The 57,671-nt window shown below is 71.7% G+C and carries 47 protein-coding genes and 1 pseudogene (2 of these 48 running past the window's edge); 22 read left to right on the forward strand and 26 right to left on the reverse strand.

The window, feature by feature from the left end:
* The 8 genes from ACBJ59_RS25320 to ACBJ59_RS25355 form a co-directional block, all read right to left on the reverse strand.
* Nucleotides 1-1,411: the 5' portion of a SagB family peptide dehydrogenase gene (locus tag ACBJ59_RS25320; protein ID WP_375112727.1), read on the reverse strand. 224 nt of this gene lie to the left of the window's left edge; only the first 1,411 of its 1,635 coding nucleotides appear in the window; the start codon lies at nucleotides 1,409-1,411; its stop codon lies beyond the left edge, outside the window.
* Nucleotides 1,412-1,419: 8 nt separating this feature from the next.
* On the reverse strand, nucleotides 1,420-3,309 hold the full coding sequence (locus tag ACBJ59_RS25325) for a TOMM precursor leader peptide-binding protein (protein ID WP_375112728.1): 1,890 nt from the start codon (nucleotides 3,307-3,309) through the stop codon (nucleotides 1,420-1,422).
* A gap of 206 nt (nucleotides 3,310-3,515) precedes the next feature.
* Complete coding sequence (locus tag ACBJ59_RS25330) at nucleotides 3,516-3,719, reverse strand: hypothetical protein (RefSeq protein ID WP_375112729.1); 204 nt, start codon at nucleotides 3,717-3,719, stop codon at nucleotides 3,516-3,518.
* A gap of 85 nt (nucleotides 3,720-3,804) precedes the next feature.
* Nucleotides 3,805-6,189, reverse strand: coding sequence for a hypothetical protein (locus ACBJ59_RS25335; protein ID WP_375112730.1), 2,385 nt, complete (start codon nucleotides 6,187-6,189; stop codon nucleotides 3,805-3,807).
* Nucleotides 6,190-6,219: 30 nt separating this feature from the next.
* Entirely contained in the window at nucleotides 6,220-7,125 is a 906-nt protein-coding gene (locus ACBJ59_RS25340) for an ABC transporter permease subunit (RefSeq protein WP_375112731.1), read from the reverse strand.
* Nucleotides 7,122-8,132, reverse strand: a complete 1,011-nt coding sequence (locus ACBJ59_RS25345) for an ABC transporter ATP-binding protein (protein WP_375112732.1) — start codon at nucleotides 8,130-8,132, stop codon at nucleotides 7,122-7,124. The genes ACBJ59_RS25340 and ACBJ59_RS25345 overlap by 4 nt, the downstream gene beginning before the upstream one ends.
* A gap of 874 nt (nucleotides 8,133-9,006) precedes the next feature.
* A complete protein-coding gene (locus ACBJ59_RS25350; protein ID WP_375112733.1) occupies nucleotides 9,007-10,260 on the reverse strand; it encodes a hypothetical protein in 1,254 nt (417 codons plus the stop codon).
* Between the two features lie 392 nt (nucleotides 10,261-10,652).
* On the reverse strand, nucleotides 10,653-12,113 hold the full coding sequence (locus tag ACBJ59_RS25355) for an RICIN domain-containing protein (protein WP_375112734.1): 1,461 nt from the start codon (nucleotides 12,111-12,113) through the stop codon (nucleotides 10,653-10,655).
* A 641-nt stretch (nucleotides 12,114-12,754) separates the two neighbouring features.
* Between ACBJ59_RS25355 and ACBJ59_RS25360 the strand changes: the two genes are divergently transcribed.
* Nucleotides 12,755-15,007 carry an NB-ARC domain-containing protein gene (locus ACBJ59_RS25360; RefSeq protein WP_375112735.1) on the forward strand — a complete coding sequence of 751 codons (2,253 nt, stop codon included), beginning with the start codon at nucleotides 12,755-12,757 and terminating at the stop codon, nucleotides 15,005-15,007.
* A gap of 612 nt (nucleotides 15,008-15,619) precedes the next feature.
* Nucleotides 15,620-16,024 (forward strand): hypothetical protein, encoded by a 405-nt coding sequence (locus ACBJ59_RS25365; RefSeq protein ID WP_375112736.1) that lies wholly within the window; start codon nucleotides 15,620-15,622, stop codon nucleotides 16,022-16,024.
* A 28-nt stretch (nucleotides 16,025-16,052) separates the two neighbouring features.
* Here ACBJ59_RS25365 and ACBJ59_RS25370 read toward each other — a convergent pair whose 3' ends face one another.
* Nucleotides 16,053-16,634 (reverse strand): TetR/AcrR family transcriptional regulator, encoded by a 582-nt coding sequence (locus ACBJ59_RS25370; RefSeq protein WP_375112737.1) that lies wholly within the window; start codon nucleotides 16,632-16,634, stop codon nucleotides 16,053-16,055.
* Between the two features lie 64 nt (nucleotides 16,635-16,698).
* Here ACBJ59_RS25370 and ACBJ59_RS25375 point away from each other — a divergent pair, with 64 nt between their 5' ends.
* Nucleotides 16,699-17,742 (forward strand): FAD-dependent monooxygenase, encoded by a 1,044-nt coding sequence (locus ACBJ59_RS25375; protein ID WP_375112738.1) that lies wholly within the window; start codon nucleotides 16,699-16,701, stop codon nucleotides 17,740-17,742.
* 128 nt (nucleotides 17,743-17,870) lie between these two features.
* Here the strand turns inward: ACBJ59_RS25375 and ACBJ59_RS25380 are convergent, their stop codons facing one another.
* Nucleotides 17,871-18,641 (reverse strand): 2-oxo acid dehydrogenase subunit E2, encoded by a 771-nt coding sequence (locus ACBJ59_RS25380; protein WP_375112739.1) that lies wholly within the window; start codon nucleotides 18,639-18,641, stop codon nucleotides 17,871-17,873.
* Here ACBJ59_RS25380 and ACBJ59_RS25385 point away from each other — a divergent pair.
* From ACBJ59_RS25385 to ACBJ59_RS25395, 3 genes and pseudogenes are all read left to right on the forward strand, one after another.
* Nucleotides 18,630-19,085 (forward strand): SDR family oxidoreductase, encoded by a 456-nt coding sequence (locus tag ACBJ59_RS25385; protein WP_375112740.1) that lies wholly within the window; start codon nucleotides 18,630-18,632, stop codon nucleotides 19,083-19,085. The genes ACBJ59_RS25380 and ACBJ59_RS25385 overlap by 12 nt on opposite strands.
* A 155-nt stretch (nucleotides 19,086-19,240) precedes the next feature.
* A pseudogene (locus ACBJ59_RS25390) lies at nucleotides 19,241-19,315 on the forward strand (helix-turn-helix domain-containing protein); the annotation flags it as partial.
* A 220-nt stretch (nucleotides 19,316-19,535) separates the two neighbouring features.
* Nucleotides 19,536-19,835, forward strand: coding sequence for a cupin domain-containing protein (locus ACBJ59_RS25395; RefSeq protein ID WP_375112741.1), 300 nt, complete (start codon nucleotides 19,536-19,538; stop codon nucleotides 19,833-19,835).
* 29 nt (nucleotides 19,836-19,864) lie between these two features.
* On the opposite strand, the gene ACBJ59_RS25400 is transcribed toward ACBJ59_RS25395, so the two are convergent.
* Together ACBJ59_RS25400 and ACBJ59_RS25405 are read right to left on the reverse strand one after the other, a co-directional pair.
* A complete protein-coding gene (locus tag ACBJ59_RS25400) occupies nucleotides 19,865-21,682 on the reverse strand; it encodes an ABC transporter ATP-binding protein (RefSeq protein WP_375112742.1) in 1,818 nt (605 codons plus the stop codon).
* Complete coding sequence (locus ACBJ59_RS25405; RefSeq protein WP_375112743.1) at nucleotides 21,679-23,529, reverse strand: ABC transporter ATP-binding protein; 1,851 nt, start codon at nucleotides 23,527-23,529, stop codon at nucleotides 21,679-21,681. Before ACBJ59_RS25405 ends, ACBJ59_RS25400 begins: the two co-directional genes overlap by 4 nt.
* 279 nt (nucleotides 23,530-23,808) lie before the next feature.
* Between ACBJ59_RS25405 and ACBJ59_RS25410 the strand changes: the two genes are divergently transcribed.
* Nucleotides 23,809-24,186 (forward strand): MerR family transcriptional regulator, encoded by a 378-nt coding sequence (locus ACBJ59_RS25410; RefSeq protein WP_375112744.1) that lies wholly within the window; start codon nucleotides 23,809-23,811, stop codon nucleotides 24,184-24,186.
* Nucleotides 24,187-24,245: 59 nt separating this feature from the next.
* Here ACBJ59_RS25410 and ACBJ59_RS25415 read toward each other — a convergent pair whose 3' ends face one another.
* The 3 genes from ACBJ59_RS25415 to ACBJ59_RS25425 all read right to left on the reverse strand — a co-directional run bounded on the left by ACBJ59_RS25415 (nucleotide 24,246) and on the right by ACBJ59_RS25425 (nucleotide 27,617).
* On the reverse strand, nucleotides 24,246-25,097 hold the full coding sequence (locus ACBJ59_RS25415) for a phosphotransferase (protein ID WP_375112745.1): 852 nt from the start codon (nucleotides 25,095-25,097) through the stop codon (nucleotides 24,246-24,248).
* Nucleotides 25,098-25,745: 648 nt separating this feature from the next.
* On the reverse strand, nucleotides 25,746-26,732 hold the full coding sequence (locus ACBJ59_RS25420; protein WP_375112746.1) for an LLM class flavin-dependent oxidoreductase: 987 nt from the start codon (nucleotides 26,730-26,732) through the stop codon (nucleotides 25,746-25,748).
* Between the two features lie 192 nt (nucleotides 26,733-26,924).
* Nucleotides 26,925-27,617, reverse strand: a complete 693-nt coding sequence (locus ACBJ59_RS25425) for a DUF899 domain-containing protein (protein WP_375112747.1) — start codon at nucleotides 27,615-27,617, stop codon at nucleotides 26,925-26,927.
* Nucleotides 27,618-27,772: 155 nt separating this feature from the next.
* Between ACBJ59_RS25425 and ACBJ59_RS25430 the strand changes: the two genes are divergently transcribed.
* Nucleotides 27,773-28,348: a hypothetical protein gene (locus ACBJ59_RS25430; protein WP_375112748.1), complete on the forward strand. Its 576-nt coding sequence runs from the start codon at nucleotides 27,773-27,775 to the stop codon at nucleotides 28,346-28,348.
* A 6-nt stretch (nucleotides 28,349-28,354) separates the two neighbouring features.
* Here ACBJ59_RS25430 and ACBJ59_RS25435 read toward each other — a convergent pair whose 3' ends face one another.
* The 3 genes from ACBJ59_RS25435 to ACBJ59_RS25445 form a co-directional block, all read right to left on the reverse strand.
* Nucleotides 28,355-30,109, reverse strand: coding sequence for a glycoside hydrolase family 15 protein (locus ACBJ59_RS25435; RefSeq protein ID WP_375112749.1), 1,755 nt, complete (start codon nucleotides 30,107-30,109; stop codon nucleotides 28,355-28,357).
* 79 nt (nucleotides 30,110-30,188) lie between these two features.
* Nucleotides 30,189-31,595 carry a sensor histidine kinase gene (locus tag ACBJ59_RS25440; RefSeq protein WP_375112750.1) on the reverse strand — a complete coding sequence of 469 codons (1,407 nt, stop codon included), beginning with the start codon at nucleotides 31,593-31,595 and terminating at the stop codon, nucleotides 30,189-30,191.
* Complete coding sequence (locus tag ACBJ59_RS25445; RefSeq protein ID WP_375112751.1) at nucleotides 31,592-32,752, reverse strand: sensor histidine kinase; 1,161 nt, start codon at nucleotides 32,750-32,752, stop codon at nucleotides 31,592-31,594. Before ACBJ59_RS25445 ends, ACBJ59_RS25440 begins: the two co-directional genes overlap by 4 nt.
* A gap of 171 nt (nucleotides 32,753-32,923) precedes the next feature.
* Here ACBJ59_RS25445 and ACBJ59_RS25450 point away from each other — a divergent pair, with 171 nt between their 5' ends.
* Complete coding sequence (locus ACBJ59_RS25450) at nucleotides 32,924-35,785, forward strand: AAA family ATPase (RefSeq protein WP_375112752.1); 2,862 nt, start codon at nucleotides 32,924-32,926, stop codon at nucleotides 35,783-35,785.
* Between the two features lie 162 nt (nucleotides 35,786-35,947).
* Nucleotides 35,948-36,778: an alpha/beta fold hydrolase gene (locus tag ACBJ59_RS25455; RefSeq protein ID WP_375112753.1), complete on the forward strand. Its 831-nt coding sequence runs from the start codon at nucleotides 35,948-35,950 to the stop codon at nucleotides 36,776-36,778.
* A gap of 33 nt (nucleotides 36,779-36,811) precedes the next feature.
* Here ACBJ59_RS25455 and ACBJ59_RS25460 read toward each other — a convergent pair whose 3' ends face one another.
* The 5 genes from ACBJ59_RS25460 to ACBJ59_RS25480 are packed head-to-tail and all read right to left on the reverse strand — an operon-like array spanning nucleotide 36,812 to nucleotide 42,085.
* Nucleotides 36,812-38,383, reverse strand: coding sequence for an ABC transporter permease (locus ACBJ59_RS25460; RefSeq protein WP_375112754.1), 1,572 nt, complete (start codon nucleotides 38,381-38,383; stop codon nucleotides 36,812-36,814).
* Nucleotides 38,380-39,318 carry an ATP-binding cassette domain-containing protein gene (locus ACBJ59_RS25465; protein ID WP_375112755.1) on the reverse strand — a complete coding sequence of 313 codons (939 nt, stop codon included), beginning with the start codon at nucleotides 39,316-39,318 and terminating at the stop codon, nucleotides 38,380-38,382. Before ACBJ59_RS25465 ends, ACBJ59_RS25460 begins: the two co-directional genes overlap by 4 nt.
* A complete protein-coding gene (locus ACBJ59_RS25470) occupies nucleotides 39,315-39,941 on the reverse strand; it encodes a TetR/AcrR family transcriptional regulator (protein ID WP_375112756.1) in 627 nt (208 codons plus the stop codon). Before ACBJ59_RS25470 ends, ACBJ59_RS25465 begins: the two co-directional genes overlap by 4 nt.
* A gap of 54 nt (nucleotides 39,942-39,995) precedes the next feature.
* Nucleotides 39,996-41,201, reverse strand: a complete 1,206-nt coding sequence (kynU, locus tag ACBJ59_RS25475) for a kynureninase (RefSeq protein WP_375112757.1) — start codon at nucleotides 41,199-41,201, stop codon at nucleotides 39,996-39,998.
* 11 nt (nucleotides 41,202-41,212) lie between these two features.
* Entirely contained in the window at nucleotides 41,213-42,085 is an 873-nt protein-coding gene (locus ACBJ59_RS25480; RefSeq protein ID WP_375112758.1) for a tryptophan 2,3-dioxygenase, read from the reverse strand.
* A gap of 157 nt (nucleotides 42,086-42,242) precedes the next feature.
* Between ACBJ59_RS25480 and ACBJ59_RS25485 the strand changes: the two genes are divergently transcribed.
* Nucleotides 42,243-42,677, forward strand: a complete 435-nt coding sequence (locus tag ACBJ59_RS25485; protein WP_375112834.1) for an Lrp/AsnC family transcriptional regulator — start codon at nucleotides 42,243-42,245, stop codon at nucleotides 42,675-42,677.
* Nucleotides 42,678-42,684: 7 nt separating this feature from the next.
* Here ACBJ59_RS25485 and ACBJ59_RS25490 read toward each other — a convergent pair whose 3' ends face one another.
* On the reverse strand, nucleotides 42,685-43,665 hold the full coding sequence (locus tag ACBJ59_RS25490) for an ornithine cyclodeaminase family protein (RefSeq protein ID WP_375112759.1): 981 nt from the start codon (nucleotides 43,663-43,665) through the stop codon (nucleotides 42,685-42,687).
* Nucleotides 43,658-44,425, reverse strand: a complete 768-nt coding sequence (locus ACBJ59_RS25495) for an IclR family transcriptional regulator (protein ID WP_364118221.1) — start codon at nucleotides 44,423-44,425, stop codon at nucleotides 43,658-43,660. Before ACBJ59_RS25495 ends, ACBJ59_RS25490 begins: the two co-directional genes overlap by 8 nt.
* A gap of 153 nt (nucleotides 44,426-44,578) precedes the next feature.
* On the opposite strand from ACBJ59_RS25495, the gene ACBJ59_RS25500 reads away from it, so the two are divergent.
* From ACBJ59_RS25500 to ACBJ59_RS25540, 9 genes are all read left to right on the forward strand, one after another.
* Nucleotides 44,579-45,994 (forward strand): amidohydrolase family protein, encoded by a 1,416-nt coding sequence (locus ACBJ59_RS25500; RefSeq protein ID WP_375112760.1) that lies wholly within the window; start codon nucleotides 44,579-44,581, stop codon nucleotides 45,992-45,994.
* Complete coding sequence (locus ACBJ59_RS25505; protein ID WP_375112761.1) at nucleotides 45,991-47,055, forward strand: dipeptidase; 1,065 nt, start codon at nucleotides 45,991-45,993, stop codon at nucleotides 47,053-47,055. Before ACBJ59_RS25500 ends, ACBJ59_RS25505 begins: the two co-directional genes overlap by 4 nt.
* A 100-nt stretch (nucleotides 47,056-47,155) precedes the next feature.
* Nucleotides 47,156-49,054 carry an ABC transporter substrate-binding protein gene (locus ACBJ59_RS25510; RefSeq protein ID WP_375112762.1) on the forward strand — a complete coding sequence of 633 codons (1,899 nt, stop codon included), beginning with the start codon at nucleotides 47,156-47,158 and terminating at the stop codon, nucleotides 49,052-49,054.
* A 30-nt stretch (nucleotides 49,055-49,084) separates the two neighbouring features.
* Nucleotides 49,085-50,032 (forward strand): ABC transporter permease, encoded by a 948-nt coding sequence (locus ACBJ59_RS25515; protein WP_375112763.1) that lies wholly within the window; start codon nucleotides 49,085-49,087, stop codon nucleotides 50,030-50,032.
* Entirely contained in the window at nucleotides 50,029-50,925 is an 897-nt protein-coding gene (locus ACBJ59_RS25520; RefSeq protein WP_375112764.1) for an ABC transporter permease, read from the forward strand. Before ACBJ59_RS25515 ends, ACBJ59_RS25520 begins: the two co-directional genes overlap by 4 nt.
* Before the next feature lie 28 nt (nucleotides 50,926-50,953).
* The gene (locus ACBJ59_RS25525; RefSeq protein ID WP_375112765.1) at nucleotides 50,954-52,990 is read left to right on the forward strand and encodes a dipeptide ABC transporter ATP-binding protein; all 2,037 of its coding nucleotides are present in this window, start codon (nucleotides 50,954-50,956) and stop codon (nucleotides 52,988-52,990) included.
* A gap of 62 nt (nucleotides 52,991-53,052) precedes the next feature.
* Nucleotides 53,053-53,667 carry a TetR family transcriptional regulator gene (locus ACBJ59_RS25530; RefSeq protein ID WP_375112766.1) on the forward strand — a complete coding sequence of 205 codons (615 nt, stop codon included), beginning with the start codon at nucleotides 53,053-53,055 and terminating at the stop codon, nucleotides 53,665-53,667.
* Between the two features lie 107 nt (nucleotides 53,668-53,774).
* Nucleotides 53,775-55,355: an MDR family MFS transporter gene (locus tag ACBJ59_RS25535; protein ID WP_375112767.1), complete on the forward strand. Its 1,581-nt coding sequence runs from the start codon at nucleotides 53,775-53,777 to the stop codon at nucleotides 55,353-55,355.
* 182 nt (nucleotides 55,356-55,537) lie between these two features.
* A complete protein-coding gene (locus ACBJ59_RS25540) occupies nucleotides 55,538-56,527 on the forward strand; it encodes a hypothetical protein (protein WP_375112768.1) in 990 nt (329 codons plus the stop codon).
* Nucleotides 56,528-56,595: 68 nt separating this feature from the next.
* Here the strand turns inward: ACBJ59_RS25540 and ACBJ59_RS25545 are convergent, their stop codons facing one another.
* A complete protein-coding gene (locus ACBJ59_RS25545) occupies nucleotides 56,596-57,009 on the reverse strand; it encodes a nuclear transport factor 2 family protein (protein ID WP_375112769.1) in 414 nt (137 codons plus the stop codon).
* 89 nt (nucleotides 57,010-57,098) lie between these two features.
* Between ACBJ59_RS25545 and ACBJ59_RS25550 the strand changes: the two genes are divergently transcribed.
* Complete coding sequence (locus ACBJ59_RS25550; protein ID WP_375112770.1) at nucleotides 57,099-57,539, forward strand: MarR family winged helix-turn-helix transcriptional regulator; 441 nt, start codon at nucleotides 57,099-57,101, stop codon at nucleotides 57,537-57,539.
* A 64-nt stretch (nucleotides 57,540-57,603) separates the two neighbouring features.
* On the forward strand, nucleotides 57,604-57,671 hold the start of the coding sequence (locus ACBJ59_RS25555; protein ID WP_375112771.1) for a MarR family winged helix-turn-helix transcriptional regulator. Its footprint extends 418 nt past the window's final position; 68 of the gene's 486 nt are visible here — the first part of the coding sequence; it begins with the start codon at nucleotides 57,604-57,606; the stop codon falls past the right edge of the window.

Consider the following 57,671-nt stretch of genomic DNA (forward strand, 5'->3'; position numbering starts at 1 on the left):
GGCCGGCCTCGATGTTGAGCATCCGGTAGCCGCGGGCCCCGTACGCCGCCACGAGGTCGTCCAGCCTGCCGGTGACCACGAGGATCGCGCCCACCTCCGGGATGCTGTAGTTCGCCAGCGCGTACAGGCGTTGCAGCCGGGTGACGTCCACCGGGCCGCCGGGGACGAGGCCGCCCCGGGCGGCGTCGTAGGCGTAGGCCCGCCGTTCCAGCCCCTCGACGCCGATGGAGATGACGTGCAGGCCGGTCCACGGATGCTCGCGGGGGGCGGGGGCGACGTCCGTGCCGGCCAGGCCGGCGCCCGCGACCGCCGAGAGCACCCAGGCCAGGTCCCCGGCGGCGAGCGGCCGCGCGCCGCTGAACAGGCCGAAGCTCGTCCGCCGCCGGCGCAGGCTCTCTCCCAGGTCGAGATCGCCGTCCGCGGGGACGGGCCGCGGCAGGGGTACCAAGGGACCGCCTCCCTGCGGGCGGGCCGCGCCGGAGCGCGCCGCCTGCGGTGCCGGGCGCGGCCGGTCGCCCACCAGAGCGGCCGCGTGCACGCGGCTGACCAGCTCGAACGTTCGCACCCTGCGCGAGGCCTCCCAGACCGGACGCGGCCGGCCCGCGTCGATTCGCGCCGGCGGAGCCTCGTACGCGGCGGCTCGGCCGAGGGGCAGCACGACGAACGGCGCCTCATCGTGCCCGTCCACGCCGAGGACCTCGCTGACAGGCTGCTCGTCGAACCACAGGACCGGCTCGACCGGCGCTCCCCGGGCGGCCAGGACCAGCCGCCAGGACGCCAGCAGCGCGCCCACGTCCTGGGTGACCACGTGGTAGCTGAAGGTGTTGTACTTGAAGGCGTTCTTCCAGAAGCGCACGGTGGCGATCACGTACAGCTCCGCGCGCGTGCCGGTGGCCGCGGCGATCGCGTGGCGGCGGTCGCCGTCCGACAGCAGGTCCAGGCTGTGGTGCGCGGTGTCGTAGTGGTAGACGCCGGGCGGGAGCGGCCCCGAGCGGCCGGTGACCAGATAGCTCTCGGCGGGGTACATGCCGCCGCCCGACGCCGTCGGCCGCGCCCAGGCCGCCCGGTCGGAGCGGAGCTTGGTGTCGCTGTCGTCGTTCCAGTTCGGCTCCGTGCGGCGGTCCGCCAGCCCGTTGCACCCGAGCAGGGAGGCCAGCGCCCCGAGCGGCGGCGCCGTCGCCGCGGCGGGCCCGCACGCGGCCCGCACGACCGCGTCGGTCGCGGCGTGCGGGGGCGCGAACGACGGCTCCGGCAGCGGCACCTTGACCACGTCGGTGTACAGCTTGTGCCTGGACGGCTGGTCGGCCCAGTCGACCTGGAACCCCAGCGGAGGCAGCGGGACGCGCTGCCGGTCGAACACGCGGCGCGCGTAGTCCAGCGCGGTCGCCGCGTCGCTCGGCGTACTGACCACGGTCTCTCCTACGGGAAGGGATGCGGGACGAGGTGGAGTTGCTCGGGCCGCAGGGGGTGCGGCGTGCGGCCCGCCCGGTAGGGTGCCCAGCGGGTCCGCGGCATGGACAGCACCCGCTGCCTGCGCCAGCCGAAGTCGATCGGCACCAGCCCGGGCGCGAGCGTGGCCACGGTGTGCAGGCCCATGGCCCGCTGCTCGGGCGTGGTCTGGTCGACCACCACGGTGTCCAGCCCCGCTCCGGCGAGCAGGCCCACCAGGTCCCGAACGGCCTGGGCCAGGTCGGTGACGGGCGCCCGCGCGGCCTCCCAGTCGGCGAACGCCTCGCGGAGCGGGACGCGGCGGGACTGGCGGAGCCAGTGGTCGGCGTGCGGCGCCATCTCCGGCAGGCCGAACAGCAGCGCGTGGTGCGCCAACTCGGCGACGTGGTCGTAGTCGGCGGCCATGTGCTCGACGTGCTCCAGCGACGCGGTGACCCGGTCGTCGAAGCCGGTGACGTAGGTGGCGGCCTCGCACACGGCCGCCCGTACGGCGTCGGCGGGGTCGAGCGACGCGCCTCCGGCGAAGCACAACCGCCCGTACCCGCCGTCGCGCCGCACGGCGACCGCGCCCACGGCGGGGACGGGCAGGTCCACTCGGATGTCGAAGCACCGCAGGTCGTAGCCCATCAGGTCCACGTGTGCGCGCATCTGCCGCACGAGGGGATGCGCCACCGTGTCGAGGTCGATCTCGGGCGGTGTGAGCCCGGCGTACCAACTGATCAGGAACGCGTCGCGCTCGATGAGCTCCAGCAGGCCGTGCAGGACCGCCTCGGTGACCGAGCTGCCGGACGCGCAGCCGCTGGAGCACTCCTGGATCGTGTTGCGGTGGTCCGAGCGGTGGTCCAGGTAGTAGACGAGCTGCTCGGGCACCAGGACGGCGCGGTCGTCGCGCAGCGACCAGCCCCATACCCAGGGGACTTCCGGGTTCTCGTGCCAGGGGACGTACTTGTCGGCGTGCGCTCGGTAGAAGCCCGGGTCGTAGAGCCCGCACTGCTCCATGTCGACGTGCGGGGAGTCGAGCTCGCCCGGCCGCGCGCGGCGCGCCACCGCCACGCGGCGGGGACGCTGGCCCGCGTCGCGTTCCAGCCCTTCCAGCACGGCCAACAGCTCGCTCCTGGCGTAGCTCTCGGCGTGCCCGCTCCAGTACAACTCGTGGAAGGCGTACTTGCTGCGCACGAGGAACCGGCCCGTGGCGGGGGCGGTGGCGGTGGCCTGGTACATGCGCAGCGGCGGCCGGCCCAGCATGCCGCAGACCGGGTTGGCCAGCGCGTCCATCGGCAGGCGCAGCTCCTCCGGCGCCAGGCCGCGCGTCGCCCCCGGGCTCGCCACCGGCGCGGGGGCCAGCGGGACGCGGGCGCCGTCCGCGCTGTCCGGCGACGGCGCCGCGCAGCGTTCGCACGCCGAGTCCTTGATCAGCCGGTAGCGGGAGATGCGAGCATTGCGCGTGCTGACCTCCCAGACCGGCTGGATGGCAGCACCGGGCACGGTCTGCTCCGTGGCCGCCTCGACGAGCGCGGCGACGATCGCGACCACGTGCGGGGCCGGCGCGGCCGGCGCCGAGGTGACGACCCCGCGCGCCTCCTCCAGGATCTGCTGCTCCAGCATCGACCGGCAGCCGGTCCAGCGGCGGTCCAGGCACCTGGGGCACGGGCCGCCGCCGCCCGGGGTGGCCGCCACGATGATCGTCTCAGCGTCGAGGCGGACGCTGACCGTGGCCGCGGGATCCGCGGGGAGCGCCCTGGGCAGGCCCAGGCCGGCGACGTCAACGACGGGCTCGTGCTCGCCGAGCGCCGCCAGGAGCCACTCCCCCGCGGTGGCCGCGGGGGACGGTCCGAGGGGGGTCTCATGTGTCGAAATCATCGAGGAACGCGGACCTTCCGTACGGGTACGGGCGGGCAGGGGGCATGGGCGGGCATGGGCGGGCATGGGCGGGCATGGCCGGGCATGGGGTGCCCGTGGCGGGGTGAGGCGGATCGTGGCGGACCGGTTCGTGAGGGGTCGCGCGACCGGAAGGTGCTGCGGGCCAGGGACCTTTGCCAACAGCCTTGGCCCGCAGCCTTGGGCCGTCAGGCGCAGCTTGAGGTGCTGCTGCTGGTGGAGCAGCAGCTTGAGGTGCTGCACGAGCAGCAGCTTGAGCAACTGCACGACGAGCTGCACGCACCGGCCACCGCGTCCGGAGCCACCATCATGTCCATCGACGGGTCGAGGCTGTCGACCACCTCGAACGTGGCCGCCTCGAGCTCGAGCAGCTCCAGGTTGAGAGATTTCATGGTCTACCTTTCTCGTACAGAACGATCACTTGCTTGCTTGCACGGAACGGGCGTGACGCTGTCGGCCGGCGTGGGCGCCGGCCGTTCACCTCCTCTCGTCGCGGAACAGCAGGACCCGGACGACGTTCGTGACCTCCGCCAGGTCCGGAGGGGTCAGCACGACCGCCCCGGCCCGCAGGCCGGCCCGGCGCAGGCGGGCGATCAGCAGGTCGTCGTCGATGGTCCCGGCCGGATCGGGCTCCTCGTCCGGCGACAGCGGGGACGACAGCGGGAACCCGGTGAGCGCTGGAGCCGCGGGCGCGCACGTCGCCGTCCAGCCCGTCGGGGACGAGGCGAGCCGGCGCGTCCCCACGATGGCGAGCAGCGCGGACTCGGCCGCCTCCAGCCACGTCCGTCCCGGCCGTGCGACGAGATCGTCGCCGGCGGCGCCGGTGATGCGCACGATCGCGACGGGGACGACGCCGCGCGCCCGGTAGAACGTGATCCGGTAGCCGTCCGCGCGGGTCTCGCGCACGAGCATGGCCACGCGATCCAGGCGCCGCGGGTCATCGTCACCGTCGCCGTTGCCGTCGCCCACCCTGGCACCGGCACCGGCACCGGCACCGGCGTCCTCGCCCGTGGCTGCGAAGTCCGCCATGGGGGTGACGGGGACCTCGCCCCGCGCGATGGCGGCGACCGTGTACGCGCCCGCCGCGCCGAGCAGCGCCCTGGAAACCGCTGCCCGCAGGGTCGGGCCCGCCGCGACGCCGAGCAGGTCCGGCTCGAACCGTGCGGCCCGGCGATCCCAGGGCCCGGCCAGGACGGCGCTGCGGGGAAGGCCGAGCGTGACGGTCCGCGCGGGTGTGCCGGTGCCGTCGAGGGAGGCGAGCACGTTCGTCGCGCTCAGGTCGAGGGAGGCGAGCACGTTCGTCCCGCTCAGGTCGAGGCCCGCCACCAGAGGGTCCCCCGCCAGAGGCGCACCGCCGAGCCAGCCCCGCACGCGCTCCGCCGCGACGGCTTCGGCCTCCTCCGGTGCCGGGGACAGCAGGCCGTGGCATCGGCGGTGAAGGTTGACGGCGTGGCGCAGGGACGCCTCCTCGAGCGCGCCCAGTCTGGCCTCGATCAGGGTGCCGGTGCCGAAGGCCACGATCGGAGCGGGGTCGGCGGACGGCGCGATCAGCGCGCTGATCTTCACCGGGATCTGCGGGACGTCGTCGTCGTCGAACCTGCGCATGATGCCGACGTGGTCGGCGACCACGTGCTTGAAGCGCTGATAGGCCTCCTCCTGCGACGGCCGCACCCCGGCACCGACTGGCCCCTCGACCGCGAGGCCGGTATCCGCGAGGCCGGTATCCGCGAGGCCGGTATCCGCGAGGCCGGTATCCGCGAGGCCGGTATCCGCGTGGCCGGCGTCCGGGAGGCCCGCCAGTGGCTCGCGGGTGGTGGCCGGGTGCGGCACGACGTGCTCGATGTGGATGTTCAGCCGGTCCGGATCGACGATCACGACGGAGTCCTCGATGTCGCTCGGGATACGGCCGGTGAGCAGCTTGAAGACCTCGAACGCGGCGACGCTGACGGCGATGGTCGCCGCTGCCGCGGGCAGCACCTCAGGCGCGGCGGTCGCCGCGGAGCCGCCCCCGGCCGCCAGCCACACGTCCCCGCTCCCCGGTACGGCGTTGTCGCTCATGCGGAGCATCGCGGAGCGGACGGTCTCGACCGTGCTCCCGCCAGGCTGCCAGGGGCCGAGGACCAGCCGGTCCCCCACCCGGACCAGCGACACGAAGCCGGCCCCGGCCGCTCGGGCGCGCTCGGCCAGTCCGAAGAGGTCGGGCGACGGCCGGTCCGCGGCGACCAGACAGATCACGTCCACGCCCTCGACGGCCAGAGCGGCGGAAGCCCCGTGCACCGCCACGGACGCGGAACCCCTCACCACGGCGGCGGAATCACCGTTCACCGTCATCGGCGCGGAACCCGTCACCATGGTGGCAGCGGAGCGTGCGTCGGCGGTACGGACCCAACCTCCCCGCGCGCTGCCGATCCCGTTGGCGGCCAGCGCCCCGGCCAGCGCACTCGCCTGGCCCGGTTCGTCGCAGACCACCAGCACCCGCGCCGCCGCGGCCCGGAGGAAACCGGTCCCGTCATCGCCGTGATGCTCCAGGAAGGCGATCTGCCCCGAGAACCGGTCACGGAGATCGGACTCCAGCGCGACGCCGCTCTCCGGCGCGTCCGTCACGACGCCGCGCGAGGCCAGGGTCGTGATCAGGGACCTGACGCTGGCGGCCTGCGCCTCGGGCACGTCCGCCAGCAGGTCGCTCAGCCGCGTGGTGCCGTCGAGGTGGGGCAGCAGCGCCGACAGGTAGCGATAGGCTCCCGCGCCCCTGATGAGGAATCCGTCGCCGCGCCCGCGGACGTACATGCCGTCCGGGGTCTCGAGGAAGGCCATGTCGGTACGCATCCGGGGGCGGACGACGTCACGAGGCTGGGTTGTCACAACGATCTCCCCTTGTCGAGGTTCTGAACGTCAGGCAAGGTCACGGCGGCTGATCAAGGTGAGCGCGATCGCGATCCCGGCGGCGACGTACGCGAGCAGCACAGCGCAGGCGACCGGCCCGCTCACGTACGCGGCCACTCCCACGCCTCCTCCCCCCGGCGACGGGGTTCCCAGGGCGGCCACGAGCGAGCCGCCGGCGGGCCCCAGCAGGATCGCGCGCACGGGTCGCAGGGCCGGGACGATCCCGGCGAGCCCGGCCAAGGCGTTCTCCAGCCCCAGCGTCCACATCAGCCCCACGCCGAGCGCCGCGCCGACGCCCCGGAAGATCACGCCGAGCGCCAGCCCGGCGCTCATCCAGGCGATGGACAGGAACGCCGTGGCGCCGAGGGCAGCGGCCACCTCCGAGAGCGGCGGCCAGATCGCCGCTCGCCCGGTGACCGCCGCGATGACCATCGAGGTGACCAGGGCCGCCGCCTGCGCCGCGGCCACGAAGACGGTCACGGCTGCCGCACCCGCCACGGCCTTGGCAATGATCACCTGCGCCCGTCCTGGGCCCTGCGTCAGCCGGGCCTGCCAGGTCCGCCAGCGGTACTCCGAGCCGGTGACGAGCACTCCGAAGATCAGCATCGTGGCCCCGCCGAACAGGGGGTAGCTGCCCGCCGCCGTCGTGTGGGCGGCCGAGGGCAGCAGCATCTCCAGGAGCGCGGCACGCTCGGCCGCTTCCCCGGCGGGATCGAGCGTCGAGTAGACGATGTACGGCACCCCGAACCCGAACGCCACCACCATGAGCACCCACCCCGTCCCGATCAGCGGGAGAGCGGGCCGCCTCCACAGCAGCAGAGCCTCGGCCGCCAGCGCGTCGGACCACGATCGCCACCAGGGCGTTGCCCTGCCCCCGGCCACCGGGTTCACCTGTCCTGACATGGCCGCGGTCACGAAGCGTCCCCCGTGGAATGCCCCGCGGAGTGCCCCGGGGAGTGTCCCGGGGAATGATCGTGGGCGGTCAGGGCGAAGAAGACCTCTTCCAGCGACGGCCGCTCACGCCGGGCCTCGTGCACCTCGACACCGGCCTCCACCAGAGCTCTCACCAGGCCGGGGACGCCGTCCGGCGGAAGGTCGAGCCGCCAGTGCGGATCGTCGGCGCCGCCGGCCCGGACGGCGCCCGCCCAGGCGGGGTTCGCCCGCAGCACCCGCTCCGCGGCGTCCACCGGCCGCAGCCACAGGGCGACCGCGCCGGACGGCGTGCGCGACAGCAGTGCCGCCACCGTGTCCTCCGCCGCGATCTCGCCCCGGTCCAGCACCATGACCCGGTCGCACACCTGCTGGACCTCGCTGAGGAGGTGGGAGGAGAGCAGGACGGTGGCGTGCTCGCGCAGCTCCCTGATCAGCGAGCGCATCGACGCGGTGCCCTCGGGGTCCAGCCCGTTGGTCGGCTCGTCCAGGATGACCAGCGCCGGGTCACCGAGCAGCGCGGCGGCGACCCCCAGCCGCTGCCGCATGCCCAGCGAGTAGCCGGAGACCCGCCGGTCGGCGGCGCGCTCCATGTCCACGACCCGCAGCACCCGCCCGACCTCCGCCTCGGACAGGCCCCGCGCCCGGGCGAGCACCCGCAGGTTGGCGCGCCCGGACAGGTGCGGCACGAACGCCGGCGACTCGATCAGCGCGCCGATCCGCCGCAGCGCCCGGCTGTCGCCGGGTGTCCTGCCGAGGACCTTGACGGTGCCCGTATGGCTGCGGATCAGGCCGAGCAGGATGCGCATCAGCGTCGTCTTTCCCGCGCCGTTGGGCCCGAGCACTCCGTAGACTTGGCCGGGGTCGATCCGCAGGGTCACGCCGTTCAGCGCGCGCACGGCGCCGAACGTCTTCGTCACGCCCTCGAGCTCGACGACGGCGGCGCCCGCCACCGCGGAGAGCCGAGGAGCGATCTCCTGCCGCAGCGTCATGTCCGCCGCTCCGCATGGTGCAAGGTCATGTCTCATTCCCGTTCCGAGAGCTTCGGGCCGGTGCCCGCCGGCTGAGGAAATGATGCGACGAGCCGCTCCCCGCCGGCTCCCTTCCCGCTCCTCGCCCGGGAACGAGCCAAGACGTTCACACCGATCCGGCGCCCGTCTCAGGACTGGAGTTGCCCCAAGGCCAGGTAGTCAAGGTTTTGGGCTGCCGGCAAAAGCGCGTCGGGTCAGCTCGATCGTCTGGGGCGCCACCGGCCGGGTGACGTGCGGGCGCGCGCAGGCGGAGTCCTCGCCCGAGACCACGCGGACCGCGCGGTCCTGCTGTCCATCCGCGCGACCACCGGACGGCCGTCAGCGCCGACCACGACAGACAGCGTCTGCGACTCGGAACGTCATCCTCCCGAGAGAACCCGCGCCACCTCCCGGGTCACCGGGCGCGAACCGTCATCGCCCACATCAGAGCCGTTCCCTCCGCCCTCGCTTGCACCACCCCAGCCAGAAGGACCGTCACAGGACTGATCAACGAGTACCACAGGGCAGCCTGATCACCCGGCGAACGCCCAGCTCAGCAGCAGTGTCCGCGTTCTGGCACCGCGCACGGCATGATGCCGTGCGATCACCGGCGGAGTGGATCAGTTGAGAGGTGGCGGCCGGCCGTGGGCCGTCGGCGGTTGAGATCCGGTTCGTCGGGTGTGGCCAGGTCCTGGGGCGGTATCGCCGAGCCGGGCCAGTGCTGGCAGCAGCACCCAGCCGTACGCCTGCGCCGACGGCAGCTCCGGCGGCGCCGTCCCCGCCACGCTGCCCGGACCGATCGCCTGCCCCGCGACGCGTCCGGCTCCAGACAGCCGGACGCGAAGCTGAGGAGACGTCAGGACATGGTGAGCGTGCCGTCCGCGTTACGGGCGCACGAGACGACCGCGCGGGGCGCCGCGGCGAAGGCGCCGGCCAGGCACTGGCCGAGGACCGTGTGGCCCGCGGCGTTGGGGTGCCACGACTCCTGGCAGGTCTGGAAGTAGGTGACGCAGGTGTTCGCCGCCCGCTGGATGTCGATCTTGTCCCAGCCGGACAGGCTTGTGATGAACGTGCCGGACGGCCCGTCCTGTACCCGGACCGGCGTCGCGAGCGCGCCCGCCGGGCTGCCGGGGTTCTCGCAGAGCCTGGCCCCGTCGAAGGCCCTCTGGACGTCCAGTACGCGCAGGTCGGCCGCCGGACGTTCGGCTGCCAGCGTGGCATGCGCGTTCTTGACCAGGGAGCCGAGGTTCTGGGAGAACACGTGCCCAGGGGCGAGGCTCGCACGGTGGATCGGGCATCCGGCGGCGTAGCGCTCGGCGCCGAGGGCGCGGAACTTGTCGCGGGTGTCGGTGCGGCCGTCCTCGTCGTGGTACTGCGCGGCGATGTCGGGCGGCAGCGGGTTGGTGTAGGTCTGCAGGATCACCTGGTGGGTGCCGTCGGCGTCGATCTGGGCGAGGGTGTCGAGGATCTGGCGCAGGGCCGCGGTGGTCTCGGTGGTGGCGGCGGCGACCTCGGCGTCGGTGGCCAGGTCCGAGGCGGTGCAGGGCTTCTGCGGCACTTCGCCCTTCAGGTAGGCCCAGAACTCCCACCAGCCTGTCCAGGCGTCGGCGATGAAGCGGTTGGCGCATAACGTGGCCACGTCGCCGAAGGTGAACTGGGTGTTGTTGGAGCCGAGGCCGACGAGGACGACGTCGATGTCGTGCGTCTGGGCGAGGGCGCGCAGCTGATCGAGTTGCGAGGCGACGGCGCGGCCCTCGGCCCGGGCGCTTGCGGGGGCGGCGATGTCGGAGGGCTGGGCACCGGAGCACGCGAGGTTGAAACGTTGCTGGATGCCCGGGAGCGACGCCGTGAACACCGAGGCGTTCGCCGACCGGTGGCAGAAGTAGGCATTGCTGTTGGCCGCCGACCAGCCGGGGAAGGCCTGTGCCGTACCGGAGGCGTCGACGACGGGCTGGTAGTCCCCCGCACCCTCCCCGCTGACGAAGCTGTCGCCAAGCGCGACGGCGGCGGTGGGCAGAGCCGCCTGCGCCGGTCCACCCTGTACGGCCTGGATGCCCGCCGCGCTCACCAGGAACATGACAACCGCGGCGGCACGCTGGAGGAACCTCATGACCACCTCATTTCCTACTAAATGATCACGAAATACGCATGTGTGGATCACAACATGCCGCACAAACCGCGTCAACATGCCCGCCTCCGGCAGGAGCATCCTCACCGCCGGTCCGGGCATGCTCTACGGCCAGCACGTCATGCCCTGGCCGGTGACCGGGCCGCGGTAATGGTCCGCGGGATCGGGCTGCCGTTGAGCGGGCAAACCAGTTCGACCTGGGTGGCCGCCTTCTCCCCGGCGGGACGGTCGCGCGGCCGGCGACTGGCCGCCGGGCAGGAAGAACTGGACCACGGGCTGGACGACGCCCCGGGGTGCCGTCCAGGATCACGTGGACTGCTCGCCCTCCGGCGGCCCGATGCCTTCGTGTTCACGTGCTTCTGTCCGGTGTGGCCTCAAGCGTCCCAGCGCTGGTTGGCGCCGCCCCAGCAGGTGTACTGCTGGAGACGGGCGCTGTCCGCCGTCGACTGGCCGGACACGTCGAGGCACTTGCCCGAGTGCCGGGCGACGATCTCGACGTAGCTCGTACCGGACACGGCGCGGAGTTGCCACTGCTGGTTGGTGCCGCTGCCGCACGTGTACTGGATGACGGCCGCGTTGTTCGCGGTGGAGGCGTTGTTCACGTCGAGGCACTTGCCGGAGTGCTGCGCCACGATGTTGTGGTAGCCGTTGCCCAGATCGCGCAGTTGCCACTGCTGGTTGGCGGCCCCGCTGCAGGTGTACTGGATGATCTCGGCGGCGTCCCCGGTCGAGCCCTGCAGGACGTCGACGCACTTGCCGGAGTTCTGGTTGACGATCTGGGTCGTCGTTGCGCCACCGCCGCCGTCGACGGCGTCACCCCAACCGTAGCGCAGGCGGTTCGCGCCGGACTGGTTGCGGATCGCGAGGTTGAGGCCGGTGCCGCTGCCGCTCTTGGCGTACATCGAGTACCAGTCGTAGCCGATGTCGCCGGGCTTGCCGCCGATGGCCGGCCAGTAGGTGCCACCCATGGCGTTGTCCCGCATCACCTGGGTGACGGCGCGGATGTGGCGGACGAAGTTGTCCGTGCTGTTCGCGTCGGCGTAATTCAGGCCGTTGTTCATCGGAGCCCCGAACTCGGTGACGACCGCCCGCGAAGCGCAGTTGCCGAGGCGGGTCTGGACGTGGGACCGCCAGCCGTCGTACGTGTTCGCCGAGTAGAAGAACGCGTAGTGGTGGAACGAGAACAGCGTGCCGGCGAAACGCGAGTCGTTGCACAGGTCACGGAGGTCCTGGCTGTAGCCGGTACCGCCGACGAGCACCCGGTTCGGCGGGGCCGAGTAGTGGTGGTCCAGCCAGTCGGCGGCGATGGTGCGCCACTCGGCCGAACTGTAGCCGTGCGGCTCGTTCATCGGCTCGAAGTACACGAGGCTGTTCGATCCGTACTGGGAGGTCACGGTCGACCACATCGAGTTCCACGCCGACAGGTTGGTGATGCGGCCCCCGGAGGCCGCGCCGTCCTCCCAGTACGCGAGGATGACCTTCCACCCGCGCGCCGTGGCGGCGTCGACGGCGCCGCGGTAGGCGTTCCACCAGGTGGTGCCGACGGTGTGGGTGTTGATCGGCAGCCGAACCGTGTTCACACCGAGTGTCGACTGCATGTCGTCGTACAGCGCGTTGGCCTTGGCCTGGACGGTGGCGTAGCTGTCGGAGCCGCTCAGCCCGTCGACGACGAGCGGGCCGGTGCTGAAGTTGTCGCCCAGCACCGCCCAGTTCATGCCGCGGAACTGACTGGTCGCAGCCGCTGCGGGCGTCGTCCATAAGCCCACTGCGATGATCGGCAGGAGCACCAGGGCCGCCAGCCCGGCGAGCAGCCGCCTGACTCGGAATGTGTCCATGAGGGAACCCTTCTCGTGCGTCGTCGCGGTGGTCTGCTCACGGGCCGGAAGGTCGCGTCGGCCGATCCGGCCGAGATGGTCCTGGTACCTGGCGTGGTCGCGCACTGTCGAGCGGGCACGACGAGACGTGGGGCTTGTCATAGTTCTCTCCTTGAGGGCATGCACCATGGACCGGCGGCACTGCCGGCCAGCACACGCTCACCGCGTGATTGTTAACGCCCGCCCGGAGAGAAATCCGTCTACCAAACCCAAGTTAGCGCTAACACATCGCCGAGAAAAGATCGTGTGAGAACCGGCCTGGCAGGAGAAGCCCTGGCCGGGGGAAGGCATGGGGCACTGCGCCTGCCGATAATTACACCCGTCCAGGTCATGACCATGTGAGGGCTTCGCTTGGCAGCGCGAGCTCCGGCCCCCCAGAAGACGGAACGCGTACGGCAGGATGATCCGCCGTGCTCCTTCGCCTGGTACGCCGACGAGACCGGCTGGGCGGCGTCCTTCACGAGTACTCACATGCCCGCTTGACCTGCATGGATGAACCTTCGGCAGGCACAGTCTCCACCGCCAAGCCAACGAACTCGACATGCCGTGCCTCGTACGGCTCCCGCGAGGGGATACTTCTCCCGACGGGATGAGGAGTCGCCGTGGCCGGACGCAGCAGCAGATGGAGCCTCGCGCTGATCGTCCTCATAGCCGCGTTCTTCGCCACCTGGGGCCTGTGTACGCTGATCAGTCCTGATGAGGTCGCGTTGTCCCTGGCCGGGCTGTCCACAGCGGTGCTCTCCCTGCCCCTCGGCGTATGGGCGAGCAGGCAACCCACCGGCACCAGCGCGCTTCCTCCCGACGAGCCCCGCCACGCCATCGTCCCACGGCAGCTTCCCGCGATCCCGCCGGGGTTCGTCGGGCGCACCGCCGAGCTGGCGAGGCTGACGGCCCTGCTCGACAGCGCCCTTCCCGACGGTGAGGGCCTCATCGTGATCTCGGCGATCGACGGCATGGCCGGCATCGGGAAGACCGCGCTCGCCATCCGCTGGGCGCACCTGGTGGCCGGCCGATTCCCGGACGGCCACCTGTACGTGAACCTGCGCGGCTTCGACCCCGCCGGCGATCCCGTGTCCTGGAGGGACGCACTGCGGGGATTCCTGGACGCGCTCGAAGTGCCTCCCGAGCGCATCCCGGCCGATGCCGAGGCCCAGGCCGCGCTCTACCGCAGTGTCATGAGCGAGCGGCGCATGCTGATCGTCCTGGACAACGCCAGAGACGCGGAGCAGGTACGCCCGCTGGTGCCCGGCTCCCGGGGCAGCGCAGTCGTGGTGACCAGCCGCCACCGGCTGACAAGCCTGATGGTCCTGCAAGGCTCGTACCCGCTGACCCTCGACGTGCTCTCCGACGACGAGGCCCGCCACCTCCTGGCCCACCGGCTCGGCCGGGAACGGATCGACGCCGAGCCGGCGGCCGTGGACACGCTTGTCGCCCTGTGCGCCGGCCTGCCCCTGGCACTGGCCATCGTCGCCGCCCGCGGCGCGGTGCACCCGCAGTTCTCCCTGGCCGCGCTGGTCGCCCAGCTCCGCGACAGCGAGCAGAGCCTCGACGCCTTCCCCTGCGAGGACGCGCCGGCGGATGTCCGTGCCGTCTTCTCATGGTCGTACCGGCACCTTGCGGAGCCCGCGGCGAAGGTGTTCCGCCTGCTGGGCCTGCATCCCGGGCACGAGATCACCGTGCTCGCCGTGGCGAGCTTCGTCGGCATCGGGCGGCGAGCCGCGCGCGAGGCGCTCTCCGACCTGTCGGCGGCGCATCTGGTCGCCGAGCTGACGGCCGGCCGCTACAGCCAGCACGACCTGCTGCGGGCCTACGCCGGCGAGCTGGCCGACGTACAGGAGCAGGGCAACGATCGTGCGGAGGCGATCGACCGGCTGCTCGCGCACTACCTGCACAGCGCCTTCGGAGCCGCGGTGCTCCTCCACCCACGCGCCGGCCCGCTCATCGACATCCCCGGCCACCCGCGTCCCAAGGTCGTGCTCGCGGAGATCCTGAACTACGCCGACGCCATCTCGTGGTTCGAGACCGAACACGCGACCCTCATGGCAACCGTCCGCCTGGCGGCCGAAACGGGACGTTACACGTACGCATGGCAGCTGCCCTGGACCATGGAGGAGTACCTGGACCGGCGCGGCCACCGCAACGACAGCCTGCTCATGCAGAAGACCGCCGCATGGGCGGCGGAGCGCGAAGGCAGCACCATCGGGCAAGCCCACGCGCACTCAGCGCTGGGCAGGGCGTATCACTGGCCGCGCATGGACCAGGAGTCGCGCCATCACTACGCGCAGGCCGCGCGGCTCTTCGAGACCCTGGGCAATCCGGTGGGCCACGCGCACGCGCTCATCGACATCAGCCACATCTGTGAGCACCAAGGCAACGTGTCCGAGGCGCTGATCCACGGCGACAGGGCGCTCGAACTGGCACAGGGTACAGGTGACGAGCGCGCGCTCGCCCGAGCCCTTTACTTCAGTGGCTGGTACCTGGCCATCCTCGGCCAGGCCGCGCCCGCCATCGCGCGCTGCAGGGAGGCGCTGCTGCTGGAGCGTGACATCGGCGACGTCCGCGGCGAGGCGTTCGCCCTGGACGCCCTCGGCTCCGCCCACCATCGCTCCGGTCTCCACACCGAGGCCGTGGCCTTTCACCGGGACGCCTTCATCTTGTTCGAAGGCTTCGGGGACCGGTACGGGCAGATCAAGTCCCTCCGTAACCGCGGCGACGCCTTGCTCGCGGCAGGGCGGGCCGGCGAGGCGCGGGCGGTGTGGCAGCAGGCGCTGGACATCGCGATCGAGATCGGCGACGCCGACCCAGGTCACGTCTTCCCCGACCTCATCCGCGACCGGCTCACCGCCCTCGGCTGAGCCTTGACCCGGCGGCGGGAAACGCGACCACGGCGTTCCTGTACGGCTCGCATCGTGACAAGGCTGCTTCGCGGACTGCCGACATCGACTGCAGGTCAGCCTGGCCGGCGGGCTCAAGATGCCGGTCGGATGCCGATCAAGCCGGCCAGGAGGCGCAAGGGCTGGAGGAATACGCCCGGGATGCCGCCTGCCCGGAGCGGCCCAAGTGCCGGACATAATCCGGGAAGATCTCGCCGAAATCGTCCGCAGCCATCGCCCTGTCGGGCTGTGGTCGTTCCGGGCGACATCGCGACCGTTCCCCGCCGATCTCCACAGGCTCGCCCCACCGAAGGGAGACATCATGCACCGTCATGACGGTAGTTGGTGGCACAACTTCTGGGCCCACGGAATTGAGGTTCTCACCTCCGGCGGGCTTTCCCACTCGACGGGCACCAGCGGCCAGCACGAGCACCGCTGAGCACCCGGGCCGCGGCACTGCGAGCGGACCATGCCGTCCCGTTGTGGGCGGTGCGGGCGAACGTCCCGTGTGACGCAGCGGCTTCCAAGCCGATCACAAGCGCGGCGCCCTATTCCTGGGAGGGTTCGTTCGTCACCGCGCCGTGGAGCTCTCTCATGCGTTCGCTCGCCGTCCTGACCGCCGCCGCCGCTGTCTCGCTGATGCTCACCGCCCCGGCCGCCGCCACCCCGGCGATATGGAAGTGGCGTGCCGTGCACTCCGCCGACGGCATGGCCTCCGCCTGGGGCGAGGTCGCGATCCACCAGTTCGGCCACGTCGTGGACGGCAAGCTGGAGGACACGCGCGGCAAGGGCTGCGCGTGGGCGGTGCTGCGCTCGCAGGACTCGCGCAACGGGCGCTGGCGCGAGCACGGCTTCTTCAACTGCGTGCCGGGCGTGGGCACGTTCAGCAAGGACTACCGCAACACGCGGCAGGTCAGGGTTCAGGTCTGCCGTGGCACGGCCAAGCGGCCCACGGGCGAGTGCTCGGCGTGGAAGACCATCCTGCGCCCGGGACAGTAGCGGAGGGCTGCGGGTGGGGGCCGCCAGGTCAGCTCGGCCGGGGTGGGCAGGCCGAGGCGATGAGGCGGTCCAGGAAGGCGTCGAGGTCGTCGAGCCCGTAGGCGGCCAGCACGTCGGGCGGCTGGGTGAGCAGGTAGGTCAGCGCGCTGTTGACGGCCAGGGTGACCATGGCGGCGCTCTGGCGGGTGGCCGGCAGGCCGGCGGACTGCTGGGCGCGGAGGTGCAGGTCGAGGTCGGCGCGAGTGAGCCGGGCCAGGGTCTGGCGCACCTCGGCGTTCCTGGCCGCTTCGGCGTGCAGCTCGAGGTAGGCCAGGACCCGGGACCGGTTGACCGTCAGCGCCCGGTCGATCATCTGGCGCAGCAGCGCGAGCAACTGGCCGACGGTGTGGATCTCGGCCTGCTGCAGCTCGCTCCAGTAGCGGTCGACGCACCGCTCGGCGGTGGCCTGGAGGAGGCGGTCGCGGGTCGGGAAGTAGTTCTTGGCCGTGCCCTCCGGCAGCCCGGCGGCCCGGTCCACCGCACGGTGGGTGAGGCCCCTGCCGCCCTCGCCCGCCAGCACCTCGATGGCCGCGTCGCACAGCAGGCCGCGTCGATCCCTGTTCTCCGCCATGGCTCCCCATTGTCCCGCTCGACAGGACTACCACATCCGTGGTACCACATATGTGGTGATTAAGATGAGAAGAGCTGTCATCGTCGGCGCCGGAGTCGGCGGGCTGACGACCGCGATCGCGCTGCGCGCGATCGGCTGGGAAGTATCGATCTTCGAACGGTGGCCCCGGATCGTCGCCGAGGGCACCGCACTCGGGATCCGCCCGGACGCCCAGGCGGGCCTGGCCGGTCTGGGGCTGGGCGAGCGGCTGCGCGAGCGCACCGTCCCCTACCGGCGGGCGCAGATCCGCACCCCCGGCGGCAGACGCCTGGCCGACCTCCCGCTGGACCGCATCGAACGGCGCGGCGGAGCACCCGTCCGCATGCTCTCGCGGGCCTCGCTGATCGAGATGCTGGTGCGGGAGGTGGACCCGGCGACGATCAGCACGGGCGTGGAGATCACCGACCCTGCCGCGCTGCGTGCCGACCACGACCTGGTGGTCGGCGCCGACGGGGTGCGCAGCGCGGTCCGCCAGGCGTTCTTCGGCGCCGCGACCCGGCCCCGGTACACGGGGATCGTCGCCTGGCGCGGCGTGATCGAGGGCTTCGAACCGCAGGACTACGGCGAGAGCTGGGGTCGCGGGCAGATGTTCGGGATGACACCGCAGGCGCCGGGCGTGACCAACTGGTACGCCCCCGTACGGACCCCCGAGGGAACGCGCGAAACCCTCGACGACCTGCGCGCCCGCTTCGCCGGCTGGCACGACCCCATCCCCACCGTGCTCGCCGCGGCCGACGAGGACGCCGTGCTGCGGCACGAGGTCCACGACCTGTCGCCGTCCCTGGCGTCCTACGTCACCGGCAACGTCGCGCTGGTCGGGGACGCCGCCCATGCGATGACGCCCGCGCTGGGGCAGGGCGCCTGCCAGGCGTTGCTCGACGCCGTCGAACTCGCCGCCTGCCTGCGCGCGCATCCCGGCGACGTGGCACGGGCGCTGCGCTCGTATGACGCCCGCCGCCGTCCGGTGGCCCAGCGGATGGTCGCCGCGTCCCGGTGGATGACCCGCCTGGCCGGGGCCGGCCACCTCGCGGCGCCGCGCAACGCTCTGATGCGGCTCCTTCCCGTCTAGTCCACCGGCGGGTGCGGTCAGGCCCGGTCGACCCGGGCGGTGAACCGGTTGCCGGCGGAGGCGAGGCCGGCCGGCCGTCTGTCCCCGCTCCGCCCGAGCGGTTCTCCTCGTGCCCCTGGGCCAGGATCTCACTTCGCGATCTCTGCGATGCCCAGGCTGTGCGGCCATGTGTGGTCCGGGGCCTCGAGCCGTCCCTTCACGGACGTGAGGTAGCCGGCGGCGTCCGCGCCGTCCACCAGGCGGTGGTCGTAGGTCAGCGACAGGTACGCCATCGGGTGGACCGCGATGAGGTCGTCGCCGTCGGGGCCGCGCAGTGCGACCGGCCGGCGGGTGACGGCGCCGAGCCCGAGGATCGCCGACTGGGGGGCGTTGACGATGGGTGTGTCGAACAGCCCTCCCCTGCTGCCGGTGTTGGTGATCGTGAACGTCCCGCCCGCGAAGTCGTCGGCGGTGGCCGAACCGTCCCGGGCTCGGGCCGCGAGGTGAGCGATGTGCCGGGCGAGCACCCCCACGGTGAGGTCGCCGGCGTCGCGGATGACCGGGACGACCAGCCCCTCGTCGGTGTCCACCGCGATGCCGAGGCCGACCCCGGCGGGGTGGGTGACCGTCCCGGCGGCCAGGTCCAGCTCCGCGTTGATCACCGGGTGGCCGGCGAGGGCCCGCACGGCTGCCTCGGCCACGAACGGGAGCACCGACAGCGCGACGCCGTACCGGCTGCGGAACGTGTCCTTCGCCGCCTCGCGGATCCTGACGACGTGGCTGAGGTCCACCTCGATCATCGTGGTGAGCTGCGCGGACTCCTGGAGCGAGCGGTGCATGCGGTCGGCGATGACCTTGCGGCGCCGGGAGAGGCTCTCGACCCGGCCGCGGGTGCCGGACCCGAACGGGTGGGCGGCCACCGGACGGGGCGCGGCGGGGGCCGGGGGCGGGGTGGCGGCGGGGGCCGTGCGCGGGATGGCGGCGCCGGCCTGCGACTGTGCCGCCCGGACTTCCGGCTGGACTTCCGGCTGGACTTCCGGCTGGACTTCCGGCTGGACTTCCGGCTGGACTTCCGGCTGGACTGCGGGCTGGACTGCCGGTCGGTCTGCCGGTGGGGCTGCCGGTCGGACCGACGTACGGGCGGGCCGCCCGCGCTCTGGACGAAGCTCGACCAGGATCTGATGGACATCGGCGACGCCGACGCGCCAGGTCAGGCCATGGCCGGCTTCGCCGCCGGCATCCTCCGGGGCCGGGTCGCCACCGGCGCGGACATCCTGGGCACGGCGCTGTTCCTGGCCTCCGCCGACTCCGACTACCTGACCGGTCAGGTCATCATGGTTGACGGGGGCATGGTGCTGGTCTGAGCCCCGCATGACGGTCCCTCGCGGGCCGCCTGTCCCATCGTCGTCGCCATGAGCTAGGAGCACCTTTGACTTCTCCCCATTCACCGCAGACTTCGGACGACGCCACGGCCGTCAACCTCGGCCTCCGGCTGCGGAGGGCACGTAAGAAGTCAGGGTTGTCGCTGCGCGAGCTCGCGCGCCGGCTCAACGTCTCGCCCTCCTTCCTGTCCCAGATCGAGAACGGCAAGTCGCAGCCTTCGGTGGCGACGCTGTACTCCATGGCGCAGATGCTCATGGTGTCCGTCGACCACCTCTTCGAAACCGGCGAGGACGACGGTGAGCCGGTCGACGAGGCCGGCCCGGATCCGGACCTCGAACCGGACGAGGGGGAGCCGGAGGCGGCGCCCGACATCTCGGCGCTGCTGCACGAGACGGACCCGCCACCGCACCGGGCCGAGGACCCGGCTCGTCATGGACACCGGGGTGATCTGGGAGCAGCTGGCCACCAACACCGCGCACCAGCTGGACTTCATCGAGATCATCTACCCGCCGGGCGCCAGCTCGACCAACGACGAGCGGATGCTGCGCCACAACGGGTACGAGTACGGCTACCTCCTGGAGGGCGAGCTGGAGGTGACGTTCGGGTTCGACGCCTTCACCCTGCACGCCGGTCAGTCGCTCGGGCTGAACTCCACCGTCCCCCACCTGTTCCGCAACCGGGGCACCGTCCCGGCCCGGGGCATCTGGTTCGTCCACCACGACCACGACTGACGGCGGCGTTCAGGACAGCGATCTGGCGGTCACCGGTACGACGACGCCTGCAAACGGTACATCTCCGCGTAGAGGCCGCCGCGACGGACGAGGTCGTCGTGCGTGCCCACCTCCGCGACCCGCCCCCGGTCGAGAACGACGACCAGGTCAGCCATCCGGACGGTGGAAAGCCGGTGCGAGACGAGCACGGTGACGCCGCCGTCGCGTGCCGCGGCCTGCCGGGAGGCCGCGGCCCAGCGGCGGAACAGGTCGTGCTCGGCGTCGGCGTCGAGGGCGGACGCCGGTTCGTCGAGGAGCAGCAGCAGCGGGCGGGAGCGCATCATCGCGCGGGCGAGCGAGAGCTTCTGCCACTGCCCGCCCGAGAGGTCGACCCCGCCCGGCCAGCGGGGGCCCAGCTGGGTGTCGAGCCCCGCCGCGAGCCCCGGCAGCAGGTCGGAGGCCCCGGCGCTGTCCAGCGCGCGCTCGACCGCCCCGTCACGACGGCACGGATCCGCGAGCGCCGGGAGATCTCCGATGCCGACCGTTTCGCGGACCAGGAACTCGAACCGTGCATGGTCCTGGAAGCAGGCCGACAGCCGGCGGCTGAACTCCGCGGGATCCATGGCGGCGACCGCGGTGCCGTCGTACAGGACCGCTCCGGAGCTCGGCCGGTACAGGCCGGCCAGGATCTTGACCAGGGTCGACTTCCCGGCGCCGTTGTCGCCGACGATCGCCACCGTCTGCCCGGCGGGGAACAGCAGGTCAACCCCCTGGAGCACTGGGCGATCGGTGCCGGGATAGCGGTACGAGACGCCCTCCAGCCGGATGCCGCGCTCCAGCGCCTCCGGTGGTCGCGCGGTGGCGACGGCGGCGTCGCGGGCCGATCTCTCGAGGTCGACCAGGTGGACCAGCCGGCCGGCCGCGACGAGGCTCTGCATGGTGAGCTGGAGCGTTTCCGCGGAACCCGTCACCAGCGCCAGCACCTGCCCGGCCAGCGCGGCGGTGAGAACCGCGTCGCCGACCGTGGCGCGTCCCTCGACGGCGAGGCCGACGACGAGCGCGACGGCGCCGACGTAGCCGATCACGAAGAAGCAGCGGCTCGCCACGCCGATCCCGGCGGCCCGCAGCTGGAGCCGGTGGTGAATCCGGCGGATCCCGCGCTGCTCGGCATGGAAACGCGAGCGCAGCTCACCGGCGATCCGGAAGAGCCGGATCTCTTTCGCGGCACCGGCGGTGGCCGTGAGCTCCAGCAGGTGTTCGGCCCTGCGCGCAGGCTCGGCCGCGCGCTCCTGCCCGGCGCGGAACAGGCCGCCGGTCCAGGGGCTCGCCACCAGAGCGGGAATCCCGAACAACGGAAGTGCCAGGAGCGCCGGGGTGACACCGGCCAGGAGCACGCCCATCATGACCATGCGGATCAGGGATGCCAGCAGCTCGATGAGCCGCGGGACGGCCTGGTACAGCTGGTGCTGCTGCCGGCGCAGGGCCTCCAGCTGGGTCAGGTGCTCGGGCGTCTCGTGCAGATCGATCGTCGGCATGCCTCCCGAGATCTGGAGTATGCGCAGGTTGAGCCAGTAGCGCAGCCGGCCGCTGAGCCCGGCGAGCACGCGGCTTCCCGCGTAGGCGAAGATCGAGGTGCCGGCGATCGAACCCACGACACCACAGGCTGCCGGCACCGCCGCCCTGGCGTCCGGCACGGCGATCGCGTCGATGAGCAGCTTCAGCCAGTAGGCGAAGAGCGCCGCGATGACGACCTGAGCGGTGAGGGCGAAGCAGGCCAGGGCAGTGCGCCACCGGTCCGCCGACCACGCGGCGCTGAGCACGAGGGTGGCGGATCGCCGCCAGTTCTGCCTGGACCCGTCCCCTGTCACGTGGCCGTCCCGTCGGCCGGGGATGCCTGGTAGGAGGCAGCCTGGATGGAGAAAAGCCGGGCGTACTCTCCGCCGGCCGCGACGAGTTCGTCGTGGCTGCCGTCCTCGACGATCCGGCCGCGGTCCAGCACCACGATCCGGTCCGCGCGGCGCACGGTCGAGAACCGGTGGCTGATGACGATCGTCGTCAGGTCCCGGGTCAGGTCGAGGAAGCGGTCGTACAGGTCCGCTTCGGCGCGGACGTCCAGCTGTGCCGTCGGCTCGTCGAGGACGAGCAGGCCAGCGCCGTTCTCCACCGCGGCCATGGCTCGCGCGAGGGCGATGCGTTGCCATTGGCCGCCGGACAGGTCGACGCCGCCCGGGTACCGTCGTGACAGCGTCGTGTCGAGTCCGCCGGGCAGACCCGCGATGACGCCGTGCGCTCCGGCCCGTTCGGCGGCGGTGTGCACCATGGCGTCGAGGCGGTCGCGGGCCGTCCTGGACGCCGGCCCGCCGGTGTGCCGGCCGGCGGCCCGCAGCACCTCGACCGCCCCGAGACCGATGTTGTCCCGGACGGGGAGCTCGTAGTGCACGAAGTCCTGGAAGATCGCCGCGATCGTCCGGCGCCACGCGCCGGGGTCGAGGTCCGGGAGAGGGACGCCGTCCACGGTGATGGTGCCCGCCGCGGGGACCTCGAGGCCGCTCAGGAGCTTGATCAAGGTGGTCTTGCCGGCGCCGTTGAGCCCGACGACGCCCAGCGAGGTGCGGGCCTCGATCGCCAGATTCAGCTGCCGGAGCACCGGTCGTGAGTTCGGGTAGGCGAAGTCCACGCCGGAGAACCGGATCTCCCGTGAGATCCGGACGGGACGAGGGGACCGCGCGGGCCCGGTGCTCGCCGCCGGCGGGGAGCCGGTGCCGACCTGCGCGGCCTCCTTCTCGAGGGCCAGGACGACGGGCACGCGCGGGCTGCCGTATTCGATGAGGTCCGCGCCACTCTGGTCGGCCAGCGCGGTCATCCCTGACATGCCGAGGAGGAGCACCGTCAGCTGCGTCGCGGAGAGACCTCCGGCCAGGCCGTCGGCGACCATGGCGCCGACCATGACCCCGTGCGAGCACAGGAGAACCAGGAGCACCACCGCCGTCCGCCACCGCCCGACCCTGCGCGCCCGCGCCAGCTGCTCAAGGGCACGGGTCCACCGCAGGCCGAATCGCTCGGCGAGCCAGTCGGTCAGCCCGAACACCCGGACCTCCTTCGCCCACGCCGGCCTTTCGGCGATCCTGACGAGGTACTCCGCCTCCAGGAGCCCGGAGGACCACGCGTTGATGTCCAGGCGCCGCAGCGCCGTCATCATGACGGCGCCGGCGACGAGCCAGACGACGGCCAGGACACCGGCCGCGACCGGCCACACCGTCGCGACGAGCGCGGCGGCCGCGGCACCCTGGAACAGGTGCAGCCACCTCGTGCACCAGCCGTCGACCAGGTCACCGGGATCGAGCCCGGCGAGCCGCACGGACCGGTCGACGACCCGGGACAGCTGGGGATCCTCGAACAGCTCCAGCCGTTGCGTCCCCAAGGTCGCGTCGATCACGCGTCCCAGGAGGTAGTGCTCGTACCGCCGGTAGAACGCCCATTTCGCTACTTCATAGGCCGAGTTGGCCAGCTCCTGCGCCACCAGGAGGACGACCGCCGCGACCAGCAGGGCGACGAGCCGCCTACCACTTCCCGTGTCGAGGCCGCCGGCGCGAACGGTCTCGGGAAGCGCTCCGGCGATCAGCCCGACCAGGCCACCGAACGCGGCCGGCAGCACCCCGCAGACGCACGCCAGGAGCAGTTGCAGGGCGCTTCTCCCAGGAAGCGCCCGCATCATGAAGGACAGGGCGAGCCACCTGACGCCCGAAGGGCCTGGCCCTTTGCTACGCGTTTTCCCGCACTCGGAGATCCTGGACCGGCCCCCCGCGGCTGTCAACCACGCGCCCGCACGTGGTGTGGATGCGCAGCGTCTGGAGGCCGGCCCGTTCCCGGGCGCCCCGTTGCCATCGTGCGCTTCCACGCGGTTGGGCAGCGTCAGGTCACGACGGTTAGGCTAGAACCTCACATGGATGTCAGAGGCAAGATGTGCGCCGCAGGTCACAACGGGGAGGACGAAGTGCGTATCGGGGAGCTCGCGTCCCGGACCGGGGTCAGCGTCCGGTCCCTGCGCTATTACGAGGAGCAGGGGCTGCTCACCAGCACCCGCAGCTCCAGCGGGCAGCGGCATTACACGGACGACGAGGTTGATCGGGTCACGTTCATCCAACGGCTGTACGCCGCAGGTCTGTCCAGCCGCACCATCGTCGAGCTGCTGCCGTGCGTCGATTCGCCCAGCATGGACAATTCCGACGCCGCGCTGGAGCGGATGGCGCAGGAGCGCGACCGGCTGTCCCGGCACATCACCGAGCTCATCCGCACGCGGGACGCACTCGATGGGCTGATGGCCACGAATCGCGCGCATCGGGAGAGCCTGCGGACGGCGATGGCCGGCTGACCGGGCCGCGTGCCTCGCCGGAATGGGATGACGCCGGCCACGATCTCGAAGGCCCGCGATCAGCCGTGAGCGTCCGGCCCTCTGCTATCGAGCGCCTCCCGGATCCGGCCGAGCCACTCGGTGCCCAGCCGGCGCCCGTCCGGGAATTGGTCGCCTCGATCCCAGCGCCACGCTGTGATCATCGCCAGCATGAGGATCCGGCAGTCGCGCAGCAAGTCCCGATCGACACCCGGATAGTGGTCACCGACTTCTTCGGGCGCGTGGGCGAGGTCGAACTCCACCGGCCCGCGGCAGCACGTCTCGAGGTCCACGAACAGCAGCCCGTTCTTCGTGGTGAGCACGTTGCCCGGGTGCGGCTCGCCGTGCAGCAACTGCTCGGCGCCGCCGCGCTCGACGACCGCCCGCCTGAGGTTTCGTAACGTGTCGGCGAGGAGCTCCCGGTCCGCGTCGGCGAGCTCCGGAGTGTGGTCGCGGCCGGCCACGAGTTGCCGGGCCTCCTCGACCCGATCCGTGAAGTGCGGCGCAGGGACGTCGAGCTTGCGCATGCCGGCGTGCAGCCGCCCGAGCGCGTGGGCGTAGTCGGCTGGTGGGACCTCTTGAGGCGGCACAGGTTCGTAGTAGGTCCACAGTGTGATCACGAAGCCGTCACGCTCGTGGACGCGTGGCTCGACTCGAGGATCGAGCGCGGCCACCGGGCTCTCTGTCTCGGCGAGCCGTTGCGCAAGCTCGATCTCGAACTGCGCGACCTGATGCGCCGCAGGTGCCACCCGGGCCAGGACGTCACAAGGCAACAGACGCAGAGTCAGCTTGTTCGAGTCATGAAGAACGACCGCGTCGTCGGCTGTCAGACCGAGTGCCGCGGCGGTCGACATGGCCGCGGCCGTCGCGCGCGGGAACTCCGACGCCTCCATCGTTGCCTGGCCCCTCTCCCTTACGCGCTGCCGTGCTCTCCAAGCGGTGCGAACCCGGGCCACCGTACCAAGGTCACCTCCTGGGTGGGGCGCTCACGGATCCGGAAGACCGGGTGACGAGGCGCGATCCGCTGGAAGTCGGGCGAGGGAGCCGTCGGCCCCAGCTCCAGGTGCGGCCGCGCGCCGGGCGCGGCGGCGAGCCCCGTACACCAGGACATCGAGCCGGTTCACGAGCCGCATGAGCGCGTTCGGCCGCCCTCGTCGGTACATCGCGCGCTTGAGCGCCGCGAGCCCGCGCACCACCGCACGGCCGATGCTCCGCACCCGCGGAGGGCCTTCGGTCATCGCGTCCTTCTCCACAGCGCGACCGCGGCGAGACCGGGAACGCTCTCGACGGCGGCGAGCGCCCCATCGCCGACTACGTCGAGGAGGGCATGCGTCCGCTACGCGGCATCTGGCCGTCCTCCCCCGCATGACGGCTCCGGCACGCACGGCGATCTCGCCGTCATCCGCTTCGGCACGCACGGCGATCTCGCCTTCGAGCGAAGGCGACGACGCCGGGGCAGCGCCGGGCGTGTCCCGCGAGTCCGGGCGCCAGGAGCCGGGATCTTCCCGATCCGGTCGCGGCATGCCGCCGCTGCTCCCCCGTCACGCGGTGAGCTGGGGGATGACCTTCTCGCCGAACAGCCGGATCGCGGCGAGCACCTCCTCCTGGGGCAGGCCGCCGATGTCGATCAGCACCAGGTGCGCGTCGAGACCCAGCAGTTTGCGCACCGCGTTGAGCCGGTCGGCGACCTCGCTGGGATCACCGCAGATCGCGGCACCCTCCATCAGCTCGTCGAGGTCGATCGCCCTGCCGTCGCCGCGCCACGGGCTGGCGAACGCGGCGTACGCCGCCAGGTGGGGCCGCCACCGCTCCCGCGCGTCGTTCTCGGCGACGAACACGTGGCTGGGCAGGGCGACCCGGCCGGGACCGTCCCGCCGGTAGCCGGCCACGACGTCCACGTAGATCCCGGGGTCGCGCAGGGTGCTGGGCAGCATGAGCGGCAGTCCCAGCTCGGCGGCGAAGTCCGCGGACGCCGCGGATCCGCTGCCGACCCACAGTGTCGGGTGCGGTCTCTGGATCGGGCGCGGGGTGGTGGTCACGTTCTCCAGCGGGCCGCGGAACGCGCCGCGCCAGGTGACGTCCTCCTCCCGCAGCAGTCTCAGCAGCAGGCGCAGGTGTTCGTGTAACCGCGGCCGCAGGTCCGAGGGGGCGATGCCGAAGGCCAGGTCGGTCTCCTTGGACACGCCGCGGGCCACGATGAGTTCGGCCCGTCCGCCGGACAGCACGTCGAGGGTGGCGAGTTCTTCCGCGACGCGCACGGGGTCGTGGTGGGCCAGCAGGGTGACGCCGGTGGACAGGCGCAGCGTGGTCGTACGGGCCGCGATCGTGGCGAGCAGGAGCGCCGGCGCGGAGACGATGTAGCGGGCGAAGTGGTGTTCGCCGATGGCCACGCCGGTGAATCCGGCCTCTTCGGCCACGACGGCCTGGTCGACCATGGCGCGGATGCGATCCGGCTCGGAGGGTGCTCGCCCGGTTCGTGGATCCGGCAGGTGATCCCCGAGGATCAGCAGGTAGACCGATGAGCTCATGAAAGTCCCCGTGTCATCATGCGCGTGGTGTTCCGCGGCCGTCAGGCACCGGCACCGACCGTGTACCCCGAAGTCTCGCAAGAGACTCGCGTTCGCGGGCGCCCACCGGCACACGGCCTGGGCGGGACGGCCCCGCGGCGGACCGGCCAACAGCGGCCGGTCGCCGTGGGCGTCCCGTCGGAACGAAGGCCCCTAAGCGAGGTCGTCCGGGCCGTAGAGTGCGGCGACGTCCTTGGCGGTGGACCACCGGCTGTAGGTGGGCGACTGCGGCCAGCCGTCGGGCGAGTCCTGCCACTCCTCCTGCCGCCCGTACGGCAGCAGGTCGATCAGCGCGAAGGTGTGGCTGAGCTGCTCGGTGCCCCGGCCGCTGGTGTGCCAGGTGCGATACACGGTGTCGCCGTCGCGCAGGAACACGTTCACGGCGAAGCCCCCGCCGGCCGGTGCGCCGACATCGGCCCCGAACGGGCTGTTCGCGGTGGAGTACCAGGTCATCGCGTTGCCCACCCGCCGCTTGTAGGCCAGCGCCTCGTCGATCGGGCCCTGGGTGACGATGACGAACCGGGCATCGTACTGCTCCAGGAACTCCAGCCGGGTGTACTGCGAGGTGAACCCGGTACAGCCCGGGCACTGCCATTCCTTGCCCGGGAACCACATGTGGTTGTAGACGATCAGCTGGCTGCTGCCGTCGAAGACGTCCGCCAGCCGGACCGGTCCCTTCTCGCCCTCGAGGACGTAGTCCGGCATCCGCACCATCGGCAGACGGCGGCGCTGGGCGGCGATGGCGTCGAGCTCGCGGGTCGCGGCCTTCTCCCGGGCACGCAGCGCGTCCAGCTCACGCTGCCAGGTGTCGGCGTCGACGACGGGCGGCAGTGCTTTCGTACTCATGGTCCCTCCCTGATCATGTGCGTAACTTGCCGTACACGGAGGTAGACCCGGCCCGAGCGGCAAACTCATCGGTGCCGGCCCGGCCGGACGTTGCCATGCCTGCTCCACCCCCTCTACGCTATTTCGTAATTATGGAATAACGTAGGAGCGTGACGATGAGCGAGGACAGACTCGCCGAGCTCGAACGCCGGATCGCCCGCCTGGAGAGCCGGCTCGGCACCGGGGTGGACACCGTCGACCCACCGCGACGCGCCCCGGAGTCGCCGTCCCTCACCGCGGCGGCCACCGGCATGCTCCGCCAGGCGAAGGAGGAGGACGGGCTCGGCACGGTCGGCTACGTCGGAGCCGCGCGGTTGCCGGGCGGGGAAAGCCTCTGGGACAGGCAGCTCTCCCTCGCCGAGCTGCTGTCGGCCGACTGGGCGCCCGTGGCCGGCATCCTGGAGTCCCTCGGCAGCCTGCCGCGGCTGGCGCTGCTCGCCACGCTCGTACGGCGGGGCCGGTGCACCACCACCGAGCTCCAGGAGTCCCTGGGCGGGGACGGCGAGCAGACGACCAGCGGCCAGCTCTACCACCACCTGCGCGCGCTCCAGAGCGCCAGGCTGATCACCCAGCGGCGGCGCGGCGAGTACGCGTTGGCGCCTCAGGCCACGATCCAGGTCCTCACCATCCTCGCCGCCGCGTACAACATGGCCAACGACCCCCCGTTCGGCCTGCCTGCCGATCCGGAATGACAGGGCTCAGCTGAGCGCCTGGGCCGCGTGGATCAGGTGGATGTGGGTGAAGGCCTGCGGGAAGTTGCCCAGCTGGCGCTTCTGGACGGGGTCGTACTCCTCGGAGAGCAGGCCGACGTCGTTGGTGAGGCTCAGCAGCCGCTCGAACAGCTGGACGGCCTCCTCCTTGCGTCCGATGAGGGCGAGCGCCTCGACCAGCCAGAAGCTGCCGGCGAGGAAGACGCCTTCGGTGCCGGGCAGCCCGTCGATGTGGTTGCGTTCGGAGATCGGATAGCGCAGCAGGAGGCCGTCCGTCATCAGCTCGCGCTGGATCGCCTCGATCGTCCCGATGACGCGCGGGTCGTCCGGCGGCAGGAACCCGACGATCGGGATGAGCAGCAGCGCCGAGTCCAGCTCGCGCGAGCCGTACGACTGGGTGAACGTGCCACGCCCGGGGTCGAACCCCTTGTCGCAGACCTGGGCGTGGACCCGGTCCCGCATGGCCCGCCAGCGCTCGACGGGAGCGGGCAGGTCGAACTCTTCGACGGCCCGGACCAGGTGGTGGGCCGCCACCCATGTCATGACCTTGGAATGCACGAAGTGCCGGCGCAGGCCGCGGACCTCCCACAGGCCCTCGTCGGGCTGGTCCCAGTTGCGCTCCAGGAAGCACATCAGCTTGCTGATGGTGGCCCACGCGTAGTCGTCGGTCGGCAGGCCCTGTTTACGTGCCCGGTAGAGGCAACCGGCCACCTGTCCGTAGACGTCGAGCTGGAGCTGGCTGACGGCGTCGTTGCCGGTCCGCACCGGCCGGGAGCCCTCGTAGCCGGACAGCCAGTCGAGCGTCTGCTCGGGCAGGCGTCTTTCACCTGCCACTCCGTACATGACCTGGACGTCCTCGGGGCGGCCCGCCACGGCGCGCAGCAGCCAGGTACGCCAGGCCCCGGCCTCCTCGACGTACCCGGCCCTGGACAGGGCGTCGAGCGTCATGGCGGCGTCACGCAGCCAGCAGTACCGGTAGTCCCAGTTGCGCACCCCGCCGATGTGCTCCGGCAGCGAGGTGGTGGGAGCGGCCACGATGCCGCCGGTCGGGCTGTAGGTGAGGGCCTTGAGCGTGATGAGCGAGCGGACCACGGCGTCGTGCCAGGGCCCCGTGGCCCGGCAGCGGGAGACCCATTCCTGCCAGAACAGCCGGGTCTCGGTGAGCTGCTCGGCGGGGTCCATGGGGACGGGTTCCGGCTGGTGCGAGGGGTGCCACGCGAACACGAACGTGTGGCGTTCCCCAGCGGCGACGGTGAAGCGGCCGGAACGCCGGTAGTCGTCGCCCTCCAGGGGCACGGGCGTGCGCATCCAGACGGAGTCGGGCCCGCCGATGGCGTGCAGCCGGTCGCCGACGGGGCGGACCCACGGTACGACCCTGCCGTAGTCGAACCGGATGCTGATCTCCGCCGTCATGCCCACCGTCCCGGACACGCCCTCGACGATCCGGACCAGGTCGGGGTTGGTGTGCCGGGGAGGCATGAAGTCGATCACCTTGACGGTCCCCGTGGAGGTCTCCCACACGGTCTCAAGGATCAGAGTCTCGCCGGCGTACGCGCGCCACGTGGCCCGCTCGTGCCCGGTGGGCGCCAGCCGCCAGAACCCGTTGGACTCGTCGCCGAGGAGCCGGGCGAAACATGACGGGGAATCGAACCGCGGGAGGCAGAGCCAGTCGATCGAGCCGTCGCGACCGACGAGGGCCGCCGAGCGCGTGTCCCCGATGAGGGCGTAGTCCTCGATCCGCATATCGGCCCCCTACCCGTCCACGACTGCTTCACCGCAGCTCAGGAGAGGTGAGGCCGGCTCGGCGTGCCCCCCGCGAGGATCAGGCCCGGCCGGGTGGCGCGTCGGCCGGTACGTACAGCGGCAGGCGGACGACGAAGCGCGCGCCTCGATCGCTGTCCTGGATGGTCAGCGTGCCGCCGTGGCTCTCGGCGATCTGCCGGGCGATGGGGAGACCGAGCCCGACGCCGCCCGCGTCCCTGCTCCGTGCGGTGTCCAGCCGGGTGAACCGCCGGAACACGGTCTCTCGCTGGTCGGCGGCGATCCCGGTGCCGTCGTCGAGGATCTCGAGCTCCGCGACGCTCCCCCGGAATCTCGGGTCGGCGGCATGGTCGCCGTCCCCACACCGCAGGGTGACCGTGATCGTGGACGCCGCGTGCCGCTGGGCGTTGTGCACCAGGTTGCCGACCAGCTCGCCCAGCCGGGACCGGTCCCCCAGGACGGTGACGCCCGGCGTCAGGCGTGGAACGACCGTTCTGCTCACCGGGTGACTCTCCAGCTCCGCGGCGATGAGCTGCGCCAGGTCGACGACCTGGCGCTCGCACGGTGCGCCGGTGTCCAGCCGCTTGAGCGTCAGCAGGCCGGATGCGACCGACTGGAGCCGCTCGACGCTCGGGAGCACGGCGCCGCACAGGCGGGTGACGTCCGCCTCCTCCGGTGCGAGGAGGGCGTCCTCCATCTGGGCCCGGATGGCGGTGATCGGGGTGCGCAGCTCGTGGGAGGCGTCGGCGCAGAACCGCCGCTGCTGCTCCAGCACGTCCTCCAGCCGGTCGAGGGTCTGGTTGACGCTTCCGGCCAGCCGGTGGATCTCGTCCTCGGGCGCCGGAACCGGGACCCGGCGGCCCAGGTCGGTGCCGCGGATGTGGTCGAGCTGGGCCCGGATGGCATCCACGGGCCTGAGCGAGCGGATGACGGTGCACCGTGCCCCGTAGGCGATCGCGACGGTGAAGACGACCGTCCCCGCGATCAGGAGGGCCGCCACGTCCGGATAGACGTAGAACGGCAGCGCCGGCGCGGCGCTGTAGATGATCCAGTCACCGTCGCGGTACACGTGCTGCGCGACGACGATGTGGCAGCGGCCGGAGCCGAGGATGGAGTGGCAGACGACGGCGCTGGCCACTCGTCGCGGGCCTCGGGGCGCGAAATGCGCCATGACCGGCTTGTCCTGGAGGTCCCTGGTCGCGGCGACCACGCGCCCGTGCGGATCGACCACCTGGACGGGCCGGATCAGGTCGTGCGAGATGGGCGGCAGCGGATTGACGAGCGCCCCCCGGTCCACGTAGTACGCGGTCAACTCGCCCACCGCGGTCACCTCTTCGGTGAGGCTCTGCGTCGCCATCAGGTTGACGGTGAACAGCAGGACGGCGGAGAACGCGATGCAGAGCGCACCCACCGTCACGCTGGTGAACAGCACCACCCGGCATCTGATCGAGCATTTCCGCAGCGTCATGTCGGTCCCCTTTCGCTGGGCCGGATACGGGGGAGCCGAAGGATGAAGCGCGCCCCGCCCGCGGCGCTCTCCTCCACGCGGAGGCTGCCGTGATGCGCTCGGGCGATGTCACGGGCGATGGCCAGGCCGAGTCCGGTGCCGTTGCGGTCGAGCCGCCGGGCGTCGTCCAGCCGGGTGAAACGGTTGAACACCCGCTCCCGGTCGCCGACCGCTATCCCCGGTCCGTCGTCGCCGACCGCGAGTTCGACGGCGGCGTTGGACGGCCGCACCGCGACGCACACCATGTGGGCGGAGTGCCGCTGAGCGTTGTCCAGGAGGTTGGCGAGCAGCCGGCCGAGCTGGGACGGCACGGCGGTGACGGTGGCGCCGGGGGTCAGGTGGAGCCGGACCGGGAGGCGGTCCGCCCGATGCGAGATCTCGGTCCGGACGAGTGCCGCGAGGTCGAGACACTGCGGTTCCTCGGGTGCGCCGGTCCGCACACGGGCCAGGCGCAGCATGTCATCGGTGATCGTCTTGAGCCGCTCCACCTGGACCAACGTCGTTCCGAGGAACTCCGGCCACCGGGTGTGGCACGGATCCCGCTGCGCCACCTCCAGCTGCGTCAGCAGTCCCGCGATGGGATTGCGCAGCTCGTGGGAGACATCGAAGGCGAACTGCCGTTGGCGGAGCGCGAGCTCCACGAGTTCGCTCCTGTCCTCGTCCAGCCGGCCCAGAACGTCGTTGATCGTGCGGCACAAGCGGGTGATCTCATGCGCGTTTCCGGGGTCGGAGACGCGAGCGGGCCGGTCACCGGGGTTGATCACCTTGAGTTCGGCGCGGACGGTCTCCAGGGGGAGCAGCAGCCTGCCGGTCACCTTCCAGGTCGCCCACGCGCCCAAGGCGACCAGCTCCACGGTTTCGAGCACCAGGATCAGCTGGAGGAAGCCGGGCCAGGAGGGCGAGGACGAGACCAGCAGATACGCCCCCACTCCCGCTGTGAGGAGCGTGATGACGGCCACGACGGTGGCCATGAACGTGATCTGCCCGCGCAGCGACAGGCACACCCTCATGAAGGCCGACTTCTCGCGCACCGTCAGCAGGTATGCGGTGACCATCCAGGTGAGCGGGATCACCAAGGGCCACAGGAGTACCAGCCAGTTGCTGGACAGGTCCATCATCGCCATCCTTTCGGCAGGAAAGCCGGCATGCCGCTGACGTTCTCCGGTTATCAGCCTGCTCGGTGCACGAAGCCCCCGTATCGCATATCTGTGCGATTTGGTTTCCGCGCTGGACGAGCCTGCCCTCGCGAACGGGTTTGCCGGGCTCGATGCGCCGGGTAGCGACCAGGTATGGGAGAGGCATCTCACCATGCGACCGAAGCGGCGGGTGGGCCCGACTCCCGGAGGTCATCCTGGCCTGGCTGGCGTGGCCGCGCGCGGGAGTGGGGGCTCGTCGTCGGCTCGATCAAGGCGGCCCGGGCGGGCCGGGGCGGAGTGCTGCTGGTCGAAGGTCCGTCGGGCGCCGGCAAGAGTCACCTGCTCGGCCTGGCCGCGGCCGCCGCGGAACGGTCCGGGCTCGGGGTCGCCAGGGGGGTGGCGGATGAGCTGACCCAGCTGATCCCGCTGGCCCCGCTGCTGTCGGCGCTCGGGGAGTCCGACCGCACCCTTTTCCCGGGCCGGAACGCGAGCGTCCCGGGTCCGGCCGATCAGCGGTTGCAGCTGCTGCAGGAGCTGCAGGAGCCGCTGGAAAGGCTGGTGGCCGACGGGCCCGTGCTGCTCACGCTGGACGACGTGGAGTGGGCCGACCCGTTGACGCTGCTGGCCCTGCGGTCGATGACGAGCGATCTGTCCTCCTACCCGCTCGTCTGGATGCTGGCTCGTACGATCGGCAGGGGCGACGCTCCCCGGCTCGACTGCCTGTTCAACGTGCTGGAGAAGGAGGGCGCCACGCGGTTGGAGCTCGCGGCGCTGGACGAGCCGGCGGTGGCGGACGTGGTCACCGACGTTCTCGGAGCGGCGCCCGAGCCAGACGTGCTGGCCCTGGCCAGCCTGGCGAAGGGCAATCCCTTCCTGCTCGTCGACCTCCTGGAGAAGCTCAACAGCGAGGGCGCGTTCCAGGTCGCCGATGGTCACGTTCACATGGTGTCGGCGGGGCTGCCCCGGGTTCAGGCGGTGACCCAAGAACGTCTGGCGCAGCTGCCGGTCCGGACCAGACATCTGCTGCAGGCCGCGGCGGTCCTGGGCCGCTCGTTCTCGGTGACGGATCTGGCCGAGATGGTCGGCGAGTCGACCAGCGGGCTGCTGTCCATGCTGGAGGAGGCGATGGCGGCGGGCATCGTCGAGGCCACCGAGCGCGAGCTGGCCTTCCGGCACGACCTGCTCTGGCAGGCGGTGGTCGGCACCCTCCCCGCCGCCGTACGGCGGGCCCTGCACCACGACGCGGCGGAGATGCTGCTCAGACGAGGTGGATCGGCCGTCCCTGCCGCCGCGCACCTCCTCCACAGTGCCGGTCGCGGTGACGAGTCCGCACTGCTCGGCCTGGACCGGGCCGCGCGCGAGGTGCTGCGGTCCTCCCCCCAGACCGCCGCCGACCTCGCCACGCGAGCGCTCGAACTCAGCGATCCCGCCGACCCCGGCTGGGCCGGTCGTGCCGCAACAGCGGTCGACGCCCTGACGACCATCGGGCGGCTGCCGGAGGCGGCCGATCTCGCGCGTACGGCGCTCGGCCGGGCACCGCCCGCCCAGGCCCCTCACCTGCGGTGCGCGCTGGCGTACATCCTGCTGCTCAGCGGCCGGCCGGCCGAGGCGGAGTCCGAGGCCGAAAGCCTGCTCGCGCAGGACATCCCGGAGGATCTTCGCGGCATCGCCGAATGGACGGTGTTCTGGGGGCTGATCTGCCTGAACGACTTCGGGAGGGGACGGCTGCGGGCCGAAGCCGTTCTCGCCGACCGCGCGCGGCACACCGATGCCGCCGTGGTCGGGGCCCTTCTCCTGCTCGCCCGGCTCGCCATGGTCGACGGCCGGATAGCCGACTCGTTCGCGCACCTGCACGAAGCCCAGCGGATCGCGAACAGCGGCACCGTCGAGGCCATCCAGCGCCCGTACGCGCGCCTGCTGCTGAGCCTCAACTACCGGGCCATGCGCCAGTTCGGGCCGTCCGAGATCGCCATCCAGGACGCCGAGGAGGAGATCAACGCCCTGGGGCTGACCGTGCTCGCCGCGGGGCCCGCCCTGTTCCGCTCCGTCCTGAGGCTGGCCGCCGGCCGGTTCGACGATGCCGCCGCCGAGGCCAAGGCCGGGATGATGATCGCCGACGAGCTGGGCACGCACGGGTTCATCCGCGTCGGGCTGTCCATGCTCGCCTTCATCGCCATGCGGCGCGGCGACATCGACACCGCGGTCCGGCACATCGAGCGATACCACTCCATCAACGCCGCGTCCGGAATGTTGTTCGGGTCGGTCTGGGAGAGGTGGGTGATGGCGGCGGTGGCCGAGGCCCAGGGCGATCCCGAACGCGCCATCGACATACTCCACGCGATCTACACCGACCAGGAGGAGCGGCGCTGGGCGCTCACCACGACGCCTCTCACCGCCTCCTGGATGACCCGGCTGGCGCTGGCCACGGGGAACCGCCCGTACGCGCGGGCCATCGTGGACACGGCCGAATCCCTGGCCCGGAACAACCCTGACTTCCCCTGCCTGGCCGTCACGGCCGCCCACGCCCGCGGACTTCTGCGCCAGGACCCCGGCGCGCTGGCCTCCGCCGTCACCGATCAGCCCGAACCGTGGGCCCGCGCGTCGGCCGCCGAGGACCTCGGCGTCCTGCTGGCCGCCCGACCCGGCACCGCCGCCCGCGAACAGGCCGTCAACAGCCTGGACCAGGCACTCGACGGCTACCAGCACGTCGGCGCGCTGCGGGACGCGGCACGCGTACGATCCAGGCTGCGCGCGTTGGGCGTGCGGCGCCGCCACTGGGCCCAGCCGCCACGGCCCAGCTTCGGATGGGACGGCCTCACCGACACCGAACGCGAGGTGGCGGTCCTGGTCGCCCAGGGGTTGACCAACCGGCAGGCCGCGGCCCGCATGTTCCTGTCCCCGCACACGGTCTCCACCCACCTTCGCCGGATCTTCACCAAGCTCGACATAGGATCCCGTGTCGATCTGGCCCGCATCGTCACCGAGAGGTGCCCGGACGCCCTCCGCGACGCGTGACCGCGGCGAGATCCGACCCGAAGCCCTGGCAATGTTTTGGTCACTTTGGGTTGGTTTCGCACCTTTTGCGGCATCAGAGTCTCGTCAGCACACGGCTGAGCGTGAGGGAGAGCGCCGGGGGGACGGATGAATCCTGCACGTGCCGGGAAGACGATGAGATGCGTGGCGGCGCTCACCCTGGCCGCCACGTCCTGGGGAGCCGCGGCGCCGACCGGCGCCCAGGCCGCCACCACCACCACCAACGAGCCGCTGCCCTGTCCATCACCGGCCCCATCACCGGGCCGGTCCAAGCCGACGGTCGTCCTGGTCCACGGAGCCTGGGCCGACACGTCGAGCTGGAACGGAGAGGTGGACGCCCTGCGCCGGGCAGGCTACGTCGCGCGCGCCATAGCCAACCCCCTCCAGGGCCTCAGCGGCGACGCCGCGGCCGTCGCCGACTTCCTCAAGACCCTGCCCGGCCCGATCGTGCTCGTCGGCCACTCCTACGGCGGCTCGGTGATCACGAACGCCGCCGCGGGCGTTCCCGGCGTCAAGGCCCTGGTGTACGTCGATGCCGCCGCGCCGGACGTCGGGGAGGCCACCGGCAAGCTCAGCGGATCGGGCTCCGCGCTCAACGCGAACCCGGACACCCTCTACGACAAGGTGCCCCGGCCTCAGGGAGTGACCGACCTGTACCTCAAGCGGGACACCTTCGTCGGCTCCTTCGCCACCGACCTGCCGCGGAACACCGCGCTGCGCCTGTGGGCGACCCAGCGAGCCGCCTCGACCAGCGCGTTCATGGCCCCGTCGGCGGCCGCGGCGTGGAAGACGATCCCGTCGTGGTACTTCGTCAGCACCGGTGACCGGATCATCACCCCGGCCTCGAAGCTGTCCATGGCCCGCCGGGCGCACTCGACGATCACCCGGTTCGAGGGCGGATCCCACCTCACGCTGATCTCGCACCCGGACGCGGTGACGTCGGTGATCGGATCCGCCATTTGCGCCGTACGGTAGCGCCAACGGCGGCAGGCCGCTCCATGGGGCGTTTCAGGCAGAGGGCATCAGGTCGCGGCGGCGCAGGAACGCCAGCCCCGCCGCGGCCAGGGCCACGGCCACCACGGTCAGCCCCAGCAACGGCACCACCGGCGACGAGGCACCGCCCAGCAACATCGCCGGCACGTGCACGAACGGCGACAGGTCGAGCACGAACCCGGTGGCCAGCTTGAACTCCGCCAGCAGATCCACGACCAGGAAGAGGCCGAGCGCGGTCCAGCTCGCGGCCGCCGCCGACCGGGGCAGCAGGCCGGACAGCAGCGTCGCGATCCCGACCACGATCCAGACCGCGGGCAGGTAGGCCAGCGTGGCCCCGGTGACGCGGGCCACGTCACCGTCGTAGGCGAGCCCCGCCGCCGCGCCCAGCGCGGCCAGCAGCAGCACCGGGCCCACGACCGCGAACGCCAGGTGGCTCAGCGCCCAGCGCAGCCGGCCGACAGGGGTGGACAGGAGCAGCTCGGCCCGGCCCGCCGCCTCCTCGCCACGGGCGCGGAGCGCCGACACCAGGGCCGCTCCTGTGACGAGCTGGCTGAGCACGTACATCACGAACGTGAAGAACACGTCCGACACGCGGGCGCCGGCGCCGCCGATGGTCGCGGCCAGCTCCTGGAACTGCGGGGTGTCCAACTGGGTGTCCAGCCCGCGCGCCGCCACGCCGAGGAGGGCGCCCATCAGGCCGAAACCGATCGCGAAGCCCGCGAGCGGACCCCGGTGCAGCCGGGCGGCCAGGCCGAAGGGACCGCGCAGCGCGCCGGTGGCGGGTCCTGGGCGCACGGACACCAGGCCGCCGGCCACGTCACGCCGGGTGGACAGCACGAACGCGAACGCGGCCAGGGCCGCCACGAACACCGCGATCAGCCCCAGCACCCACCACCGGTCACCGGCGTAGGGTCTGGTCAGCCGGACCCACCCGAACGGCGTCAGCCACGCGAGCCAGCCGATGCCGCCGACGTCGGCCAGCGAGCGCAGCGCGAACAGCAGGCCGCCGACGGCGATCGCGATGCCGCGGGCCGCCCCGGATGAGGCGGTGAGCTGCGCGGTGACGGCGGCCACGGCCGCGAACGCCCACCCGCCCGCGGCGATGGAGAGCCCGAACAGCAGCGAGGAACCCGCGGGCAGGCCGCCCGCGGCCAGAGCGGGCACCGACAGCAGGCCCAGCAGCAGGTTGGCGGCCAGCACGACCGCGAGCGCGGCGGCCAGCGGGGCGTGCCGGCCGATGACGCCCGAGGACAGCAGCTCGCGCCGGCCGGTCTCCTCCTCGACCCGGGTGTGCCGGGTCATCAGCAGGATGCTGACCAGCCCGCCGATCAGCGCGAGGGACGAGCCGAGCGTCCAGGCGGTCAGGCCGCCGACGCTCGCGTCGTAGATGGGGCCGCGCATGGCCAGCTGGGCGGGGTTGCTCACCGAGGCCGCCGCGAAGGCGTCGCGGGCGGCCTGGCCGGCGTACAGGTCGGCGGTGGCGGAGGCGATGCTCGCCGGCATCAGCGCGCTGATCGCGATCCACACCGGCAGCAGCACGCGGTCCCGGCGCAGGATGAGCCTGATCAGAACCCAGGTGCCGGTCATCTCGCGGCCCCCTCGTAGTGCCGCAGGAACAGCTCCTCCAGCGTCGGCGGCTGCGTGGTCAGCGTGCGCACGCCCGCCCCGGCCAGCTCGGCGAGCACCGCGGTGAGCGCGTCGCCGTCCACCTGGCAGCGCAGCCGGGCGCCGTCCACGGTCAGGTCGTGCACGCCGGGCAGCGTCGCCAGCCCGGGCGCCGGGCCGATCAGCTCGGCCGTCACCGAGGTGCGGGTGAGGTGGCGCAGCTCGGCCAGGCTGCCGGACTCGACGGTACGGCCGGCGCGGATGATGCTGACGCGGTCGCACAGCGTCTCGACCTCCGACAGGATGTGGCTGGACAGCAGCACGGTGCGGCCGGCGCGCTTCTCCCGCAGGACACACTCGTTGAAGACCGCCTCCATCAGCGGGTCCAGGCCCGAGGTCGGCTCGTCCAGCACCAGCAGTTCCGCGTCGGAGGCGAAGGCGGCCACCAGCGCCACCTTTTGCCGGTTGCCCTTGGAGTAGGTGCGGCACCTCTTGCGCGGGTCGAGCTCGAAGCGCTCCAGCAGCTCGGCGCGCCGCCGGGGGTCGAGGCCGCCGCGTGCCCTGCCCAGCAGGTCGATGACCTCACCGCCGGTCAGGGAGGGCCACAGGGTGACGTCGCCGGGCACGTAGGCGAGCCTTCGGTGCAGCTCTGTGGCGTCGCGCCACGGGTCGCCGCCGAGTAAGGCGATCCGGCCGCCGTCGGCGCGCATCTGACCGAGCAGGATGCGGATCGTGGTGGTCTTGCCCGCGCCGTTGGGGCCGAGGAAGCCGTGCACCTCGCCCGTCCCGACGGTGAGGTCGAGCCCGTCCAGGGCCCTGGTCCGGCCGAAGGTCTTCACCAGGCCGTCGGCGTGCACCGCGGCGGGCCCTGCTGTGGGCCCTGCGGTGTGCGCTGAGGTGTGCTCTGGGGCGCTCATTGTTGCTCCTCGAACTTCTCCAGGCCCGTCCGCGCCTGGTCGAACACCTCGCGGCCGAGGAATTCCGGGGCGATCAGGTCGAGCTGCGCCTTGCCGACGCGCAGCGCGCCCTGCGGGGCGTAGAGGTCGGTGCCGAGGGCGCGGGAGACGTGCTCGTGCAGCACCGTGATGCCCAGCTTCATCGCCGTGAGCACGGTCGCGCGGGCGCGGTGGTCGGCCTCGGAGTGCTGACCGCGGGTGAGGTGCTCCTCCGTCACGGCGACGAGTTCGTCGAACATGGCGGCGGCCGCGGGAGAGCCGTCCACGAGGGCCCGGCCGAGGTATTTCATCAGGGGTGGCGCGGTGCGGTGGACGTTCTCGATGAATTCGGGCTTGTCCAGGTTGCGGTCGGTGACGCCCACGTCGACCTGCTCGCGCAGGTAGCCGAGGACGTACTCGTCACAAGCCTGTCTCAGCGTTTCCTTGGTGCCGAAGTGATGCTGCACCAGGCCGGGCGAGACTTTCGCCGCCTCGGCTATCCCGCGGATCGTGGTGGCCTTGACCCCCTGCTCGGCGAACAACGCCATCGCGGCGTCGCGGATCCGGGCGCGCGTCGTCAGGTCCTCTTCAGATATTGGTCGCACGTCCAGAATTCTATACAAATGTATTGGATGCCATGCAAGCGTTCAGCGTACGGATCACAACTCCTTCCTGAGCGCCTCCGCGGCACGCCAGCAGTCGTGGTACGTCGAGTAGAGCGGGGTCGGCGCCAGCCGCAGGATGTCGGGATTGCGGGAGTCGGCGATCACCCCGTGGGCCCGGCTCAGCCGCCTGGACAGGCCGTCCGCGTCGGGCACCCGCAGGGAGAGCTGGCAGCCGCGGCGCTCCGGGGCGCGCGGGGTGACCACGGTGCACCAGCCGTCGAGCAGGCTCTCCAGATAGGCGGTCAGGCGGACACTGCGGGCGCGCAGCTCGGTCATGCCGACCCGGTCGAAGAGCTCGAGCGAGGTACGGACCGGGCTCATCGCGTAGACGGGCGGGTTGGAGATCTGCCAGGCGTCGGCGCTCTTGGGAGGCGCGCAGACGGGGTCCATGCGGAAACGCGTGTCCGGCTCGGTGCTCCACCAGCCCTCGAAGCGCTGGATCGAGGGGTCGTCGAGGTGGCGCTGGTGGACGAAGACGCCGCCGAGCGCGCCGGGCCCGGAGTTGAGGTACTTGTAGGTGCACCAGGCCCCGAAGTCGGGGCCCCACGCGTGCAGTTCGAGGGGGACGTTCCCGGCGGCGTGCGCCAGGTCCCAGCCGACCTTCGCGCCCGCCGCGTGGCCGGCCCGGGTGATCCGCGGGATGTCCAGCAGCTCGCCGGTCAGGTAGTTGACCCCGCCGAGCAGGACCAGCGCGACCTTGTCGCCTTCGGCGGCGAGGTAGGCCGGCGGGTCCGCCGTCGCGACCACGTCGAGGTCCGGGTCGAGGCCGTGGAAGCGTACGTGGCTGCGCACCGCGTAACGGTCAGAGGGGAACGCCGACTCCTCGATCAGGATGCGGGTGCGCTCGCCGCGCGGCCGGTAGAAGGAGACCATCAGCAGGTGCAGATTGACCGTCAGCGTGTTCATGACGACCGTCTCCTCGGGCAGCGCGCCGACCAGCCGGGCGGCGGGCTCGGTGAGGAGCTCGTTGTAGCGCACCCAGGGGCGGCCGCCGTCCATGTGGCCCTCGACGCCGAGCGTGGCCCAGCTGTCCAGGTCGCTCAGCAGCTCGTCGCGGGTGGCCCGGGGCTGCAGCCCGAGCGAGTTCCCGGCGAAGTAGGCGCACTCCTCGTGGTTCCCGCCCTGAGCGGGCGGGATCAGGAACAGGGAGCGATGGCCGGGGTCTTCGGCGTCCCGCCGCCGCGCGTCGTCTTCAGACATGGTGCGTCTCCTCACATGTGGGTACGGGCGGACCAGAGCTCGGGGAAGACCACCCTGGCCATGCTGCGCTCCAGCCAGGCCAGGCCGTTGGAGCCACCGCTGCCCGGTTTGGCGCCCATCGACCTGCGCACCGCCGCCACATGGGCGTAGCGCCAGTCCCCGAACCGCTCGGAGACCTCGGCCAGCGCGTCGCCGAGCGCCCGCAGGCCACCCGGCGCGTCGTCGCGGTAGACCGCCACCCAGGCGCGCTCGACCGCCTCGTCCGGCTCGTACTCGGTGCCGAAGTCCCGGTCGAGCACGGTGTCCGGGAGGTCGTGGCCGTGCCGGGCGAGCAGCGCGGTGGCGGCGTCCCAGACGCTCGGCTCGGCGAACGCGCGGTGCAGGCGCTCGCTCATCGCCGCCCCCTTGAACGGCCGCAGCAGCGCCTCGTTCTTCAACCCCAGCCTGAACTCCACCAGCCGGTACATGCCCGACTGCAGCCCCGACGCCTCCCCAAGGAGGTCACGGAACCTGTTGAAGTCCGCGGGCGTCATCCAGCGCAGGCCGTTCCAGCTGGCGTTCAGGGCCTCCAGGTGCAGGGCCGTGCGGCGCAGCGCCCCGACCGCGTCCGGCACCCGGTCGGCCCGCAGCGACTCCCGGACGGAGAGCAGCTCGTAGGCGATGAGCTTGAAGTAGAGCTCCATCACCTGGGTGATCACCAGGAACGACATCTCGCCCGGAGCGTCGCTCAGCGGCCGCTGCAGGTCGTGCAGGATGTCGGTACGGACGTAGGCGTCGTAGGGGATCTCCCGCTCGAATTCCAGGGTCGGCAGCCCGCCGCTCGCCCTGGCCCGCTCGGCCCGCTCTCCGGCCGAGGTCGGACGCACCCGTCCTGTCGTTTCCATGTGTGCCGCACTCCCTTCGCTCATCGGCACCTCATGATGGTGCGGTGATACGGCCGGGAGGAATGCCAGTTCAACGGCCTTTCTCGCGAAGAGCCTCATGTCTGGTATCTATTTCGGTCATACCATTTTCAAATGAAAGGTGGCCCTGGTGGACGCCATGGACTGGGAGCTGCTGCGTGAGCTCCAGGAGAACGCCCGGCTCTCCTTCAACGAGCTGTCGCGCCGGGTCCACCTGTCACCGCCCGCGGTGGCCGAGCGGGTCCGCCGCCTGGAGGAGACCGGGGTGATCACCGGCTATCACGCCACGGTGGATCCGGCTCGGGCCGGCTGGGCGGTGTCCGCGTTCGTACAGCTGACCTGCTACGGGCCGACCTGCGTGCTGCGCGATCCGGAGGTGCCGGCCTGGCCGGAGATCCGGGAGATCCACCGGGTCACCGGTGACGTGTGCAGCATCCTCAAGATCGCAGTGCCGTCGATGGCGGCGTTCGAGGCCCTGATCGACCGCCTGGCGGTCTACGGGAAGCCGTCGAGCACCATGATCTTCTCGAGCCCTCTCGCCCACAGGCCGGTCACCGCGGCACCCACCCGCTGAACGGCGGCTACAGGTCGACGCTGAACCCCAGCCCGCGCTCGCGGGCCACCCTGTAGGCCACCGAGGCCGCCGCGACGTCGAGCGCGGCGTGCCCGGTGGACTTGAACAGCGTCAGCTCCTCGGCCGAGCGCCGCCCCGGATGCGCGCCGTCGAGCACGGCGCCGATCAGGCGGGCGTCGGCCGGGTCGGCGCCCTGCAGCTCCCAGGCGCCGGCCGGCGGCGGCTCGGTCACGGCGCCCCGCCACTCCACGAACAGCGACGCCGCCCGCAGGGTGTCGTCACCGAACTCCGGCCCGTCGGAGCCGCCCACCGAGCTGAGGTGCGCGCCGCCGCCGAGCCAGGACCGGCGAACCACCGGCTCCCGGCTCGAGGTGCAGCAGAAGACGACGTCCGCGCCCCTGACCGCCTCCTCGACCGTGGTCGCGCTCCCGGCGGGCAGCTCCGCGACGAGGCGCTCCGCGGCGCCGCGGTCACGCGCTCCGACCACCGGCCGCACGGAATCCAGCGCCGGGTCCAGCACCGGGTCCAGGGCCGCGATGAGGCCGAGCTGGGCGCGGGCCTGCGTCCCGGTGCCGATCACGGCGACGCGGCGGGCGCCGGGCCGCGCGAGCGCGATCATGGCGGCGGTCGCGGTGGCCGCCGTGCGCAGCGCGGTGATCGTCTCGGCGTCCATGACCGCCAGCGGCCGGCCGTTCTCCTCGTCGAAGTAGGCGACGATGCCGCGGTGGGCGCCGTGCCCGCCCGCCGTGACGGCGGAGAAGACGGTCACGAGCTTGGCGGCCAGCCCGAGCTGCGGCACGTAGCCCGGCATCGCGCCCAGCAGCCCGTGCGGCGATCGGGCCGCGACGCGGGGCGGGGCGGAGGCGTCGCCGCGGCTGATGGCGACAAGAGCGGTGCGCACCGCCGCGAGGAGCGCGTCAGCCGGCAGGGCCGCCCTGGTCTGATCCCGGTCGAGGACGAGAACTCCGCTCACTGCGGTGTCAATCAAGGTCGACTCCGGGGGTCGTCGTGCCGCTCAGGGTGCCTTGCAGCTCGTCCGTGGCGGCGGTGAGGCTGTCTTTCAGCTTCGCCAGGGTGGCGTCGTCGAACTCGCTGTCGAGACCGACGATCGTCAGGGCGCAGATCGGGCGCCCGTTGCCGGTGAGCACCGCGCGGCTCAGCGAGGCGATCACTTCCTCGTTGCGCCCGCGCTCCAGCGCGAAACCGGTGCGCCGGGTCAGGTCGATGTCCTTCAGCAGCTCGGCCCGGGCGACCGCGGGGCCGCCCTGCTGCTCGGCGACGCGCAGGTAAGGGACCTGCGCGGTGTCGTCCAGCGCGGAGACCAGCGCCATGGGGCCGGCGAACTTGTGAATGGGCAGCAGCTCCCCCAGCAGGTCGGTGATCATCGCCAGCCGCGGTGGCCGCACGACGTCGATCACCCGCGCCCCTTCGGGCTCCAGGACCTGGAGGTTCACCATCATCGCCGTCTGGTCGGACAACGCCTGGAGCACCGGCCTGCTCAGGACCACGAGCGAGTTGGCGGTCGCGGCCTGGGAGAACTGCAGGACGATCGTCCCGGGCAGGTAGTGATCCTGGCTGCGCATGATCCAGCCGCGGCGGACCAGGTCGACCAGGATGCGGTAGGCGGTGGCGCGGTGCATCCCCGCCAGGTTCGCCACCTCACTGAGGCGCAGCGGGCGGTTCGCCTGGACGACGGCCTCGATGAGGTCCAGGGCTTTGTCCACGGCAGAGCTGGCCGGTCTGGGCAAGGTCCCCCTCCACGGTCGTCGACGCCATCATTCCACGCTTGACGCATGTTATCAGACGTTGCTAGTGTTGCAACACTTGTTACGCTGTATGTAACAGATCGAGTCGAGACTCCCCACTCGACGAAGCTCTGGAACGGAGACCGAGCGACCCCCATGACCGACAGAGACGAACGACCGGTCGCGGGCAACGACCCGGCGCCCACCCCCTTCGCGCCCGCCGCGCCAGGAGAGGTGACGGTCTACCGCGACGCGTCGCTGATCGACGGGACCGGTGCGCCCGTCCGCCGCGGGATGGCGGTGGTGACCGACGGGCCGATGATCAAGGCGGTCCTGCCGGACGCTGAGCTGAGCTCGTCGGACCTGGACGGCGCCGAGGTCGTCGACGTGGCGGGGGCGTTCCTGCTGCCCGGCCTCATCGACACCCACCAGCACCTGTCCACCCCGCCCAACCGCGAGTGGGCCGAGGAGATGATGCGCCGCCAGCTGTACGGCGGCGTCACCGCGATCCGCGAGATGGCCGGCGACCTGCGGCAGATGGCGGACCTGGAGCGCGCCGCGCTGATCGGCGAGATCCCCGGCCCCGACGTCCACAACGCCGCGCTGATGGCCGGCCCGAGCTTCTTCGACGACCCCCGCACGTGGCAGGTGACCCAGGGCACGACGCCCGGCACCGCGCCGTGGATGCAGGCGATCGACGAGGACACCGACCTGACGCTGGCCGTCGCGCGGGCACGGGGCACCGGAGCCGTGGCCGTCAAGGTCTACGCCGACCTCGACGGTCCGACGATCGCCCGGATCACCGCCGAGGCGCACCGGCAGGGCATGCGGGTGTGGGCGCACGCGTCGGTGTTCCCCGCCCTGCCCGGCGACGTCGTGGCGGCCGGCGTGGACGTGGTGTCACACGTCCACATGCTCGCCTACCAGCTCGCCGGCGTACGGCCCGCGACGTACCGCGGACAGCGCGCCCACCTCGCGGAGGTCTACGAGCGCTTCCTGGACGCGCCGGTGGACGCGATCGACGCGCTGCTCGGCGACATGCGGCGGCGCGGCACGATCCTCGACGCCACGGCGAGCGTGGTGGCCAGGATCCCGCTCAGCCCGCCCGGCGCGGCCGGGATGGCGCAGGACGTGCTGCGGCGGCTGATCGACCGCGCCCGGCACGTGGGCGTGGAGATCTGCGCCGGCACCGACTACGAGACCCCGCCGGGCGACCCCTACCCCTCGCTCCACGACGAGCTCGACCACCTCGTCCACGCGATGGGCCTGCCGCCCCGGGAGGCGGTCCGCGCGGCCACCCTCGCGGGGGCGGCCGCCCTGGGGCAGCGCGCCACGACGGGCAGCGTCGAGGCCGGCAAGCTGGCCAACCTGCTCGTCGTCGCCGCCGACCCGTACGAGGACATCGGCCACCTGCGCCACATCGTCACGACGGTCAAGCGCGGCCGGCGCCACGACCGCGCCGACTACGAGCGGGCCGACCACGACCGGGCCGACCACGACCGGGCCGACCACGAGCGGGCCGACCACGAGCGGGCCCGCGCCGCGGGCGTCGAGGAAGGGGCGCCGGCATGAGCATCGACATCTCCGGTCACATCGTCGTCAACGCGCTCGGCGTGCTGGACAACCCGAACGCCGAGGCCGCCGGCACGCTCGTGCAGACCAGCGACCGGCTGACCATCGACGAGCGCACGCTGGCCGACGCGCACGCCTCGGGCGTGACCGCGATCAACGTCACCCTGGGCTACACGATGGGCGACTTCCCGCCCTATCAGCACACCCTGCGGGAGATCGGGACCTGGGACGCGATCATCCGCGCCCACCACGAGCACCTGGTGCGCGTCGACACGGCCGAGGACATCGCCGAGGCCAAGCGCACCGGCAAGATCGGCATCATCTACGGCTTCCAGAACGCCGCCGCGGTGGAGGACCGGCCCGAACGCGTCGCCACCTTCTCCCGCCTGGGCGTCCGGGTCATCCAGCTGACCTACAACCAGGCGAACCAGGTCGGCGACGGCTCGATGGCGCCGGGCAACCGGGGCCTGACGCCGCTCGGGCGGGAGGTCGTGGCGGCGCTCAACGAGCAGCGCGTCATGGTCGACCTGTCGCACAGCGGCGAGCGGACCTGCCTGGAGGCCGCGCGGGTGTCCGCTCAGCCCGTCTCGATCAACCACACCGGCTGCCGGGCGCTGGTCGACCTGCCGCGCAACAAGACCGACGAGGAGCTGCGGCTGGTCGCCTCGCGAGGCGGTTTCGTCGGGATCTATTTCATGCCGTTCCTCAACGCCTCCGGGCACGCCCGCGCCTCCGACGTGGTGGAGCACATCGTCCACGCCGTCAACGTGTGCGGCGAGGACCACGTGGGCATCGGCACCGACGGCACGATCACCGCCATCGACGACCTCGACGCCTACCGGGACCGGCTCGCCGAGCACGTGGCGCTGCGCCGGCAGGCCGGGGCCTCCGCGGCCGGGGAGCGCAGCGACACCTTCCCGTTCGTCGTCGACCTGCGCGGGGTCGACCAGTTCCGGGAGCTGGCGCGCCTGCTGGAGGAGCGCGGCTATTCGTCGGCCAGGATCGAGAAGATCCTCGGCCTCAACTTCTACACCTACGCAAAGGCGGTCTGGGGCGACTGACGGCCGCCGAGCCGTGACGTTTCCCCCCGCATACGGCAACAGGAGCGGGCGACGTGGACATCTACCGATTCACCGGATATCGAGCCGCAACGAGGCGGCCATGAGCGGCGTCCGCGGCCGGCGCGCGCTCATCGCGGCGACGCTGGCCACCCTCCTGCCGCTCGCGGCGTGCAGCGGCGGCAGCGGCAGTGGCGGCACCGAGGGCACGGGCGGCGACCAGGCCGCCCGCAGGTCCGGGTCCCAGACCTTCGGCGAGCTGCCGGCGGAGTCAGGCACGCCCAAGGACGGCGGCACCATCGACATCGCGCAGCAGCCCGGAGCCGGGCCCTACTACATGCTGCCGATCGTGCCCGGCGCGTTCAACTCGACCTACGTGACCTACCAGTTCCAGCGGCTCATGTACCGGCCGCTCTACTGGTTCCCCGAAGGCGCCAGCCCCAAGGTCAACCCGGTGCTCAGCCTGGCCGAGCCGCCGGAGTTCTCCGACGGCAACAAGACGGTGACCATCAAGCTGAAGCCGGGCTACACCTGGTCCGACGGCTCCCCGGTCGAGGCCGGCGACGTGGTCTTCTTCATCGACCTGCTCAAGGCCGCGCTGCGGAAGAACGCCGCCAACTGGGGCGGCTACACGCCCGGCCAGTTCCCCGACAACGTCACCAGCGCGAAGGCGACCTCGGCGGACACCGTGACACTGAAGCTGGAAGAGGCCTACAACCCCGAGTGGTTCACCGCCGACGAGCTGACCTCGGTCGTGCCGCTGCCGGCCAAGCAGTGGGCCAGGGCGTCGGCCGGCGGGCCGATCCTCGACGCCGGTGAGCCGAAGAACGCCGAGGCGATCTACGCCTACCTCGACAAGGCCTCCCGGGACCCGGCCGGCTTCGCCACGAACCCGCTCTGGCAGACGGTGAACGGCCCGTACCGGCTGAGCGCCTTCGACGTGACCACGAACTTCTACGCGATGACCGCCAACGAGGCGTACTCCGGCCCGCGCAAGCCCCGCATCAAGACGCTGAACTTCCGGCCGTTCACCTCCGAGACCGCGAAGTTCAACCAGCTCCTGAGCGGCAACCTGACGATGGCCACGGTGGACCAGGGCCACGTGGGGCAGGTGAAGGCGCTCAAGGCCGCCGGCTATCACGTCTACGGCGCCCCCCGCCTGGGCTTCAACTTCATCATGCTCAACTTCAAGGACACGACCGACAACGTCGACAAGATCCTCGGTCAGCTCTACGTCAGGCAGGCGCTGCAGCACCTCATCGACCAGCCCGGTTACATCGCCAGCAAGGGCATGTACAACGGCGCGGCCGCGGAGAGCTACGGCACGGCGCCGGCGAGCTCGCCGTACGCGTCGAAGAGCGTCGCCACCGCGCCGTACCCCTACGACCCGGCCGCCGCGCGCAAGCTGCTGGAGGAGCACGGGTGGAAGGTCGTGCCGAACGGCGCCACGACGTGCGAACGTCCCGGCAGCGGGCCGTCGGAGTGCGGCGAGGGGATCCCGCAGGGCCAGGCGATCAAGTTCAACCTCTTCTACCGCAGCGAGCCGCAGCTGCACAGCGCGGTCAGCACGGCGTTCTCCTCGGAGGCCCGCAAGCTGGGCATCGAGATCACGGTCGCGCCGAAGACGTTCAGCTTCCTGATCCAGAACTACAACGTGCCGGCGGCGCCCTCGAAGGCCGGTGAGTGGGCCATGTCGACCTGGGGCGGCTTCAGCACCACGCCGTACCCGACCATGACCGGGACCTTCGACTCCAAGGGCTCGGGCAACGTGGGCGCCTACAACGACCCCGAGACCGACGAGCTGATCCGCGCCTCCGTGCACGGCGAGGACCGCCAGGCCGTCCAGGCCGAGATCGAGCGGCTGCGGACCGAGCTGCCCGTGCTCTGGCTGCCGACCGCCCACACCATCTGGGCCTGGAAGGACACGCTGTCCGGCCCGCAGGAGACCTTCGCCGCCCTGCCCACCACGGTGCTGACGCCGGAGTACTGGTACCTGCGCTAGCACCACAGAACCACAGGAAGGAGGGGCAGCGTGATCCAGTTCGTGCTGCGCCGGCTGGCGACGTCGGCCATCGTGGTCCTGGGCGTCTCGGTGATCACCTTCATCATGCTGCACGGGATGTCCGGCTCGCCCGGCCGCGCGATCCTCGGCGTGCAGGCCAGCGCGGAAGCGGTGGCCGCCTTCGACCGGGAGCACGGCTACGACCGGTCGCTGTTCGTGCAGTATTTCAGCTACCTCGGCCGGCTCCTGGAGGGCGACCTCGGCTACTCCTACAAGCTGAACCAGAGCGTGAACGCGCTGCTGGCCGAGAACGCCGGCCGGACCGCGATGCTGGCCGGCGTGGCCCTCGTCCTGGCCGTCGCCATCGCGGTGCCGCTGGGCGTCTTCCAGGCGGTCAAGCGCAACAGCATCGGCGACAACGTGCTGACCACGCTCACCTTCATCGCCTACTCGATGCCCGTCTTCCTGCTGGCGATGCTGCTGATCCAGGTCTTCGCGCTGGGGCTGGGCGTCCTGCCCGCGCAGGCCTCGCAGTCGAGCTCCACGTTCGTCATCTTCACCGAGCCCCGCGCCATGCTGCTGCCCGTGCTGACGCTGACCGGCATCACGGTGGCGCTGTACTCCCGGTACCAGCGCTCCGCGGCGCTGGACCAGCTCGCACAGGACTACATCAGGGTGGCGCGGGCGAAAGGACTGTCGATGCGCCTGGTCCTGACCCGTCACCTGCTGCGCAACGCCTGCCTGCCGCTGGTGACCCTGATCGGCATGACGATCCCGCTGTTGCTCGCCGGCAACCTCGTGGTCGAGTCGGTCTTCAACTACCCGGGCCTGGGGCTGCTGTTCTTCAACGCCCTGAACAACCAGGACTATCCGGTCCTGCTCGGCTACACCCTGGTCGCCGCCACCCTGACCGTCCTGGGCAACCTCCTGGCCGACCTGCTCGTGGCGGTCAGCGACCCGAGGACACAACGCGCATGACCGACACAGCACCACACACGGCACCACACACGGCACCGCCTCGGGTCACCAGCGGATGGCGCCTCGCCCTGCGCTCCTTCGCGCAGAACCGGCTCGCCGTCATCGGCGTGGGCATCATCGTCCTGCTCGCCCTGTTCTGCTTCGCCGGCCCCCACCTGTACGTCACCGAGCAGATCGCCGTCGACCCGGTGAGCAGCCTGCTGCCGCCGGACGCCGTCCATCCCCTCGGCACCGACGCGCAGGGCTTCGACGTGCTCGGGCGGATCATGCTGGGCGGCCAGGCGTCGCTGCAGATCGGGCTGTTCGCGGCGCTCATCGCCACCGCGTTCGGCACGCTGTACGGGACGGTCGCGGGCCTGGCCGGCGGCATCGTGGACGGCATCATGATGCGCGTGGTCGACACGCTGCTGTCGATCCCCTTCCTGTTCGTCGTGCTCATCGCCGCGACGCAGTTCAGCTCCTCGGTCCTGTCGCTCAGCCTGATCCTGGGGGCGTTCTCCTGGCTCGCCCCCGCCCGGCTGGTCAGGGCCGAGGTCCTCTCCCTGCGCTCGCGCGGGTTCGTCGCGGCCGCGACCGTGATGGGGGCGACGAAGCCGCGGATCATCGCCAGGCACCTGATCCCGAACGCGCTGGGCGTCGTGATCGTGAACATCACCTTCCAGGTCGCCGACGCGATCATCGCGGTCTCGCTGCTGGGCTTCCTCGGGTTCGGGCTCAACTATCCCGACGTCGAATGGGGCACGCAGCTCTCCGACGGGGTGAGCCACCTGTTCGAGGGCGCCTGGTGGCTGATCTACCCGGTCGGGGGCTGCCTGGTCCTGATCGTCATGGCGTTCAACTTCGTCGGGGACGCGCTGCGCGACTCGATCGACGTACGGCTGAGGCGGCGCTGATGGCCGCCCGCACGGAAAGGGGCAAGTGATGCCCGACGGTGACGTTCTGGCCATCGAGCGCCTGTCGGCCGGCATCCGGCTGAGGAGGTCAGCGGTCGACGTCGTCAGGGCCGTGGACCTGCGGCTGCGCCCGGGCGAGACCCTCGGGCTGGTGGGCGAGTCCGGCAGCGGGAAGTCGATGACCGGCCTGTCGATCATGGGCCTGCTGCCGCCCGGCGGCCGGATCACCGAGGGCTCGATCAAGCTCGACGGCCGGGAGCTGGTCGGCCTGCCCGAACGGGAGTACCAGCGGATCCGCGGCAACGAGATCGCCATGGTCTTCCAGGATCCGATGACCTCGCTCAACCCCACCAAGACCATCGGCGAGCAGGTCGCCGAGCCGATCAGGCTGCACCTCGGCGCGAGCCCGAGGCAGGCGCGCGAGCGGGCGATCGAGATGCTCGCGCTGGTCGGCATCGCCCGCCCCGCCGAGAGGTTCGGCGACCACCCGCACCAGCTCTCCGGCGGGCTGCGGCAGCGGGTCATGATCGCCATGGCCCTGTCCTGCGAGCCGAAGGTGCTGATCGCCGACGAGCCGACGACGGCGCTGGACGTGACCGTCCAGGCCCAGGTCCTGCGGTTGCTGCACGACCTCAAGGACCGCCTCGGGATGGCCATGCTGCTGATCACCCACGACATGGGCGTGATCGCGCGCTGGGCCGACCGGGTCAGCGTCATGTACGGGGGCGGCATCGTCGAGAGCGCGCGCACCGGCGAGCTCTTCGCCGGAATGCGGCACCCGTACACGCAGGCGCTGCTGGCGTGCACGCCACGGCTGACCCAGCGGCGCGAGCACACCCTCTACTCCATCCCCGGCGCCCCTCCCGACCTGGCCGACCCGCCGGCCGGCTGCCGTTTCGCCGCCCGCTGCGCGCACGCCACCGACCGCTGCGCGGGCGCGGCGCCCCCGCTCGCCGAGTCGCGCCCGGGACACCTGCTGGCCTGCTGGCACCCGGTCGACGGGCCGCTCGCGCCGGTCACGGGCCCCGCGGCGGCGACGGCGCGGGACGGTCGGGCGGCCGAGCCGGTGCTGACCGTCGACGACCTCGTCAAGGAGTACGGCGCGCCGCGCCGCTTCCCCCTGCTCGGCCCCGCGCGCAGCGTCAAGGCCGTGTCCGGGGTGTCGTTCGAGGTCCGGGCCGGCCAGACCTTCGGGCTGGTCGGCGAGAGCGGCTGCGGCAAGAGCACCCTGGCCAAGATGATCGTCGCGCTGGAGCAGCCCTCCTCGGGCAGCGTCACGGCCCTCGGCGGCAGGCTGAACGGGCTGCGCGGGCGGAGCCTGCGCCGGCATCGGCGCAACCTGCAGATGATGTTCCAGGATCCGCTGGACGCGCTCGACCCGCGCATGCGCGTCGGCGCCATCCTGCGCGAGCCGTTCGAGGCCCAGGGCATCGGCACCGCCGAGGAGCAGGTGGCGGCGATCAGGGAGCTGCTCGACGAGGTCGGGCTGCCGCACAGCGTGCTGGAGCGCCATCCGCACGAGTTCTCCGGCGGGCAGCGGCAGCGCATCGCGCTGGCCAGGGCGCTCGCGCTCAACCCGCGGGTGATCGTGGCCGACGAGCCGGTGAGCGCGCTGGACGTGTCGATCCGGTCGCAGGTGCTCAACCTGATGAAGCGGCTGCAGGCCAAGCACGAGCTCACCTATGTCGTGATTTCTCATGACCTGACGGTGGTGCGGTACATGGCGGACACCGTCGGGGTGATGTATCTCGGCAAGCTCGTCGAGATCGGGCCGGCGGATGACATCTACCTCCGTCCCGTGCACCCGTACACGGCGAGCCTGATCGCCGCGATCCCGGAGCCGGATCCTGGCGCGGGAGAGGCCGCCGATCCGGTGGAGCTCGGCTCGGAGCTGCCCAGCCCGCTCGACCCGCCCTCGGGGTGCCGCTTCCGCACCCGGTGCCCGCGGGCGCGGGCCCGGTGCGCCGAGGAGGAGCCGGCGCTGCTCGGGTTCGATCCCGGGCACGCGGCGGCCTGCCACTTCCCGCTCAGGGAGCCGCAGGACGCCGTACCGTCCCGTATGTGATCTGCCGCACTTCAGATCCTGAAACATTGCAGGATCTGAAAGTTTTTCCCTACTCTGGCATCGTGACCATTGTGGACAGCGCTGACGAACTCGGCCGGAGGGATCGGAAGAAGCTCGAGACCCGCGCAGCGCTGGAGCACGCCGCCCTGACGCTGGTGGCCGAGCGCGGCCTGGCGGCGGTCACGGTGGAGGACATCGCCGAGGCGGTGGACGTCTCCTCGCGTACGTTCTTCAACTACTTCCCGTCCAAGGAGGACGCGCTCATCGGCCCGGGCCCGGCGTCCGCCGCCGGGCTGCGCGACAGGCTGGAGGCCGTGCCCCCGGACGTACCGGTCCTGGAGGCGCTGCGGCTGCTGGCGCGGGGCGAGGCCGAGCACGTCCAGGAACAGCGCGAGCAGTGGCTGCTGCGGCTGAAGGTGTTCGAGCAGAACCCCTCGCTTCTTCCCCGGCTCGTCGCCGGCGGTACCGAGACCGAGCGCGTCGTCACGGAGGCCGTCGCCCGCCGGGCCGGTGTCGAACCCGTCACGACCGGCTATCCGGAGCTGGCCACCGCGGCGGCCCTGGCGGCCTTCCGGGTGGCGATGCTCCGGTGGAGCGCCGCGGGCGGCCGCCCGGAGCTGGTGGACCTGGTCGACGAGGCCTTCTCCCAGCTCGCCGCCGGCCTGCCCAACCCCTGACCGCCCCGGTCACGTCCTTTCCGACTGTCCCGTAAACGTTTCCGTCGAGCCGGCGTCCGCACGAATCCCGCGGAGCGCCGGCCGCTGCCCGAGAAAATCGAGGAAAGATGACATCCACCAGCGCGCAGCCCGAGCCCGTGGCCGCGGCGCCCACGTCCAGGAGAAAGGTTCTGCAGGCGCTGTCAGGGCTGATGGTGGGCATGTTCGTGTCCATCCTGGCCTCGACCGTCGTGGCCAACGCCCTGCCGCGCATCATCACCGAGCTGCGGGGCTCGCAGACCGTCTACACCTGGATCGTCACCTCCGAGCTGCTGGCCATGACGGCCACGGTGCCGCTCTGGGGCAAGATGGCCGACCTGTACAACAAGAAGCTGCTGATCCAGCTCTCGCTGGGCCTGTTCGTGGCGGGCTCGCTGATCGCGGGCCTCACCCCGAACGTGGAGGTCCTCATCGTCAGCCGCGTCGTCCAGGGCGTCGGCGCCGGCGGCATGACCGCGCTGGCCATGATCGTGATGGCCGCCATGATCCCGCCGCGTGAGCTCGGCCGCTACGCCGGCATCTTCGGCGCCGTGTTCGGCGTCGGCACCGTGGCGGGGCCGCTCATCGGCGGCGTGCTGGTGGACACCTCCTGGCTCGGCTGGCGCTGGTGCTTCCTGCTCGGCGTGCCGTTCACGATCGTGGCCATCATCCTGCTGCAGCGCACGCTCGAGCTGCCGGTGGTCCGCAAGGACGTCAAGGTCGACTACCTGGGCGCGCTGCTCATCACCGTGGGCGTGTCCACCCTGCTGATCTGGTCGTCGCTGGCGGGCAACCAGTTCGCGTGGGGCTCCTGGCAGACCGCCGTGCTCGTGAGCGCCGGCGTGCTCATCCTCGCGCTGGCCGTCTGGGTGGAGTCCCGCGCCGCCGAGCCGATCATCCCCCTGTCCCTCTTCAGGAACCGCACCGTCGCCCTCGCCACCGTGGCCAGCGTGCTGGTCGGTGTGGCCATGTTCGGCGGCACGGTCTTCCTGTCGCAGTACTTCCAGGTGGCGCTCGGCAAGTCGCCGACGGTCGCCGGCCTGATGAGCCTGCCGATGGTGTTCGGCCTGCTGATCTCCTCCACCGTCGCGGGTCAGCTCATCACCAAGTGGGGCCGCTGGAAGGGCTTCCTGGTGGCCGGCGGCGTCGTCATGCTCGGCGGGATGGGCCTGCTCAGCACCATCGACGGGCAGACCGGCACGGTGCTGCTGGGCGCCTACATGGCGGTGCTCGGCATCGGCGTCGGCATGCTCATGCAGAACCTGGTCCTGGCCGCCCAGAACGACGTGCCCGCCCACGACCTGGGCGCCACCACCTCGGCGCTGACCTTCTTCCGCAGCATGGGCGGCGCCGTCGGCGTCAGCGCCCTGGGCGCGGTGCTGGCCAACCGGATCACCACGCTCATGACCGAGAAGCTCGGCCCGATGGCCGCCGCGGGCGGCGGGGGCGGCGACTCGCACGCCGTACCCGACATCTCCAAGCTGCCCGCTCCCGTCGTCCGCGTCATCCAGGACGTGTACGCGACCGCGACCGCCGAGCTGTTCCTCATCGGCGTCCCGCTCACCGCGCTCGCGCTGGTGGCGGTGCTGTTCATCAAGGAGAAGCCGCTCAACACGCTGTCGGGCGAGGAGCGCCTGGCCCAGGAGCGCGCCGCGGCCGCCAGCCACTGATCGGCCCGCCACCGGACCGGCCGGCCGCTGCGGCCGGACATCGGGAGCGCCAGGTTCCGCATGGCTGCGGTTTCGGCGACATTTCCGGGCCTGGCCGAATACCGTGGCTCATTGACGATCAGCCAAGCCAGCAAGCCTTCCGGAGTCTCTTCTTGCGCACCGCAGCGGCAATCCTGTCTTTCGTGCTCGCCATCACCATCCTGCCCGTCCAGCCGGCCACCGCCGCGGCGCTGCCGGGCGGCAAGACCACCTATGTCATCTCGCAGGGCCATCTGAAGGCCGCCTCCCAGCAGAACTGGGTACGCCTGGGCAACTACCGCTTCGCCGCCGACGGCACGGTACGGGCCGCCCTGTACCTGTGGTGGCAGCGTCACCCCCAGGCCCGGCAGCGCACCGGCACCGTCCCCGACCCGAGCTGCACCACCAAGGCGGGCGGTTCCCAATCGCGGCCCCGTGCCTGCGAGGTACTCACCGCCGGGGGCTTCACCGGCGCCCCCGACGAGACCCGCACCGGGACGTACACCGTGGCGGGCAACGTGCTCACCATCCGGTGGAAGATCGCCCAGACGTGGACGGAACAGTGGTACGTGCGATCCTCCCCCGACGGCAAGCTGGCCCGCCTGGACCTCAAGCGGAGCACGCTGGCCACGCACGGGTACGGCTACGGCAGCAACGCCGCGGTCGGCACGCGGCGCGCGATGAGCTCGGTGAAGGCGTTCCCCGGCTCGCTCAGGCAGGACCTGACGAGCTGGGCGAGCGGCAAGCTCGTCACCTCCGGCGACCAGCCGTTCGGCCACTCGGCCTTCCGCGCCTGCGCCGCCACCACCTCGTGCCTGACCTACCTGCAACCGTCCTCGCGCGGCGCCTGCCAGAAGTCGGGTGGCTGCCCCAAGTACGGCGGCGGAACGCGCCCCAACATCAGCTCCATCCAGTACTACCTGACGATGATCTCCAAGTCCGACCGCCGCGACACGCTCTGGCACTGGTGCACGTGCCTGGCGATGGAGCGCCGTGAGTTCTGCTACACCGGCAACTCCCACGTCAAACCGCTCATGCAGATCATCGACGACGCGGGCGCCTTCCGCGGCTGGGTCGGCGCGGAGGCCTCCTTCTCGACCGGCTCCCGGGCGACGGACATGCTGGCGGTGCTGCGCATCTCCGACTTCCGCTGACCGGCCGGGCGGCGGCCCCAGCGGCCGCCGCCCGAGGTGGCCTTCCGGGCCTGCTTCCCGGAGCCGGATCAGCCCTCGCGTGTCCAGGCGGGCGTGATCCGCACCTCGCGGAGTCGCCAGCCCGCCGGCGTCCGCACGACGGTGGAGGTCATCCGCAGGCCGCCGGTGAAGTGGGGGGCTTGACCATCGCGGTAGTAGTACACCAGCGAGTTCGCCGAGGCGGCCGCCCGGTCCCCGTCGAGGTCAACCAGCAGGTCAGTGGTCGTGTGCTGGGTGTGCTGCCCCTCGACCTCACCCTGTCGCATGAAGCTGACGACCTTGTCGATGCCGTGGAGCTCACCCCCGCGCGGCGAGTGCACCGCCACGTCGTCGGCGAAGACGGTGTCCGCTTCCTCCCACCGCTGCTCGTCGAGCAGGCGCGCGAAGCGGGTGAACAGGTCGGCGATCTCGATACGGTCGGCGATCAAAGTATCCGTGAACATGACATTCCTCTTTCGTTGGCGTCTCCAACATTGGCAACGCCAACTATACAGAAATTCATTGGATTCGCCAACGATGTAGGGTGACTGCCGTGGAAGAGACTCCCGCACGCCTGACCGCGAAGCCGAGCTGGCTGCTCACCCAGCTGGCGATGCACGCCCACCGCCTGGCGTCCGACGGCTTCGCCGAGGCGGGCGCGCGCGGCTACCACTACCGGATCCTGGCCGCGCTCGACGAGTTCGGGGTGGCCAGCCAGGCCGAGCTCGGCCGCCGGTGCAACATGGACCGCAGCGACGTCGTGGCGGCCATCAACGAACTGGCCAGGCAGGGTCTCGTCGAGCGCACGCCCGACCCCGGCGACCGCAGGCGCAACATGGTCTCCCTCACCGAGGCGGGCGACCGGCAACTGGGGCGCCTCGACAGGGCGCTCGACAGGGTGCAGGACGACCTGCTCGGACCACTCCCGGCCGAGGACCGGCAGACCTTGACCCGCCTGCTCACCCGGCTGCTCACTCACCACCAACAGGGCTGAGCAGGCCACATTTCATTTCAACCGAGACCGTATCGGATGAAATGGTGTTCGGTAGCATGTCCCCATGACCACCGACGTTCCTCACCAGGCCACCACCTCGCGCGCGACCGACCGCCCCGGGGACACCTCACC

Origin of the sequence: Nonomuraea sp. MTCD27, from assembly GCF_041950495.1 — a bacterium.
Classification (GTDB): domain Bacteria; phylum Actinomycetota; class Actinomycetes; order Streptosporangiales; family Streptosporangiaceae; genus Nonomuraea.

Coding starts and splice junctions, on each gene's coding strand:
- ACBJ59_RS25520 (WP_375112764.1), top strand. CDS start 50,029: ATGACCGACACAGCACCACACACGGCACCACACACGGCACCGCCTCGG.
- ACBJ59_RS25545 (WP_375112769.1), bottom strand. CDS start 57,009: ATGTTCACGGATACTTTGATCGCCGACCGTATCGAGATCGCCGACCTG.
- ACBJ59_RS25525 (WP_375112765.1), top strand. CDS start 50,954: ATGCCCGACGGTGACGTTCTGGCCATCGAGCGCCTGTCGGCCGGCATC.
- ACBJ59_RS25345 (WP_375112732.1), bottom strand. CDS start 8,132: ATGACGCTGCGGCAGGAGATCGCTCCTCGGCTCTCCGCGGTGGCGGGC.
- ACBJ59_RS25465 (WP_375112755.1), bottom strand. CDS start 39,318: ATGAGCGCCCCAGAGCACACCTCAGCGCACACCGCAGGGCCCACAGCA.
- ACBJ59_RS25480 (WP_375112758.1), bottom strand. CDS start 42,085: ATGGAAACGACAGGACGGGTGCGTCCGACCTCGGCCGGAGAGCGGGCC.
- ACBJ59_RS25375 (WP_375112738.1), top strand. CDS start 16,699: ATGAGAAGAGCTGTCATCGTCGGCGCCGGAGTCGGCGGGCTGACGACC.
- ACBJ59_RS25505 (WP_375112761.1), top strand. CDS start 45,991: ATGAGCATCGACATCTCCGGTCACATCGTCGTCAACGCGCTCGGCGTG.
- ACBJ59_RS25450 (WP_375112752.1), top strand. CDS start 32,924: ATGGGAGAGGCATCTCACCATGCGACCGAAGCGGCGGGTGGGCCCGAC.
- ACBJ59_RS25420 (WP_375112746.1), bottom strand. CDS start 26,732: ATGAGCTCATCGGTCTACCTGCTGATCCTCGGGGATCACCTGCCGGAT.
- ACBJ59_RS25500 (WP_375112760.1), top strand. CDS start 44,579: ATGACCGACAGAGACGAACGACCGGTCGCGGGCAACGACCCGGCGCCC.
- ACBJ59_RS25510 (WP_375112762.1), top strand. CDS start 47,156: ATGAGCGGCGTCCGCGGCCGGCGCGCGCTCATCGCGGCGACGCTGGCC.
- ACBJ59_RS25425 (WP_375112747.1), bottom strand. CDS start 27,617: ATGAGTACGAAAGCACTGCCGCCCGTCGTCGACGCCGACACCTGGCAG.
- ACBJ59_RS25485 (WP_375112834.1), top strand. CDS start 42,243: ATGGACTGGGAGCTGCTGCGTGAGCTCCAGGAGAACGCCCGGCTCTCC.
- ACBJ59_RS25535 (WP_375112767.1), top strand. CDS start 53,775: ATGACATCCACCAGCGCGCAGCCCGAGCCCGTGGCCGCGGCGCCCACG.
- ACBJ59_RS25435 (WP_375112749.1), bottom strand. CDS start 30,109: ATGCGGATCGAGGACTACGCCCTCATCGGGGACACGCGCTCGGCGGCC.
- kynU (WP_375112757.1), bottom strand. CDS start 41,201: ATGTCTGAAGACGACGCGCGGCGGCGGGACGCCGAAGACCCCGGCCAT.
- ACBJ59_RS25445 (WP_375112751.1), bottom strand. CDS start 32,752: ATGATGGACCTGTCCAGCAACTGGCTGGTACTCCTGTGGCCCTTGGTG.
- ACBJ59_RS25325 (WP_375112728.1), bottom strand. CDS start 3,309: ATGATTTCGACACATGAGACCCCCCTCGGACCGTCCCCCGCGGCCACC.
- ACBJ59_RS25405 (WP_375112743.1), bottom strand. CDS start 23,529: ATGATGCGGGCGCTTCCTGGGAGAAGCGCCCTGCAACTGCTCCTGGCG.
- ACBJ59_RS25430 (WP_375112748.1), top strand. CDS start 27,773: ATGAGCGAGGACAGACTCGCCGAGCTCGAACGCCGGATCGCCCGCCTG.
- ACBJ59_RS25350 (WP_375112733.1), bottom strand. CDS start 10,260: ATGAGGTTCCTCCAGCGTGCCGCCGCGGTTGTCATGTTCCTGGTGAGC.
- ACBJ59_RS25460 (WP_375112754.1), bottom strand. CDS start 38,383: ATGACCGGCACCTGGGTTCTGATCAGGCTCATCCTGCGCCGGGACCGC.
- ACBJ59_RS25355 (WP_375112734.1), bottom strand. CDS start 12,113: ATGGACACATTCCGAGTCAGGCGGCTGCTCGCCGGGCTGGCGGCCCTG.
- ACBJ59_RS25395 (WP_375112741.1), top strand. CDS start 19,536: ATGGACACCGGGGTGATCTGGGAGCAGCTGGCCACCAACACCGCGCAC.
- ACBJ59_RS25415 (WP_375112745.1), bottom strand. CDS start 25,097: ATGGAGGCGTCGGAGTTCCCGCGCGCGACGGCCGCGGCCATGTCGACC.
- ACBJ59_RS25370 (WP_375112737.1), bottom strand. CDS start 16,634: ATGGCGGAGAACAGGGATCGACGCGGCCTGCTGTGCGACGCGGCCATC.
- ACBJ59_RS25330 (WP_375112729.1), bottom strand. CDS start 3,719: ATGAAATCTCTCAACCTGGAGCTGCTCGAGCTCGAGGCGGCCACGTTC.
- ACBJ59_RS25365 (WP_375112736.1), top strand. CDS start 15,620: ATGCGTTCGCTCGCCGTCCTGACCGCCGCCGCCGCTGTCTCGCTGATG.
- ACBJ59_RS25440 (WP_375112750.1), bottom strand. CDS start 31,595: ATGACGCTGCGGAAATGCTCGATCAGATGCCGGGTGGTGCTGTTCACC.